Origin of the sequence: Methylopila sp. Yamaguchi, from assembly GCF_002897035.1 — a bacterium.
Taxonomy (GTDB): domain Bacteria; phylum Pseudomonadota; class Alphaproteobacteria; order Rhizobiales; family Methylopilaceae; genus Methylopila.
Map to the genome: position 1 here is coordinate 1 of NZ_BAUX01000016.1, position 56,573 is coordinate 56,573.

At 67.0% G+C, this 56,573-nt stretch carries 53 protein-coding genes (1 of these 53 running past the window's edge); 24 read left to right on the forward strand and 29 right to left on the reverse strand.

From position 1 onward, the window contains the following. Positions 1-576: 576 nt before the first annotated feature. From METY_RS16645 to METY_RS16680, 8 genes are all read left to right on the forward strand, one after another. Positions 577-1,827 (forward strand): four-carbon acid sugar kinase family protein, encoded by a 1,251-nt coding sequence (locus tag METY_RS16645; RefSeq protein WP_103122510.1) that lies wholly within the window; start codon positions 577-579, stop codon positions 1,825-1,827. Next, a complete protein-coding gene (gene pdxA / locus METY_RS16650; protein ID WP_103122511.1) occupies positions 1,824-2,822 on the forward strand; it encodes a 4-hydroxythreonine-4-phosphate dehydrogenase PdxA in 999 nt (332 codons plus the stop codon). Before METY_RS16645 ends, pdxA begins: the two co-directional genes overlap by 4 nt. Positions 2,823-2,903: 81 nt before the next feature. Further along, positions 2,904-3,671, forward strand: a complete 768-nt coding sequence (locus METY_RS16655; RefSeq protein WP_244593704.1) for a DeoR/GlpR family DNA-binding transcription regulator — start codon at positions 2,904-2,906, stop codon at positions 3,669-3,671. Positions 3,672-3,976: 305 nt separating this feature from the next. After that, positions 3,977-5,131: a glutathione-independent formaldehyde dehydrogenase gene (locus tag METY_RS16660; protein WP_103122512.1), complete on the forward strand. Its 1,155-nt coding sequence runs from the start codon at positions 3,977-3,979 to the stop codon at positions 5,129-5,131. Positions 5,132-5,191: 60 nt separating this feature from the next. Further along, the gene (locus METY_RS16665) at positions 5,192-5,524 is read left to right on the forward strand and encodes an FmdB family zinc ribbon protein (RefSeq protein WP_103122596.1); all 333 of its coding nucleotides are present in this window, start codon (positions 5,192-5,194) and stop codon (positions 5,522-5,524) included. Between the two features lie 103 nt (positions 5,525-5,627). Continuing rightward, a complete protein-coding gene (locus METY_RS16670) occupies positions 5,628-6,290 on the forward strand; it encodes an SRPBCC family protein (RefSeq protein WP_160147376.1) in 663 nt (220 codons plus the stop codon). A 12-nt stretch (positions 6,291-6,302) separates the two neighbouring features. Continuing rightward, positions 6,303-7,475 (forward strand): zinc-dependent alcohol dehydrogenase, encoded by a 1,173-nt coding sequence (locus METY_RS16675; protein ID WP_103122514.1) that lies wholly within the window; start codon positions 6,303-6,305, stop codon positions 7,473-7,475. A gap of 43 nt (positions 7,476-7,518) precedes the next feature. Beyond that, a complete protein-coding gene (locus METY_RS16680; RefSeq protein ID WP_103122515.1) occupies positions 7,519-8,658 on the forward strand; it encodes an L-dopachrome tautomerase-related protein in 1,140 nt (379 codons plus the stop codon). Positions 8,659-8,796: 138 nt separating this feature from the next. Here METY_RS16680 and METY_RS16685 read toward each other — a convergent pair whose 3' ends face one another. The 3 genes from METY_RS16685 to METY_RS16695 form a co-directional block, all read right to left on the reverse strand. Further along, positions 8,797-10,182, reverse strand: coding sequence for an FAD-dependent oxidoreductase (locus tag METY_RS16685; protein ID WP_103122516.1), 1,386 nt, complete (start codon positions 10,180-10,182; stop codon positions 8,797-8,799). Between the two features lie 9 nt (positions 10,183-10,191). After that, entirely contained in the window at positions 10,192-10,500 is a 309-nt protein-coding gene (locus METY_RS16690) for a ferredoxin family protein (protein WP_103122517.1), read from the reverse strand. A 79-nt stretch (positions 10,501-10,579) separates the two neighbouring features. After that, complete coding sequence (locus METY_RS16695) at positions 10,580-12,715, reverse strand: molybdopterin-containing oxidoreductase family protein (protein ID WP_103122518.1); 2,136 nt, start codon at positions 12,713-12,715, stop codon at positions 10,580-10,582. 178 nt (positions 12,716-12,893) lie between these two features. Between METY_RS16695 and METY_RS16700 the strand changes: the two genes are divergently transcribed. Continuing rightward, entirely contained in the window at positions 12,894-13,103 is a 210-nt protein-coding gene (locus tag METY_RS16700) for a hypothetical protein (protein WP_103122519.1), read from the forward strand. Positions 13,104-13,466: 363 nt separating this feature from the next. Then, the gene (locus tag METY_RS16705) at positions 13,467-14,084 is read left to right on the forward strand and encodes a TetR/AcrR family transcriptional regulator (RefSeq protein ID WP_103122520.1); all 618 of its coding nucleotides are present in this window, start codon (positions 13,467-13,469) and stop codon (positions 14,082-14,084) included. Positions 14,085-14,152: 68 nt separating this feature from the next. Here the strand turns inward: METY_RS16705 and METY_RS16710 are convergent, their stop codons facing one another. From METY_RS16710 to METY_RS16745, 7 genes are all read right to left on the reverse strand, one after another. After that, complete coding sequence (locus METY_RS16710) at positions 14,153-16,552, reverse strand: membrane-bound PQQ-dependent dehydrogenase, glucose/quinate/shikimate family (protein WP_103122521.1); 2,400 nt, start codon at positions 16,550-16,552, stop codon at positions 14,153-14,155. A gap of 449 nt (positions 16,553-17,001) precedes the next feature. Beyond that, positions 17,002-18,447 carry a class I adenylate-forming enzyme family protein gene (locus tag METY_RS16720; RefSeq protein WP_103122523.1) on the reverse strand — a complete coding sequence of 482 codons (1,446 nt, stop codon included), beginning with the start codon at positions 18,445-18,447 and terminating at the stop codon, positions 17,002-17,004. Next, a complete protein-coding gene (locus METY_RS16725) occupies positions 18,447-19,259 on the reverse strand; it encodes an enoyl-CoA hydratase/isomerase family protein (RefSeq protein ID WP_103122524.1) in 813 nt (270 codons plus the stop codon). Before METY_RS16725 ends, METY_RS16720 begins: the two co-directional genes overlap by 1 nt. A gap of 104 nt (positions 19,260-19,363) precedes the next feature. After that, entirely contained in the window at positions 19,364-20,332 is a 969-nt protein-coding gene (dctP, locus tag METY_RS16730; protein ID WP_103122525.1) for a TRAP transporter substrate-binding protein DctP, read from the reverse strand. Between the two features lie 90 nt (positions 20,333-20,422). Continuing rightward, the gene (locus METY_RS16735; RefSeq protein WP_160147377.1) at positions 20,423-21,592 is read right to left on the reverse strand and encodes a mandelate racemase/muconate lactonizing enzyme family protein; all 1,170 of its coding nucleotides are present in this window, start codon (positions 21,590-21,592) and stop codon (positions 20,423-20,425) included. 11 nt (positions 21,593-21,603) lie between these two features. Further along, positions 21,604-22,890 carry a TRAP transporter large permease gene (locus METY_RS16740; protein ID WP_103122527.1) on the reverse strand — a complete coding sequence of 429 codons (1,287 nt, stop codon included), beginning with the start codon at positions 22,888-22,890 and terminating at the stop codon, positions 21,604-21,606. Then, a complete protein-coding gene (locus METY_RS16745) occupies positions 22,887-23,447 on the reverse strand; it encodes a TRAP transporter small permease (RefSeq protein WP_160147378.1) in 561 nt (186 codons plus the stop codon). Before METY_RS16745 ends, METY_RS16740 begins: the two co-directional genes overlap by 4 nt. A gap of 300 nt (positions 23,448-23,747) precedes the next feature. Here METY_RS16745 and METY_RS16750 point away from each other — a divergent pair, with 300 nt between their 5' ends. Beyond that, positions 23,748-24,464, forward strand: coding sequence for a GntR family transcriptional regulator (locus METY_RS16750; protein ID WP_103122529.1), 717 nt, complete (start codon positions 23,748-23,750; stop codon positions 24,462-24,464). A 95-nt stretch (positions 24,465-24,559) separates the two neighbouring features. On the opposite strand, the gene METY_RS16755 is transcribed toward METY_RS16750, so the two are convergent. Together METY_RS16755 and METY_RS16760 are read right to left on the reverse strand one after the other, a co-directional pair. Beyond that, a complete protein-coding gene (locus tag METY_RS16755; RefSeq protein WP_103122530.1) occupies positions 24,560-25,348 on the reverse strand; it encodes an SDR family oxidoreductase in 789 nt (262 codons plus the stop codon). Continuing rightward, positions 25,345-25,674, reverse strand: a complete 330-nt coding sequence (locus METY_RS16760) for a nuclear transport factor 2 family protein (RefSeq protein WP_103122531.1) — start codon at positions 25,672-25,674, stop codon at positions 25,345-25,347. Before METY_RS16760 ends, METY_RS16755 begins: the two co-directional genes overlap by 4 nt. Before the next feature lie 120 nt (positions 25,675-25,794). On the opposite strand from METY_RS16760, the gene METY_RS16765 reads away from it, so the two are divergent. Next, the gene (locus METY_RS16765; RefSeq protein WP_103122532.1) at positions 25,795-26,715 is read left to right on the forward strand and encodes a LysR family transcriptional regulator; all 921 of its coding nucleotides are present in this window, start codon (positions 25,795-25,797) and stop codon (positions 26,713-26,715) included. A gap of 116 nt (positions 26,716-26,831) precedes the next feature. On the opposite strand, the gene METY_RS16770 is transcribed toward METY_RS16765, so the two are convergent. The 7 genes from METY_RS16770 to METY_RS16800 form a co-directional block, all read right to left on the reverse strand. Next, positions 26,832-28,454, reverse strand: coding sequence for a putative bifunctional diguanylate cyclase/phosphodiesterase (locus METY_RS16770; protein ID WP_346433162.1), 1,623 nt, complete (start codon positions 28,452-28,454; stop codon positions 26,832-26,834). Further along, entirely contained in the window at positions 28,381-28,614 is a 234-nt protein-coding gene (locus METY_RS16775; RefSeq protein WP_103122534.1) for a PAS domain-containing protein, read from the reverse strand. Before METY_RS16775 ends, METY_RS16770 begins: the two co-directional genes overlap by 74 nt. A 152-nt stretch (positions 28,615-28,766) precedes the next feature. Then, complete coding sequence (locus tag METY_RS16780) at positions 28,767-29,759, reverse strand: GlxA family transcriptional regulator (protein WP_103122597.1); 993 nt, start codon at positions 29,757-29,759, stop codon at positions 28,767-28,769. A gap of 66 nt (positions 29,760-29,825) precedes the next feature. After that, positions 29,826-30,536, reverse strand: a complete 711-nt coding sequence (locus METY_RS16785; protein WP_103122535.1) for a Crp/Fnr family transcriptional regulator — start codon at positions 30,534-30,536, stop codon at positions 29,826-29,828. A 544-nt stretch (positions 30,537-31,080) separates the two neighbouring features. Further along, positions 31,081-31,617, reverse strand: coding sequence for a DsbA family protein (locus METY_RS16790; protein ID WP_103122536.1), 537 nt, complete (start codon positions 31,615-31,617; stop codon positions 31,081-31,083). Then, on the reverse strand, positions 31,583-32,095 hold the full coding sequence (locus tag METY_RS16795) for a redoxin domain-containing protein (protein WP_103122537.1): 513 nt from the start codon (positions 32,093-32,095) through the stop codon (positions 31,583-31,585). The genes METY_RS16790 and METY_RS16795 overlap by 35 nt, the downstream gene beginning before the upstream one ends. A 16-nt stretch (positions 32,096-32,111) precedes the next feature. Then, positions 32,112-32,717, reverse strand: coding sequence for an HdeD family acid-resistance protein (locus METY_RS16800; RefSeq protein ID WP_103122538.1), 606 nt, complete (start codon positions 32,715-32,717; stop codon positions 32,112-32,114). Positions 32,718-32,882: 165 nt separating this feature from the next. On the opposite strand from METY_RS16800, the gene METY_RS16805 reads away from it, so the two are divergent. The 3 genes from METY_RS16805 to METY_RS16815 are packed head-to-tail and all read left to right on the forward strand — an operon-like array spanning position 32,883 to position 34,682. After that, positions 32,883-33,797 (forward strand): DnaJ C-terminal domain-containing protein, encoded by a 915-nt coding sequence (locus tag METY_RS16805; protein ID WP_103122539.1) that lies wholly within the window; start codon positions 32,883-32,885, stop codon positions 33,795-33,797. After that, positions 33,794-34,177: a chaperone modulator CbpM gene (locus tag METY_RS16810; protein ID WP_244593706.1), complete on the forward strand. Its 384-nt coding sequence runs from the start codon at positions 33,794-33,796 to the stop codon at positions 34,175-34,177. The genes METY_RS16805 and METY_RS16810 overlap by 4 nt, the downstream gene beginning before the upstream one ends. A 31-nt stretch (positions 34,178-34,208) precedes the next feature. After that, positions 34,209-34,682 carry a phosphate-starvation-inducible PsiE family protein gene (locus METY_RS16815; RefSeq protein ID WP_103122599.1) on the forward strand — a complete coding sequence of 158 codons (474 nt, stop codon included), beginning with the start codon at positions 34,209-34,211 and terminating at the stop codon, positions 34,680-34,682. A 4-nt stretch (positions 34,683-34,686) separates the two neighbouring features. Here the strand turns inward: METY_RS16815 and METY_RS16820 are convergent, their stop codons facing one another. From METY_RS16820 to METY_RS16830, 3 genes are all read right to left on the reverse strand, one after another. Next, a complete protein-coding gene (locus tag METY_RS16820; protein ID WP_103122540.1) occupies positions 34,687-35,253 on the reverse strand; it encodes a nucleotide exchange factor GrpE in 567 nt (188 codons plus the stop codon). A 40-nt stretch (positions 35,254-35,293) separates the two neighbouring features. Next, positions 35,294-37,213 (reverse strand): molecular chaperone DnaK, encoded by a 1,920-nt coding sequence (gene dnaK, locus METY_RS16825; RefSeq protein ID WP_103122541.1) that lies wholly within the window; start codon positions 37,211-37,213, stop codon positions 35,294-35,296. Between the two features lie 279 nt (positions 37,214-37,492). Then, entirely contained in the window at positions 37,493-38,386 is an 894-nt protein-coding gene (locus METY_RS16830) for a LysR family transcriptional regulator (RefSeq protein ID WP_103122542.1), read from the reverse strand. Positions 38,387-38,489: 103 nt separating this feature from the next. Between METY_RS16830 and METY_RS16835 the strand changes: the two genes are divergently transcribed. Further along, complete coding sequence (locus METY_RS16835) at positions 38,490-39,359, forward strand: SDR family oxidoreductase (protein WP_103122543.1); 870 nt, start codon at positions 38,490-38,492, stop codon at positions 39,357-39,359. Positions 39,360-39,450: 91 nt separating this feature from the next. Here METY_RS16835 and METY_RS16840 read toward each other — a convergent pair whose 3' ends face one another. Together METY_RS16840 and METY_RS16845 are read right to left on the reverse strand one after the other, a co-directional pair. Then, entirely contained in the window at positions 39,451-40,137 is a 687-nt protein-coding gene (locus METY_RS16840; RefSeq protein ID WP_103122544.1) for a pyridoxamine 5'-phosphate oxidase family protein, read from the reverse strand. A gap of 32 nt (positions 40,138-40,169) precedes the next feature. After that, complete coding sequence (locus METY_RS16845; protein ID WP_103122545.1) at positions 40,170-41,135, reverse strand: MBL fold metallo-hydrolase; 966 nt, start codon at positions 41,133-41,135, stop codon at positions 40,170-40,172. Positions 41,136-41,281: 146 nt separating this feature from the next. Here METY_RS16845 and METY_RS16850 point away from each other — a divergent pair, with 146 nt between their 5' ends. From METY_RS16850 to METY_RS16860, 3 genes are all read left to right on the forward strand, one after another. Continuing rightward, complete coding sequence (locus METY_RS16850; RefSeq protein ID WP_103122600.1) at positions 41,282-42,172, forward strand: LysR family transcriptional regulator; 891 nt, start codon at positions 41,282-41,284, stop codon at positions 42,170-42,172. A gap of 291 nt (positions 42,173-42,463) precedes the next feature. Beyond that, positions 42,464-43,678: a zinc metallochaperone GTPase ZigA gene (zigA, locus tag METY_RS16855; protein ID WP_103122546.1), complete on the forward strand. Its 1,215-nt coding sequence runs from the start codon at positions 42,464-42,466 to the stop codon at positions 43,676-43,678. Between the two features lie 72 nt (positions 43,679-43,750). After that, entirely contained in the window at positions 43,751-45,940 is a 2,190-nt protein-coding gene (locus METY_RS16860) for a TonB-dependent receptor (RefSeq protein WP_103122601.1), read from the forward strand. Positions 45,941-46,090: 150 nt separating this feature from the next. On the opposite strand, the gene METY_RS16865 is transcribed toward METY_RS16860, so the two are convergent. Continuing rightward, the gene (locus METY_RS16865) at positions 46,091-47,926 is read right to left on the reverse strand and encodes a PAS domain S-box protein (protein WP_103122547.1); all 1,836 of its coding nucleotides are present in this window, start codon (positions 47,924-47,926) and stop codon (positions 46,091-46,093) included. A 146-nt stretch (positions 47,927-48,072) separates the two neighbouring features. On the opposite strand from METY_RS16865, the gene METY_RS16870 reads away from it, so the two are divergent. The 3 genes from METY_RS16870 to METY_RS16880 are packed head-to-tail and all read left to right on the forward strand — an operon-like array spanning position 48,073 to position 51,002. Continuing rightward, entirely contained in the window at positions 48,073-49,248 is a 1,176-nt protein-coding gene (locus METY_RS16870) for a zinc-dependent alcohol dehydrogenase (RefSeq protein WP_103122548.1), read from the forward strand. Positions 49,249-49,261: 13 nt separating this feature from the next. Further along, on the forward strand, positions 49,262-49,855 hold the full coding sequence (locus METY_RS16875) for a hypothetical protein (RefSeq protein WP_103122549.1): 594 nt from the start codon (positions 49,262-49,264) through the stop codon (positions 49,853-49,855). Positions 49,856-49,883: 28 nt separating this feature from the next. Beyond that, positions 49,884-51,002 carry a two pore domain potassium channel family protein gene (locus METY_RS16880; protein ID WP_103122550.1) on the forward strand — a complete coding sequence of 373 codons (1,119 nt, stop codon included), beginning with the start codon at positions 49,884-49,886 and terminating at the stop codon, positions 51,000-51,002. Positions 51,003-51,450: 448 nt separating this feature from the next. On the opposite strand, the gene METY_RS16885 is transcribed toward METY_RS16880, so the two are convergent. The 4 genes from METY_RS16885 to sdhC all read right to left on the reverse strand — a co-directional run bounded on the left by METY_RS16885 (position 51,451) and on the right by sdhC (position 54,060). Further along, positions 51,451-52,323, reverse strand: coding sequence for an SDR family oxidoreductase (locus METY_RS16885; RefSeq protein WP_103122551.1), 873 nt, complete (start codon positions 52,321-52,323; stop codon positions 51,451-51,453). Between the two features lie 63 nt (positions 52,324-52,386). Continuing rightward, a complete protein-coding gene (locus METY_RS16890) occupies positions 52,387-53,172 on the reverse strand; it encodes an SDR family NAD(P)-dependent oxidoreductase (RefSeq protein WP_103122552.1) in 786 nt (261 codons plus the stop codon). A 166-nt stretch (positions 53,173-53,338) separates the two neighbouring features. Continuing rightward, positions 53,339-53,476 (reverse strand): hypothetical protein, encoded by a 138-nt coding sequence (locus tag METY_RS21265; protein ID WP_200819720.1) that lies wholly within the window; start codon positions 53,474-53,476, stop codon positions 53,339-53,341. A gap of 188 nt (positions 53,477-53,664) precedes the next feature. Further along, complete coding sequence (gene sdhC / locus METY_RS16900; RefSeq protein ID WP_103122554.1) at positions 53,665-54,060, reverse strand: succinate dehydrogenase, cytochrome b556 subunit; 396 nt, start codon at positions 54,058-54,060, stop codon at positions 53,665-53,667. Between the two features lie 27 nt (positions 54,061-54,087). Here sdhC and METY_RS16905 point away from each other — a divergent pair, with 27 nt between their 5' ends. Together METY_RS16905 and METY_RS16910 are read left to right on the forward strand one after the other, a co-directional pair. Further along, positions 54,088-54,798 (forward strand): YciE/YciF ferroxidase family protein, encoded by a 711-nt coding sequence (locus METY_RS16905; RefSeq protein WP_244593707.1) that lies wholly within the window; start codon positions 54,088-54,090, stop codon positions 54,796-54,798. Between the two features lie 43 nt (positions 54,799-54,841). Continuing rightward, on the forward strand, positions 54,842-56,573 hold the 5' portion of the coding sequence (locus METY_RS16910) for an FdhF/YdeP family oxidoreductase (RefSeq protein ID WP_103122556.1). Its footprint extends 626 nt past the window's final position; the window shows 1,732 of its 2,358 coding nt (coding positions 1-1,732); it begins with the start codon at positions 54,842-54,844; its stop codon lies off the right edge, out of view.

Below are 56,573 nucleotides of genomic sequence, written 5' to 3' on the forward strand. Positions count from 1 at the left end.
TTCTTCCCGGCGCCCGGCGCCGCCGATCGACCGGCGGCTGCGAGGTGCGCGTCGACGTCCAACCCTTCGCTCATCTCGTCCTCCCGTGGCCCGTCGTCGCCTTGGCGGCGCTCGTATGTTCGGGATGCGAACTTTCGTTCGTTATCTTCATAAGATTGTCGCGCGGATTGCGCGCTGTCAAACCATTTTGCGCAAATTGCGCATAGAGATTGACAATCTGCGCATTTCGAGCGATCTGGCAGAGCGATGCAAGGCTGGATCTGCGCACTCAGCTCCACCACTGGATGAGTTCTGCGCAAACCGCGCAGTCCGGAGAGCATGAGATGCAGGAGTCGATTAATCGGGCGGCAGGAAATGCGCCCGGCGAAGGACTGGCGCTGCGGCTCCGCGGCGCATCGATGTCGACTTTCCTTAGGAATGACAGCGCGCCGTCCGGGACAAAGGTAGGCGGTGCGGCGCTGCTCGGCATGGCGCTTGGCGAGCTCCTCGTCCGCGCGCCAGTCAGGGCCGCTCGGAGCGGCGCCGGCGTCGCGGCGTCCAGGCCTGCTCCCGAAACTTCAGGGTCCGGTCGCTGACATGGAGGAGCGCTGGCTCATCCTCGCCGACGACCTGACCGGCGCCGCCGACTGCGCCATCGCCTTTGCGAAGCGCGGACGGGCGTCGGCCGTCGGCTGGGGCGCCGCGCCGGCAGCCGACGAGCGCCCGGAGGCCTTTTCCTACGACGCCGACAGCCGCAACCTGACGGCCGAGGCCGCCTCCGCCCGCCACGCCGAAGCGCTCGACGCCCTGCTCGAACCCGGCCGCACGCTCTTCAAGAAGATCGATTCAACGCTGCGCGGCCAGCCGGCCGCCGAGACCGCGGCCGCGATCGCGCATCTGCGGAAGGCGGGCGTACAACCCTTCGGAGTGTTCGCGCCGGCCTTCCCGGGCGTGGGCCGCACGACGATCGAGGGTCGCGTGCGGGTCGCAGGCGAGGCGCTGGAGGCAACCGAGCTCTGGCGGCGCGACCACACCTATGAGAGCGCCGATCTCGTCCGGGTGCTGGCGAGCGCGGGGGTGACCTCCAAGACGGTCGGACTCGCCGAAATCCGCGGCCCGCTCGACGAGCTGAGGGCCGCTTTCGCACACGTCGCGGAGACAAGCGCCGTTGTGGTCTGCGACGCCGGGACCGACGAGGACCTCGCACGGATCGCCGAGGCGAGCCTGCCGGCCGCGCCCGGAACCTTCTTCATCGGCTCGGCCGGCCTCGCGCATGCGCTCGCCGCCGTCCAGGCGAAGCCCGCCGCCCAACCGCCGGCTGTCGCCGGCTCGCAGGCCGGCGCGCTCATCGTCGTCGGCTCGCTCGCCACGACCTCGCGCAGAGGCGCGGCGGCGCTCCGCGACGAAGGGCTCGCGGCCCACATTCCAGCTCACCCGGGACTGCTTCTCGAGGACGCCGCAGGCCGCGCGGCGCTCGGCCGCGCCGTCTCCGATGAGCTGCGAGCAGGCGAGGACGTGCTCGTCGAGATCACGGTCGGCGACGCGTTCGACATGAGGCTCGGGTCTCAGCTCGCCTCCGGTCTCGCCGAGGCGCTCCAGCCGGCCGCCGCCGTCATGAGCGGCTTTGCGGCGACCGGCGGCGAGACCGCCGCCGCGCTGCTCTCGCGCTTCGGCGTTCATGGCATCCGGCTCGTCGACGAGATCGAACCGGGCGTCTCCCTCGGGCTCTCCCTGGGCGCGCTGTCCGTGCCGGTCGCCACCAAAGCCGGGGCCTTCGGCGACGATCAAAGCCTCATCCGCATCGTGCGCGCGCTTCGCGCCATCCGTCAGAAGGGATCCTTCGCATGAGCCGTCCCACGATCGCGATCACCATGGGCGATCCATCCGGCATCGGACCGGAGGTCATCATGAAGGCGCTGGCGCATCCGGGGGTGCAGGCCATGTGCGCGCCGCTTGTCGTCGGCGACGCCGAACGGCTCCGCCAGGCGGGCGAGATCGTGGGCTCGTCGCTGGAGGTGGAGGCCGTAGAGGACGCGCGCGACGCGCGTTTCGGACCCGGAGCCGTCCAGTGTGTCGACCTGAAGCTCGTACCGAAGAACCATCCCTTCGGCGAGGTGTCGCCGGTCTCGGGAGAAGCGGCCTACCGCTACATCGAGAAGGCTGTCCGGGTGGTCGAGGCGGGCGGCGCGCAGGCGATCTGCACGGCGCCGCTGTCCAAGGAGGCGCTGCACGCCGCCGGCCACAAATATCCCGGCCACACTGAGTTGCTCGCGCATCTCACGGGCACGCCGGAGGTCTCCATGATGCTGGTGTCGCCAAAGCTCCGCGTCATCCACGTGACGACCCATATCGGCCTGCTGGACGCGATCGCGAAGATCGAGCCTGGCCTGGTGGAGCGCGTCATCGCGCGCGGTCACGACGTGCTGGTCAAGGCCGGGATCCGCAACCCGAAGATCGGCGTCTGCGCCATAAACCCGCACGCCGGCGAGAACGGCCTGTTCGGCCGCGGCGAAGAGGCGGAGAAGATCACGCCGGCGGTCGAAGCGTGCAAGGCCAAGGGCTGGGACGTTCGCGGGCCGCTGCCGGCCGACACGCTGTTCTTCCTCGCGGGCCGAGGCGACTACGACATGGTGGTGGCTATGTACCACGACCAAGGCCACGGGCCGATCAAGGTGTTGGGGCTCGAGGCCGGGGTGAACATCACCGTCGGGTTGCCCGTGATCCGCACGTCCGTCGACCACGGCACCGCGTTCGACATCGCGGGCAAGGGGATTGCGGACGAGGGCTCGATGGTCGAGGCGCTTCGCCAGGCGGTCGAGCTCGCGCCGAAGCGCGCGGCCTGACGGGCCGCGACGTTCGAGGCGATAGCCAAGAGGGCGTGGAGCGGGCAATTTCTCCGGCCCACGCAATCCGGAGGCGCCGAGGTGATCCGCAGCCGAGAACGCCGCGAGCAGCTGCTGGAGGCGCTGCGCGCCGGCGAGGCCGACGTTGAGGAGCTCGCGGCGCGCTTCGGCGTCTCGGCCTCGACAGTGCGCCGAGACCTGCAGCGGCTGTCGCGGGACAACGCGGTGCGCCGCACCTATGGCGGCGCGATCCTCGCGAACCATCATCCCGAGACGACGCTCGGCGAGCGCTTCTCGGTCAACAACGCCGCCAAGCGCGCCATAGCGAAGGCCGCAGCGGCTCTTGTCGCGGACGGCGACACTCTAATTCTCGACGCGGGCTCGACCGTCGTCGCCTTCGCGGAGCGCCTGCGCGGCCGCAAGCTGACGATCGTCACCAACAACCTCGCGGTGCTGCCGCTCCTCGCCGACGAGGCCAGCATCGAGATCATCGCGCTCGGCGGCGCGCTGCGGGCGACCAGTATGGGAACCGTCGGTCCGCTTGCGGTCGAGGCGATGCGCCGGCTGACGGCCGACCGCGTGTTCATGAGCGCCGACGGGGTGGTGGCGGGACGAGGCCTCTGCGAGGCGAGCCTCGAACAGGTGGCGCTCAAATCGTTGATGATGGCGCAGGCGCGCGAGACCGTGGTGCTCGCCGACGCCACCAAAATCGGTCGCGCCAACTGCTCCGCCTGGGCGCCTTTACCTGCCCAATGGACGCTCGTGACCGACGCCGACGAGCAATGGGACAAGATCTCGGAGCTTGAACGCTACGGAGCGCGCGTCGTCACCGCGGGCGGAAACCGCTAAGACGCGTTTGAGCTGATCGCTAGCCGCGCAAAAGCGGGCCTGTCGGGTTGAGCCGGTTGCCGTAACGCGGAGGCGAACGAGATACTCACGAATGACGCCGAGGAGCCCTAAACGCGCTGTTGGCCCGTTGCGCTCTGTCGTCAGCCGACTGATCGACGCCGCGAGATCTGAGCCAGCGCCCAAGTAGCGAGCCGCGAGGTTCAAAGCAGGATACGGGCAACACCCTAGGGGTCCACCGTATAGTTCGACCGGGGGTCGTCCGACACCCTCCCACCTGTCCAGAAACCTCAGGGCGGGAGAGCGAGATGAGAGCAGTCGTATACAATGGGCCACGCGATGTCGCCGTGCAAAACGTATCCGACGCACGGATTGAGCGGCCGACCGACGTTCTGGTGCGGATCACGAGCACAAACATCTGCGGCTCCGACCTGCACATGTATGAGGGTCGGACCGACTTCCCGCGCGGCGGCGTGTTCGGGCACGAGAACCTCGGTCAGGTGGCCGAAGTGGGCGACGCCGTCGATCGGGTGAAGGTCGGAGATTGGGTCGCCATCCCCTTCAACATAGGCTGCGGGTTCTGCAAGAACTGCGAGCGCGGCTTGAGCGCCTACTGCCTCACGACGGCGGATCGGAGCATCTTCCCGAACATGGCCGGCGCGGCCTACGGCTTCGCCGACATGGGCCCGTACCGGGGCGGCCAAGCGGACTTTCTCCGCGTCCCCTACGGAGACTACAACTGCCTGAAGCTGCCGCCCGACGCGGAAGAGCGGCAGAACGACTATGTGATGCTGGCCGACATCTTTCCAACGGGCTGGCACGCGACTGAGCTCGCCGGACTTCGTCCCGGCGAGTCGGTGGTCATCTACGGGGCCGGGCCCGTCGGCCTCATGGCCGCACACTCCGCGATGATCAAGGGGGCCGCCATGGTCATGGTCGTCGACCGTCATCCCGATCGACTGCGGCTTGCCGAGTCCATTGGCGCCCTGGCCATCGACGACTCCAAGGGCTCGCCGGTCGACCAAGTCCTTGAACTGACGAACGGCGTCGGCGCGGATCGCGGCTGCGAGTGCGTCGGCTACCAGGCTCATGATCCGGAGGGCGAGGAACACCCGGACATGACGATGAATAACCTGGTGAAGTCGGTGAAGTTCACCGGCGGCATCGGCGTGGTCGGCGTCTATGTGCCACAGGACCCGGCGGCTCCGGACGCGCTCGCCAAGAAGGGCCAGATCGTCTTCGACCAAGGCCTCTTCTGGTTCAAGGGCCAGAAGATCGGCACCGGCCAGTGCAACGTGAAAGCCTACAACCGGCAGCTGCGGGACCTGATTTCGAAGGGCCGCGCCAAGCCGTCCTTCATCGTCTCCCACGAGCTGACGCTGGGTGAGGCGTCGGACGCCTACCGGCACTTCGACGCGCGTGACGAGGGCTGGACCAAGGTGATCCTCAAGCCCGCCGCATGACTGGCCGGACGGGCGGCCGCTCGCCCGGCTCCTCGACGCGTCGCTGGACGAGTTCAAGCCATGCCGACTTATGACTACGAGTGCGACGCTTGCGGCCCGTTCACAGCGGTGCGGCCCATGGCCCGGTTCCAGGACCCATGCGCCTGCCCAAGATGCACGGAAGAAGCCCCACGAAGCATTCTGAGCGCGCCGGCCATCGCCAGCGGAAGCCCGGAGGCCCGCGTGGCGGGCGCCCGCTCCGAGTCGAGGGCGGCCGCCTATGCGCCCGCGGCGTCGGCTGGCCATCCTGCCGGCTGCGGCTGCTGCGTGCGCCGCTTGCCGCTACCGAGCGCGCTGTCCGCGGGCGGACGGATCTTTAGGTCGCACGGGCCGGCCCACCGCAGCGGGCAGTAATCAGGGAAAGGTTGAACCAATGGCAGGCAGCGCCACAGCCGGGGGACGAAGTGAATCGTCCCGCCGCGTCCCCGCTTACTTGCACGCCCACGCGGGCGGGCCGTTGCAAGAGCTAGCCTGGATCCCCGTCGCGCTCGGCGCCGCCGCCGTCGTGGCCGGCCTCGGAAGCCGTAGGAGCGGCGGCCTCGCCATCGCGCTCACGGCCGTCGCGGGCGTCGCCGCCGCCGTAGCGCTGCGCGACAGGCGATCGGGACGAGAGACAGCAGGCGCCGCTTTTGGCGAGCCGGAGGTCGAACGCTCGATCACGATCGGCAAGACGCCAGAAGAACTCTACGAGCGCTGGAGCGACCCAAAGACGCTGCCGCAGATCATGGCGGGCTTCGCCACCGTGCGAGCGGCTGGCGACGGCCGCCTGCAGTGGAAGGTCGAGGGGCCGCTCGGCCGAACGTACGAATGGGCCTCCGAGACCGTCGACGACCGGCCCGGCGAGGGCGCGGGTTGGCGCTCGCTCCCCGACGCCGCCATCGCCAACGAAGGGTCGGTCCGCTTTCGCCCCGCCCCGGCCGAGCGCGGCGCGGTGGCCACCCTGCGTTTCCGGTTCGACCCGCCCGGCGGGACGCTCGGCGACGCCGTCGTCGCGCTGCTCGGAACAACGCCGCTGGACTTGGCTGCTGATCGGGCGCTGCGGCGCTTCAAGAGCCTCGTCGAAACCGGGGAGATCCCGACCACCGAGCGCCAGCCCGCTGCGCGCGCGGACACGCGATGAGGAGACCAGGACATGCGAGCGCTCTACTGGAACGGCGTGAACGACCTGCGCGTCGGCACGGTCAAAGACCCTGAGATCGTGAACCCGCACGACGCCATCCTGCGCGTCACCCTGTCCACGACCTGCGGCTCGGACCTGCACTTCATCGACGGATACATCCCCACCATGAAAGCCGGCGACGTGATCGGCCACGAATTCATGGGCGTGATCGAGGAGGTCGGCCCCGAGGTGAAGCGCGTCAAGAAGGGCGACCGTGTCGTCGTTCCGTCCTTCATCGTCTGCGGCCAATGCTGGTACTGCGAGCACAACCTCTATTCGCTGTGCGACAACACCCACCCCAAGCCCGAGCTGCAGGCCCCGATGTTCGGGGGACATCACACGGCCGGCATCTATGGCTACACCCATGCCTTCGGCGGCTACGCCGGTTCGCACGCTGAGTACATCCGCGTACCCTTCGCGGACAACGACTGTTTCCACGTGCCTGACGGAGTTGCTGACGAGACGGCGCTGTTCCTCTCCGATGCCGCGCCGACGGGCTACATGGGCGCCGACTTCTGCAACATCCAGCCGGGCGACACGGTCGCGGTCTGGGGCTGCGGCGGCGTTGGTCTGATGGCCCAGCAGAGCGCCCGGCTGATGGGGGCCGAGCGGGTCATCGCGATCGACCGCTACCCCGAGCGGTTGCGGATGGCGCGCGAGCATGCCGGCTCCGAGACGATCGACTACACCGAGGTCCACAGCGTCCTGGAGGCGCTGAAGGAGATGACGGGCGGGCGCGGCCCCGACTCCTGCATCGACGCGGTCGGCATGGAGGCGCACGGCACGGGGCCTCAATACGCCTACGACCGCGTGAAGCAGGCGCTGCGGCTGGAGACGGATCGCGGCCAGGCGTTGCGCGAGGCCATCATGGCCTGCCGCAAGGGCGGCACGCTGTCGGTGCTCGGCGTCTACGGGGCGATCGACAAGTTCCCGATGGGCGTCATCATGAACAAGGGCCTGACGATGCGCACCGCCCAGCAGCACGGGCAGGCCTATATGGACCGGCTGCTCGCGCATGCCCAGAAGGGCGAGCTGAACCCAGCCTATCTCGCAACGCACCGCTTCCCGCTCGAGGACGGCCCGCGCGGCTACGACATGTTCAAACACAAGACGGACGGCTGCGTGCGCGCGGTGTTCGCGCCGTAGAACGCCGCCCTCCGCCACAAGGCGCCAATCAGACGAGGCGATCATGATCAGACTCACGGCTGCGGCTGCGGCTGCGGCGATCGCGCTGGGCTCGCTTCCCCTTGCCGCCTCCGCGCAGCAGCAAGCTGCTTCATCGCCGGGCGGAGCGGCCCGGCTGCAACTGGTCGCGAGCTTCGAACACCAGGTGACCGGAGTCACGGTGTCGGCGGACGGCCGCATCTTCGTCAACTTCCCGCGGTGGACGGAGGATGCGCCGATTTCGGTCGCCGAGGTGGCGCGCGACGGCGGGCTCAAGCCCTACCCTGACGATAGGTGGAACTCCTGGCGCAACGCCAAGAAGAACCAGATGTCGGCCGGAGATCACTTCGTGTGCGTCCAGAGCGTCGTCGCCGACGCGCGGGGCAACCTCTGGGTCGTCGATCCAGCCGCGCCAGCCACCGCTCCCGTCGTCCAGGGCGGCCCCAAGCTCGTCAGGATCGACCTGAAGACGAACCAGGTTGCGCAGGTCATCCGCTTCGACGAGACGGTCGCCCCGCAGGGCAGCTACCTCAACGACGTGCGGTTTTCGCCGGACGGGCGCCACGCCTACCTGACCGACGCGGGAGCCAAAGGCGCCATCGTCGTCGTGGATCTCCAAGATGGGCGGGCTCGACGCGTGCTCGACGGCCATCCGAGCACGCAGCCGGAAAAGGATGTGGTGGTGAAGACCGATGGACGCGAGCTCCGCCGGCCCGATGGGCGGGGCGTCGAATTCGCGGCCGACAGCATCGCGCTCTCTCTCGACGGGCGCGTCCTCTATTGGAAGGCGCTGACGGGGCGGACGCTCTATCGCATCGCGACGGACGTTCTGGCGGACCCGAACATGTCCGGAAAGGAACTTGAATCCCGTGTGGAGCGCGTCGCCGAAACCGAACCGACGGACGGCCTCTGGATCGACCGACGCGGGCGGCATTATCTGAGCGCGATTGAGCAGGACGCCGTGAAGGTTCTCGACGGCGGTCGGGTCACGACGCTCGTGGAAGACAAGCGGTTGCGCTGGCCCGACACGTTCTCGGAGGGGCCCGACGGCGCCGTCTATGTCACCAGTTCCCGCATCCAGGATATGAGCTGGTTCAGGCCCGAGGCCGGCCCCCGCCTCCAGACGCAACTGTGGCGCATCGAGTCGAACGCCGCGCGACAGTGACGGCGACATAAGGCCGACTCTTCCCGACCCTCGGACGCCACTCATGGACACGGCCTACGGCGAGCCGACAAGCGGCCTCCGGCTCGGAGCCGCGGTCCGCACGTTAGCGCGGAGCGGCGCGAACCGGGCGAAGAACCGTCACGCGCAGCGCGGTTGCGGAACGGAAGTGGCGCCCGCGAAGGCGGCGGCGAGCATCTCGCTCACCGCGGTGAACTTTTCCCGGGGCTTCCCTTGCGCGGCTCCGGCCTCGACCTCGGCCGCGTCGATCCTCGACCAGGAGGTGAAGTCGACGGGCCGCACGCCGCGCGCTGCGAGCGACGTCCGCAACGCTGCGCGACCGGGCGCTTTCGACGGCCGATCGGCAAAGTCCGCCAGCATCGTCGCGACCGTTTCGAGGCTGCACGCGCGGTTGACGCCGATCACGCCAGAAGGGCCGCGCTTGATCCATCCGGCGACGTAGAGCCCCGGAGCCGGCTCTCCGCGATCCATGACGCGCCCCCGCTCGTGCGGAATGGCGCCGGAACGGTTGTCGAACGGCACGCCGTCGGTCGCGACGCCCTTGTAGCCCACGCTCCTGAACACGGCGCCCGTTTCGAGCGCCACGGTCTCCCCCGTCGGTTGGGCGACTTGCGCGAAGGCGCCGCCCGAAAGGCGGCATCGATCGAACAGCGCGCGCTCCACGCAGTGGTCTCCCTGGAGGGCGCGCGGGCTGAGATTGAAATGAAGATGGACCGCCCTGGCGCGCTCGCGCGGGCGTCCCTGGAAGGTGCGCAGGATCTTTACGCTCTGCGCCGCGGCGACGCCGCGCGGGTCGCGGAGTTCGGCTTCGCAGGTCTCGCCGAGGGCGAGATCGGAGTCGTCGAGCACCACGTCGGCATTGGCCAGCATGCCGATCTCGCGCAGCTCTTTCACCGTCCATTTCGCCTGCGCCGGGCCGCGCCGGCCGACGAGGTGAACGTCGCGGATCCTGCTCTCTGCAAGCGCTTCCAGGGCGTGCGCGCAGATGTCGGTTCGGCGGAGCTCGTCGACGGATTTCAAAAGGATGCGGCAGACGTCGATCGCCACGTTGCCGTGCCCGACGATCACCGCGGCCTCGCATGAAAGGTCGAAGCTCCGGTCCCGGAAGTCGGGATGCCCATTGTACCAGGACACGAACTCCGTGGCCGACCAGCTGCCGGGAAGGTCTTCGCCGGGCACTCCAAGCTTGCGGTCGGTTGACGCCCCGCTGGCGATCACCACCGCGTCGTAGAAGCTCCGAAGCTCGTCGATCGTCACGTCTCTGCCGAGCGCCACGTTGCCGAAGAAGGCGAAGCGCTCGTGGCCGGCGATCTGCGTGAAGTTCTGGCAGACAGATTTGAGCTTCGGGTGGTCGGGCGCGACGCCGAACCGAACCAGACCGAACGGCGTCGGCAAGCGCTCGAGCATGTCGACCTCGGCGCCGGCTTCGAGCAGCGCCTCGGCGGCGTAGAAGCCGCTGGGCCCGCTGCCGACGACGGCGACTTTGCGCGCGGCGCTCCCCGCCATGTCAGGCCCTCAATTTAGGCCAAGCTCGCTGCGGCGAGCTTCCGCCGTCGGCAGCGGGGGCTGTTTCGCTCGGACGACAGGCAAGATCGGGGCGCGCGCGGCGTTGATCCTGATCCATTGCTCCTCGTCGTCCGAGAGGTCGAACTCGTCCTTGATGGCGCCCACAGGACAGGCCGGAATGCAGGCGCTGCAGTCCACGCAGACCTCGGGGTCGATGTAGAGGCGCTCGTCGTCGCCATGGAAACAGGCGACGGGACACACCGTGACGCAATCGGTGAAGCGACACGCTTGGCAGTTTTTTGTGACGACGTGGGTCATCTCGAACTCCTCGAACGCAGCCAGCGATGCTGGGGAAAAGCGGCGCGGCGCCCTCAGGGACGCCGCGCCGGGGCTGCGGTCACGCAGCGACGTGCGCGACCTCGACGAGGTTGTCGGAATAGCTGCCGGCCATGCCCATCCCGCAGTGGGCGTCGGAGCTGATCGAGTTCACGGCCGTGCCGGAGCTTGTGAAGCTCGGCCAGTGGCCGAGATTGGCCATCACGAGGCCGGGCATGAGCGCGTCGACGATCTCGGCGCGGCCGTCGAAATGGCCGCGGTCGTTGAAGACGCGGACCATCGCGCCCGTCTCGATCCGACGCGCGGCCGCGTCGTGAGGGTGCATGAAGACCGTCTGTTCGCCCTGTCGCTTCTGCTTCGGCTTTTCATTGGCGTACTGCGAGTTCAGGAAGGCGTGAGCCTTCGGCGAGACGATTGAAAGCGGGTAGCGCTTGGCGAGCTCCGGATTGGTCTCCCGGGACTCGTAGCCCGGCACGTAATCCGGGAGGGGGTCGATCGGCTCGCCGGGCTGCATGCCTTCGTACATCGAGCGCCAGACCGGCACGACGAAGTTCTCGGTTACGCTCGACTTGAACTCGCACTTGCCGGACGGCGTCTTGAAATTGCCTTCCGCGTGCGGCGCCCGCTCATGCGGCAGGCCGACATTGATGCGCGCCCAGCCGGTCTCCTTCAGCGTCTCGAGCGTGATGCCTTGCAGCGCCGGCGAGTCCCAGTCGTAGAAGTCCTGGAGCATCTCCCAGTCGGAGCGGTCCCAATAGTCGTCGTTGAAGCCCATGACCTTGGCGAGGCGTCGGAACATCTCGACGTTGGGCACGCAGTCCGGCGGCGGCGAAATCGCCGGCTGGTTCAGGCTGATGTAGAGGTGACCCCAGGTCACCATGATGTCGAGCTGCTCCCCTTGCATCGCCGACGGCAGGATGATGTCGGCGTATTTCGCCGTGTCGGTGATGAAGAGCTCGCTGACGACCGTGAACAGGTCCTCGCGCTCCAAGCCCCTGGCGATCTTCGCCTGCGCGGGCGCCTGGCTCATCGGGTTCGAGTTGTAGACGAACAACGACTTGATGGGGGGATCGAGCGGCAGTTCGCCGGTGAGCGCGGCGCCCAGGTCGAGCTCGTTGATCACGCGCGTGCCAGGGCGGATCCAGTCGGGACGGCAGATCCGGTCGAAGTTCGTCGGGAATTCCCAGATCGGCATCTCCATGGCCCCGCCGCCGACATGTCGCCAAGCCCCGATGAGGGCAGGAAGACAGGTGATGGCGCGGATGGCCTGGCCGCCGCCGCGGCTGCGCTCGATCGCGACGCCCTCGCGGATCGCGGCCGGCGGAGTCGTGGCGTATTCACGGGCGAGCGTGATGATGTCGGCCGCCGGGATGCCGGTGATCTCGTAGACGCGCTCCGGGGAATAGAGCGCCGCGCGCTCCTTCAGCTCCTCGTAGCCGAGCGTGTACTTCTCGACATAGTCATGGTCGACGAGATCCTCGGCGATGATGACGTTCATCATGCCGAGCGCGAGCGCGCCGTCGGTGCCAGGCCTGATCTGGACGTGCCAGTCAGCGGCCTTCGCCGTGCGGGTTTGAACCGGATCGATCACCACGACCTTCGCGCCGGCCTCCTGCGCCTTCACGATGAAGGGCCAGCCGTGGATGTTCGTCGAGGTCATGTTCATGCCCCAGACGATGATGTACTTCGCGTGGACAAAGCTTTCGATGTCGAGCCCGCCGGACGGACCAACCGTCATGACCCAGGCGGTCGACGAGCCGCTTTCGCAGTAGGTCTTCTCGGCGACCGTCGAGCCGAGCCGGTTGAAGAAGGCGTCGCCCGCGGTGAGGCCGTTGAGCGTGCCCTGATGCCCGAGATAGGCGTGGGGCATGATCGCCTGCGCACCGTATTCGGCGATGATGGCGTTCCACCTGTCCCGGATCGTGTCGAGCGCCTCGGTCCAGCTGATCGGCTCGAACTGCCGCGACCCCTTCGGACCGACGCGCTTCAGCGGCGTCAGTATTCGGTCGGGATTGTAGTGGTGGCCGGCGAAGTCCTTGAGCTTCACGCAGAGGCGGCCCTGCGTCATCGGGTGGTTCTTGTCGCCGGTCACCTCGACAAGCTTTCCGCCCTTGACGTGATACTCGAACGCGCAGGTGTCAGGGCAGTCGTGGGGGCACGCGCCGCGTACGATTCTCGTATCGATCTCAGCGTTCATGGCTGGCTCCGTCGTTCCGGACGTTGCGAACGCCGCCGCCCAGCGGCGGCGGGACGATTGCTTGGAACGATACCAAGGAGCGGGCCGCGGTAAATAGTACGGCCGTCCTAAAGTGATTATAATATGTGCGTTTTAGTACGGCCGTCCGCAAAAATGATGGGCGGAGCTGGACGATCCGATGTCGGCTGAAGAGGCGAAGCTCTTTGAAGCTATGCAATCAGTGCGCCAAGACTGGTTCTTCCGGGAGAACATCACCGCCCCCGCTCAGTATTCAGCAATCGATCTCGCGATCGTGGAAGGCTCGCTGTGCGGGAACACGCGCCAACTGGCAAGATTGCCCTCGTGGGGCGCCGCTTTCCGCGTCATCTCCCGCGCCAGCGACGGATGACAGCGGGCGAAGCGGCGCGGCGACCGACCCCAATGTGCCTAAGAAGGACGGCGCAGCGCACCTGATGCCGCCTCGGGCCGACGACGCGACGATCGATTCAGTATTTTGAAGCGGAGGGGTGCCTCGCGGTCGCCGAACGGCAGGCGGCCTTTGGCCCGGCTCGCGAGGAACACGCGCTTGAGCGGCTTCCTTGAAGCGCACGTCGCACCGCGTCGCTTTGGGCCCGCGGCCGACATTCGGACGATCGTACGAGATATGACGTCCGCCTCTTGCCAGTCCTTGGATGGGATGTTTCTTGGACGATCGTACGATATGCGCGTGACCGGCCGAGCAGCCCGGTCACCGTCTTAGCGAGAACGCCAGATGACCCAAGTGGACCACGCCGCGCGCGCGTCGACGACCAAGGGCAATGATCGCGTGGCCACTATTCTGGCCGCGGCGAAAGACATCCTGGTGACGCAGGGGTTCGCGAACCTGTCTTACCGCAACATCGCCAAGGGGGCCGGCATCGCGGTCGGGAACGTCAATTACTACTACCCGTCGAAAGACGACCTCATGATCCACCTCGCCCACTATATCTTCGACCAGTGGGACCACCGTTTCCGCAAGCGGGTTCCCGCGAAACTGAAGGATGGACGCGAGATCTTCCGATTCTCAGTGGAGTTCATGATCTCCGAGAACAAGCGCGACAGGACGGTCAATCTGCTCATGGAGATGTGGGCCATGGCCAACCATTCGCCCTCGGTGTCGAAAATGCTCGGCGCCTTCTATGAGAAGATGCGGACTTGGATCGGCGAGATGATCGAGCGTGTCCGGCCAGATTTGTCCAAGGACAGTCGCGACCTGAGGGCAGCCCTCATTACGGCTCAGATCGAAGGTTTAATGATCCTGATCGGTCCTAAACGCGTTCGCTACGGCGAACTCACCGGTCTTGAGCGCGCCGCGGCTTTGCATATCGAACGTCTGGCCTTCTCCGACTGAGCTTGGGGCTTTGGGCGCTGCGCCGGCGTGCTCTAGCGCTGCGGCCCCAAGACCGCGGAACGCATGGCTCAGGACTTCGGAAGCGCGAACGCGATCGTGGCGTCGCCGTAGCGGGTGCCGATCGCGCCGTGGCCGCCCGCGGTGATCACCACGTACTGTCGACCGTCATTGCCGCGATAGGCCATGGGCGTCGCCTGCGGGCCGGCCGGCAGCCGCGCCTTCCAGAGCTCCTCGCCGGTCCTCTGGTCGAAGGCCCGCAGATACTGGTCGGTGGTCGCGCCGATGAACACCACGCCGCCCGAGGTCACGATCGGTCCACCGAGGTTGGGCGTGCCCGTCGGCAGCGGCAGGTTGTCCTTGAGTCCGAACAGATTGGTGTCGCGCGAGGTGCCGAGCGTCGTGCGCCACACGACCTTGCGGGTGGTGAGGTCGACGGTTGCGAGCTCGCCCCAGGGCGGCGGAGCGCAGGGCGCGCCGAACGGCCCCAGCCAGGCCTGCACGGCGGCGATGTAGGGCGTGCCCTCCTGCGGATAGTGCTGCTCGGACGAGGCGTCCTCGCCGACCGCCTCCGGCGAGGACGGCTGCTCGCCAGACTGCACCGGCTTGGCCTTTGGCGCGTCCGGCGACGTGCGGTCGATCAGTCGGATGCGGAAGGGCATATTCATCAGATTGACGGTGATGAGCTGGCGCTCGGGGTCGATCGCCGCGCCGCCCCAGTCGGTCACGCCGTCGAAAGCCGGGTTGCCGATCATCGGCGTGAGGCCCGGCGGGGTGAAAATACCCTCGTGCCGCGATTGCCGGAACTGGATGCGGCAGATCAGCTGGTCGATCGGCGTCGCGCCCCAGGCGTCCTTTTCCTGGAGCGGCGGCGGCGTGAAGGACGGCATGCCGACCGAGAACGGCTGCGTGGGCGACAGCCGTTCTCCCGGGGCGGCGCCGTTCTGGGGAACAGGCCGCTCCTCTACACGGGCGATCGGCTCGCCCGTCGCCCGATTGAGCATGAACACCTGACCGGTTTTGGTGGTCTGGATCAGCGCCGGCACGGTCCCTGAGCCCGACGGCCCCGGCAGATCGACCAGGCTCGGGCCGATCGGCAGATCGAAGTCCCAGACGTCGTGGTGCACCGTCTGGAACGTCCAACGCAGCTTGCCGGTCTCGATGTCGAGCGCCGTGATGGAGGAGCCGAAGCGCTCGTCGAAGGGCCGCCGCTGACCTCCGAAGTAGTCTGGGGTCGGGTTGCCGAGCGGAAGGTAGACAATGCCCAGCGTCTGGTCGGCCGTCATCGCGCCCCAGACGTTCGGAGTGCCGCGGGTGTACACCTCGCCGGGCGGCAGCGGCGCGATCGCGTCCTCGCCGCGGCCCATGTCCCAGGCCCAGACGCCCGCGCCCGAGACGGGATCGTAGGCGCGGATCACGCCCGAGGGCTCGTCGACCGCGCGGTTGTCGCGGATGCGGCTGCCGACGATCAGGCGGTTATTGGCGACGAGCGGCGGCGAGGTGGTGATCTGCATGCCGGGGCTCGACGGCCCGGCGTTGGCGCGCAGATTGATGTAGCCGCCCTCGCCAAATCCCTCGCATTCCTTGCCTGTCTTGACGTCGAGGGCCACCACGCGGGCGTCGAACGTCGGCGCGAAGATGCGCTCGCGGCAGGGGGCGCCCTCGGGCGCCTGAAAGTAGGAGACGCCGCGGCAGACGAGGTAGGGGTTGCCCTCGCGTTGGGCCTGCAGCTTCCAGGTCCACTTGATTTCGCCTGTGGTGGCGTTGATCGCCAGCACCCAGCTGTGCGGGGTGCAGGTGTAGAGCGTGTCGCCGATCTTGATCGGCGTCGCCTCGCTGTGGAACTCGCGCAGGTGGTTGCGCTCGGCCTCGTCGGCGGTGTCCCCGGTGTTCGCGGTCCACGCGACTTCGAGCTGTGACACGTTCTGGGGCGTGATGTCTGGGAGCGCGGCGTAGCGTTGGCCGCCGAGCCCCGCGCCGTACTCCGGCCATTCGCTCGCGCCAGCAGGTGGGGTCGCCTCCGCCGGCCCGCCGGTTTGGGCGCTTGTGTATCCGATCGAGGCGGCCCCGAGAGCGACGGCCGCGACAGCGAGGCTCCCCGCCGCGACGCGATTCCGCGACGGTCCCCCGCCGCGCCGCCCGTCAAGCGAGCGGCCGATCCAAGGCATGTAGACATAGACGAGCAGCACGGTCGGAGCGACGAGCCGCGCCACGAGGCCGAAGACGTTCGGCCCGATCTCCCAGAACGCCCAGACCACCGTGCCGACCCAGACCACCAGATAGACGGTCCTCCCAAATCGGCGGCCGGCTGCAAGCAGCAAGCCGCTCGCTAGGATGCCGAGCCCCGCGACCACGTAGTAGAGCGAACCGCCGAGCCAGGCGAGCCAGCCCCCGAGAACGACGAAATAGACGCCGAGCAGCGCGATCAACGCGCCTGAAATGATCGGCCGGCTGCGAAGAGTGGTCCACATCGCGGAAGCTCCTGTGCGGAAACGGGCGTGGAGGCGGCGGCTTGCTCCGCGGCCTCGAGCTTGACCTTGATCCAGCCGACCTCGATCGCGCGGCCAGAGTTCATCAGCGTCGTCGAAGCGATTGCGAACCGCCGGAGCGGTCCGCGGCCGACTGCCTCAACCATGTCGCTGTCCTCGCTAACGGCCCGCGCCCAGCGGGTCGGAAGGACCTCAGCGATCGCGGCCGTCACCAAGGCGACTCCGGCGGGCAGATGACGCGCAAAATCGCCTCCGCCGGCTCCCGCAGCTCGAATTATGGGACGTCGTCGATCCCGATGTCCTCAGCGGCGTGGAGTGCAAACGGCCTTCAAGGGCAGCCCCCTCGGCGCCGGACCGGACTGAAAGTCCACGGACGACACTATGTTCCCCGTCGCAGGGAGCCTCGCGTAGCGCCCGCTTTGGCCAGGAGGCTACCGCCGTTGAGAGGAACCCATCGTCATCGTTGCGAGGCTTTCCCTGATCGCCAACTCCCGCAGCGCGGCGCGGCTCGCCTTTCCTGTCGCCCCAAGCGGAACGGCGTCCCGGATCACGAGGACATCCGGAACCTTGTAGCGTTCGAGGCACCCGCCCAGCCAGTCGCAAAGCCCGCTGGGCGTGGCCGCAGCTCCGTCCCTTAGGACGACGGCCGCGTGAATGCGCTCGCCGATCCGCTCGTCCGGAACGCCCGTGCAGAGCGCGGCCGCAACGTCCGGGTGGCGCAGCAGGGTGGCCTCGATCTCGGCGGGATAGATCTTGTTGCCCGCGCGCGAGATGACCTCTTTGATCCGTCCGACAAGGCGCACCTCGCCGTCCGGATCTTCGACCGCGAGATCGCCGGTCCGAAACCAGCCGTCCGCGAAAGCCGCCGCCGTCAGCTCCGGCTCGCCGAGATAGGCGGCCATAATATGCTCGGTCCGGATCTGGAGTTCGCCGGACCGGCCCGCAGGTAGGGAGCCGCCATCCTCGGCCCGTATCCTGTAGAGGACGCCGCCCGTTGGCCGACCGATCCATGCGCCGCGCGGTTCGCTCTCGGTCGAGATCGCGCAGAAGTCGGCCGCGCCCGTCTCCGTCAGGCCATAGCAGTCGAAGATCGCGGCGCCGGGCCATCGCGCCACCGTCGTCTCCGCCAGTACGGCGCCAAGCGGCTCGCCGCCGCTGACGATCGTCCTCAGCCGATCGAGCGGGCGCGGTCTCCGTTCCAGCGCACGCAGCATGGAGGGCACGACGCAGAGCGCGGTGGCATTCCGAAGGTACAGGGCGTCGAAGACCTGCGGCGAGAACTTCCGGACGAGCGAGACGCTCGCCCCTGCGCAGAGCGCCAGAAACGCCGTCCACTGGCCGAAAATGAAAGTGAGTTGAAGCGGGATCGCGACGACGTCGCCAGAACCGAAGGGGATTATCGGCTCGAGCGCCGCGAGCTTGCCGGCGAAACCGCGGTGGCGGATCACCACGCCCTTCGGAGCGCCGGTCGTGCCGGAGGTGAAGACCACCACCGCCGCATCATCGAGCTCGCGCCGCGCCGACGGCGCCGGGGCGTCCCGCGCGAAGAGCGCCTCGCCACTCTCGACAACCACGCGCGCGCCAAGCGATGCGCGCACAGCCGCCCACGTGGTTTCGGACGCCGAGACATGGACCGGCGCGACGACGCCGCCCGCCATCCAGACGCCGAGGAACGCCGCGAGATCAAGACTGCGGTTACCGACCACGACGAAGACCGGCTCGTTCTCGCCAAGCCCACCGCGCCGGAGCGCCGCGGCGATCTCACTGCCGGCCTCGAGAAGTTCGGTCGCCCGAAGCGGCGCCGCGTTCCCGTCCTCGACCACGCCGGCGCCGCTCGCGAGCCTCGTCTCCAGAAGGCGGAGCAGCGCCCGCGCCATCAGGCTTCGAACCTCGCGTCGCGCCAGGCGATCGCGGCCCTCATGCCCTTCTCGCGGGCGACCGCCATGAAGTCCTGCTTGTCCGCCGAGCCTTGGCCCTCGATCGTGAGGTCGATCTCGAGCGCGGCCTCCAGGGCGTCGAGCATGCCGCGCGCCTCAAGTTGGCGATTGAGGGCCCGCTTGGTCTCGCGGACGACCATCGGATCAACCACAGCGATGCGGCGGCCGAGCGCCAGAGCAGCCTCGTCCAGCTCGGCGTCCGCCACGACGCGGTTGACCATGCCGATCTCGCGGGCGCGTTCGGCGGAGATCCGATCCTCGCCCGTCAGGATGATCTCTTTCGCGAGTTTCGGCCCGACGATCCAGGGGAGCAGCATCACGACGATGCCGGCGCCGAACTTCAGCTCCGGCTCGCCGAAGTAGGCGGTTTCCGACGCGATCGTCATGTCGCAGGCGAGCGCCAGCTCGCAGGCCCCCGCCATGCAGGCGCCGCGCACGGAAGCGATCGTCGGTTTCGCCGAGCGCCAAAACCGCATCGGCACGTCGAAATCCTTGCGCAGGATCGGGCGCCAGTCGGCCACGCCGGTCGGTCGGCGCTCCATCTGGTCCTTGAGGTCGAAGCCGGACGAGAAGTTTCCGCCTTCCCCCGTCACCACAACAGCGCGGACGGTATCGTCAGCCTCGGCCGCGTCCATCGCGGCTGAGATCTCGTCGAGCATCTCCGCGCTGATCGCATTGGCGCGCTCGGGCCTGTTCAGCGTCAGCCGCGCGACCGGTCCCAGAACCTCGTAGCGGATCGTCCGGTAGCTCATCGAGCGGCCTCGCGCAGGAGAGGAAACGGACGCAACCTGCGGGAGGGATCGCGGATGGCGCCTTCGCCGGGCGAAGATCGGGTTCGATCGCCGCCCGACGGGTCTCAGTTCATGGCGCGGATCGCGTCGAACTTGTCCTGGCCGAAGCGCTTGGCGAAGATCTCGTTCGCGGGCGCGAGCTTCTCGACGAAGGCCGCCGTATCGACGGTTTCGACGATCTGCATGCCGCCTTCCTTCAGCTTGGCGAGGCCGCTGGTCTCGTATTCGTCGACCGCCGCGCGCTGGGTCGCGACCGCCTTGGCCACGGCCGCCTGCACGATCGCCTTGTCGGCGTCGGAGAGCTTGCCCCAGGTCGCCGACGACATGGTGATCACGGTCGGGGCGAAGACGTGGCGCAGCAGCGTGCCGTACTTCTGCACCTGGAAGAACTTGGCCGAGAGCACGTTGGAGATCGGGTTGTCTTGGCCGTCGACGACGCCCTGCTGGAGGGCCGCGTAGAGTTCGGGCCAGGCGATGGGCGTCGGGCGGGCGCCGAGCTGCTTGAAGGCCGCGATGTGGATCTCGTTCTCCTGCACGCGGATCGTCATGCCGACGAGATCCTCGGGCTTCAGCACAGGCCTCTTGTTGTTGGTCAGCATCTTGAAGCCGTTCTCGCCGTAGCCGAGGCCGACCAGATCCTTGTCTTCGAACTTCGCGAGCACGTCCTTGCCGATCTGGCCGTCGAGCACGGCGCGGGCTTGGCGGGTGTCCTTGAACAGGAACGGCACGTCATAGAGCAGCACCTCGGGCACGAAGTTGCCCATGATCGAGGTTCCGGTCATGGCCATGTCGACCGTGCCAAGCTGCATGCTCTCGACGATCTCGCGCTCGCCGCCGAGCGCGCCGCCGGGGAAGATGTCGACCTTGATCCTGCCCGCGCTTTCCTTCTCGACGGACTCCTTGAAGGTCGTTGCGGCCGCGCCGAAGTGGCTGCTCATCGGGTTGACGAAGGCGTATTTCAGGGTGGTGGTCTGGGCCGCCGACGGAGCCGCGAAGCCCATCAGCATGGCCGCGGCGACAACAAGGGCTTTCATCTGCGCTTCTCCGATTGTGGGAGGTGTGGACTTCAGTGCGCTTCCCGTTCGGCCGCCGGCTTGTCCCCGCGAGCCATGGTTCTTGAAGGGTCAGGCGACGCGGAACCTCTCGACGACGCCCATGTCGGGATCGAAGCCGAGGCCGGGCCCGGTCGGAACGGCGAGCCTGCCGGCCTTCGGCAGCATCGCGTCGCCGTAGAGTTCGGCTTCAAAATCGAAGTAGAGGCGCTCGAGCAGCGGCGTCGCGCGCTGCGCGGCGTTGATGTGGACGGTCGCGATCTGGCCGGGGCCGAAGATCGCGCAATGCGGAATGAACTCGATCGCGCTCGCGTCGCAGAAGGCCGCGATCTTGAGCAGCTCCGTCACGCCGCCGGTCTTGGCGACGTCGGGCTGGGCGATGTCGATCGCTTGGGCGTCGGCCATCGCGACAAAGTCGCGGAGGGAGCCGGCGTTCTCGCCAAGCGCGATGCGATGCCGGCCGGTGGCGCGGATCTTCGCGAGGCCGCGATAGTCATCCGGCGGGAAGATCGGTTCCTCCAGCCAGAGCAGGTTCAGCTTCGAAAGCCGCGCGTCCATGGCGAGAGCTTCCGAAACCGTCCACGGGCAGTTGACGTCGAGCATCACGGCGGCTTCGTCGCCCGCTTCCTCGACGGCTGCCGCGACCTCCTCGAACCGGATGTCGTGCAGCTTGACGTAGCGGTAGCCCTCCCCGATCGCCTTGCGGGTGGCCTTGGCGACGCCCTCGGCCGAGCCGTAGCGCAGCAGGCTGGCGTAGACCTCCACCTCCTTCGCGAACGGCCCGCCGATCAGGTCGACGAGCGGCAGCTGCGCGGCCTTGCCCGCGATGTCCCAGAGCGCGATGTCGACCGCCGAGATCGCGTACATGGTCGGGCCGACGCGGCCGAAGTTCTGCAGGCCGAATTCGAGCTTGTGCTTGATCTTCGAGATGGCGTTCGCCTCCTCCCCGAGGATCACGGGGAAGATGCGGGTCTCGATCAGCATGCGCAGAGCCACGTCCTCGGCGCGCGAAAACGCCTCGCCCCAGCCGACGAGGCCGGTGTCGGTCTCGATCCGCACCAGCAACACGTCGAACGTGTTCTTCGGATTGCTGGTGAAGCTCCAGACGGGCAGGCCTCCGCTGTCGAACGGGATGGTGACAAGGATGCACTCGGCCTTGGCGATCCGGCCGGCGGCCGAAGTCGCGCGCAAGTCCGCGCCGCTGCGCTGGGCGATGTTCACGTCGATGCTCCGAGAGGTCATGCGAAGAGCGCTCATTTGGCGCCCATCAGGTCAGGCAGCCCGGTGCTGAGCACGGGCACGAAGGTGAGCAGCAGCAGCACCAGAATCTGGATCGCGAGCATCGGGTAGATCTCGCGATTGAGATCGGCCATCCGCACCTTGGCGATCATGCCGGTGACCGCGAGCAGGCTCGCGACCGGGGGCGTGATCATCCCGAGGTTGAGGTTCACGATGACCACGATGGCGAAATGCGTCGGGTCAATGCCGAGCGCGGCCGCCATCGGGGCGAGGATCGGGGCGACCACCAGCACGCCGGGCAGCGGCTCGATGAAGATGCCGAACAGCAGCAGGAAGACGTTGACCGCCAGCAGGAACATGATCGGCGACAGGCCGAGCCCTTGAATCCAGGCGGTGAGGACCTGCGGCGTCTGGGTGTAGGTCAGCATCCAGGCGAAGGCCGAAGAGGCGGCGATGATCAGCAGGATCGCAGCGCTCATGAAGGCGGTGCGCGCGATGAGCTGCGGCAGCATCGACCAGCTGATCGTGCGATAGATCACCATGCCGCAGAACAGCGCGTAGAACACCGCGATCACGGAGGCTTCGGTCGGCGTGAACGCCCCGGAATGAACTCCGACCACGATCAGCGTCGGCAGCAGCAGCGCGGGAATCGCGCGCCAGCTTGTGCGCAGGATCTCGTCGGGGCCGGGCGCCTCGCCTTCGCCACGGAAGTCACGGCGATGGCTGGCCCAGGCGTTGTAGCCGATCATCGCCGCCGAGATCATGAGGCCCGGCACGACGCCCGCCATGAAGAGGCGCAGCACCGAGACGGCCTCGTCGGCGAGCGCATAGAGGATCATGACGATCGACGGCGGGATGATCGGCCCGACGATCGAGGCGGCCGCGGTGAGCGCAGCCGCATAGGCCGGCGGATAGCCGGACTTGCGCATCATCCGGATCAGCAGCGAGCCGGGACCGGCGGCGTCCGCGAGCGCGGAGCCCGATATGCCGGAGAAGAACGTGATGGTCAGGATGTTGGTGTGCCCGAGCCCGCCGCGCTTGTGCCCGACGAACATCGACGCGAAGCGCAGCAGCACTTCGGCCAAAGCCCCGCTCGTCATCAGTTCGGCGGCCAGCAGGAAGAACGGGATCGCCATCAGCGGAAAGCTGTCGAGCCCCGAGATCAGCTTCTGCGTGACGGCGATCGGATTGAGGCCGGCGCCGAGCACCGCGGTCAGGGTCGCCGCGCCCAACGCGAAGGCGATCGGCACGCCGAGCGCCAGGAACAGGACCAGCCCGCCGAACAGAACGCCAGCCGTCATGCCGCGGACGCCTCTTCCGGATTGAGGTCGTCGGACGTCTCGAAGGAGCCGTCTCGCACATACGGCGCGAGGATCATGAGGAGGTGCCAGACGCTGAGGCTGAAGCCGATCGGCACGGCCATCGCGACATAGGCGAAGGGGATGTGCAGGACGGGGGTCGTCTGCCGCCAGGAACGCGCAACATAACCGAGGCCGGCCCAGGCCATGTAAAGCGCGAAGCCCGCCATGATCGCCACCACCACGACCCGCAGGACGCGCGCGGCCAAGGGCGGGACCGCGACATGCAGATTGTCGACCGCCACATGGCCGCCGAGCCGCAACACCGGCCCGACGCCGATCAGGCAGAGCCAGATCATCAGGTAGCGGCTGAGTTCCTCGGCCCAGAGGATCGCGTCGTCGGTGAGGTAGCGCAGCGAGACGCTCACAAAGACCATCACGGCCATGGCGGCGAGCGCCGCGATCATGAAGGCGCGGTTGACGCCGAGCACGGCCCGGTCGATCGCGCGCACCGCCGAAAGCGCTGAGCCCGCCGCGCCGCTGCCGACCGCCGCGGTCACGTGGGGCGCCCGGCGCCACCGGGGCGCAGGGAAAAACTGAAATCCGTCATGAGAAGGTCCGACGCCAGATTGTCGACAATCAGACAATTGGCTGCGGGCCGTTGGGTCAAGCCTAAAAGGCGGGCGGCGCTGGCTACGGAAGCGCCAAAGCGTCTGATCTTTCGTGGTTTGCATGGCGAGCTCGGGGCGTGCGCCGCTCGCGCAAAGGCGGCGCCAAATCATCTTGATTGTCGACAATCTCAAAGATGATGTTGTACCCATTGCGGCGGGTGCAGGCGGCTTCGACGTAAGGACGGCGGCATGACGGGACTGAGCGCTCTTAAGGCGTCGAAAAAGGTGAGCCTCGATCGCGCAGCGGCCGAAAGCCTGCGCAGCGCGATTGTGAGCGGCGCTCTCGAGCAGGGCTCGCGCTTGACCGAGGTGAAGCTCGCCGAGCAGTTCGGCCTCTCCCGCGGAACGGTGCGCGCCGCGCTCCAGCGCCTCGTGACCGAAGGGCTCGTGGTGCAGCGACCCTATAGCGGCTGGGACGTCGCCGCGCTGAGCGCTGAGGACGCCGAGGAGCTGTCGGCGCTGCGTTCAAGTCTCGAAGCGCTCGCGGCGCGGCTCGGCGCGCAACGGATTGACGCCGACGGCCGACGCGCCGTCGAGGCGGCGTTCGAGGCGCTGCGGGTCGCGGCAGACAACGGGCGCGTCGACGAACTGGTCGACGCCGATATGCGGCTTCACCGCACGCTGGTGGCGCTCTCGGGCAATCGCCGGCTCGGCGACCATTACGACATGATCGCTAATCAGGTCCGGCTCTACATCGCCTCTTCGACGGTCGTGGTGAAGAACGCCCCGACCGTGGTCGAGCGCCACTTCGACCTGATCGATCCGGTGCTTAGAGGCGACGTTGCAGGCGCCGAGATTGCGGCCAAGGCCCACAGCATGCGGAGCGGCGCCGAGATCGTGGCCTATTTGCGCGAGAAAGGCCGGGAAAAAACAGAACGCCTCCTGGAAATCCGCACGCCGCTGTGAGGTTTGCCGTTCCTGCTGCGTCTTTCAATTGCGGCCACGGCCGCGGGTAGCGCTTTCGCGCGGGGAAGCAGGGCATGGCGCACCTCTGTCCCTGCTCAGACGGTCGGGACAGTTCCGCCGTCGATGACAAACTCCGCCCCGTGGATCGAGGCGGCGCGATCCGAGGCTAGGTAGGCGATCAGGTCGGCGACCTCATGAGGTTCAGCCGCCCGGCCGATCGAGATCCCGCCCAGGCTATCGAGGACGGCTTGCCGCGCCTCTTCCATCGTGCCGCCGTTTGCGGCCTGCAGACGCTTCAGAAAATCGACGGACGATTCAGTCATGATCCAGCCGGGGGAGACGACGTTCACCCGCACGCCCTTTGGTCCCAGTTCCTTGGAAATCGACTTGCTGTAGGTCCTGAGCGCGGCCTTGGCGGCGGCGTAGGCCGTGGTCGCTTCTGGAAGCGGCAGGACCGACTGGATGGAGGTGACGTGCACAACCGCGCCGACGCCCCGCTCGATCATCTGCGGGATCAGGAGCCGGTCCAAACGGACGGTGGCCAACAGGTTCAGGTTCAGTTCGGAGAGCCAGTGCTCGTCGGTCAGCGCGAGGAAACCTCCGCCCGGCGTGGACGAGCCGCCGATCACATGGGCCAGGATGTCGACCCCGCCCAGACGCTCAAGCGCGGCCAAGGCCAAGGCTTCCGCGCCGCCGGCGGTCGTCAGGTCCGCTTGGATAAACTCCACGCCGTCAATGGCCTCCAGCGTTCCGCGAGCGGACGTAATCACCCGGGCGTCGCCGGCCAGGAAGCGATCGACGGTGGCGCGCCCCAGCCCCTTGGTCCCGCCGCTGATAAGCACGCGCTTTCCCGCAAATTCGGTCGGATCAGCTTTGATGGTCACGCCGTGATCTCCAAAGCCTTGATGGAGTCGTCCTCCAGCGTGAAGCGGTAGGTGAAGCGGATCGGGCTGCCCTTGAAGTCTCCATGTGCGGGACCCTCGACGACGACTTGGGCGTTCTCGCGCCGCACGGCGTCCGGCGTGAAGATCGCCTTCACCGCGACCACGCCGTCCTCGAAGAGACGCCTAAGCTCGCCATGCCCTCGAAAAGCGACGCCATTGTCGCGAAGGACGGCGTCGGCGGAGAACGGCTTGAGCATGCCGTCAACGTCCAGGAGGGCGTTGGCCGCCACATAGGCGGCGATGGGGAGTGGAAGGTCGAGCGACATCAGTTTTGGTCCTTTGGGGCGGCCGCGTGCGACAGCGGGTTTGTCAGGGCCAAGCTAGCGATGGACAAACCAAGTGATAATCGGGACAATCCGGAACGTTTCATCGCGAAATTCAGGACAATGGCTCAGAGCAGCCTGACCGAGCTTGACGCCGTTCTGATGGTCGCGCGTCGGGGCAAGTTCCGGACGGCGGCGGTTGAGCTCGGCGTGTCGACGACCGCGCTCAGCAATGCGGTCGGAAAGCTCGAGCGCACGCTGGGCGTGCGGCTCTTCAACCGGACGACGCGAAGCGTTTCCTTGACGGAGGCGGGCCAGCAGTTCGTCGCGCAAGTCGCTCCCGCCGTGCGGGACATTCATGAGGCGATGGACGTCGCGCGCTCTCGCCAGGCCACGCCTTCGGGCACGCTGCGCATCAACGCATTTCCGACGGCGGCGCGGGAGATTTTCTCGTGGCTTGTCCTGCCGTTTCTCCGACTGCACCCCCAGGTCCACATCGATATCGTCACGGAGGGCCGTCTGGTGGACATCGTCGCCGGCGGCTTCGACCTCGGCGTCCGCAGCGCCAACCTTGTGCCGGTCGACATGATCGCGCTTCCGTTGGGCGGCGCCAGGCGCAACGTTGTGGTGGGCTCACCGAGCTACCTGAAGGAGCGCGGCGCGCCCGCCGTCCCTCAGGACCTCGCCGCGCATTCCTGTCTCCGCGTCCGGCTCCCCGGTGGCGCGATCCACCGCTGGCCGTTCGAAAAGGACGGACAATCAGTCCATATCGACGTCGAGGGCGCCATCACCCTCGACGAAGCGAGCCTCGCGCGCGCCGCAGCGCTCGCCTCCGTCGGCCTGGCGCTCGCGATGGAATCCGACGTGCGCGACGACATCGAGGCCGGCCGCCTTGTGCGCGTGCTCGATGACTGGACCCCCACTCTGCCTCCCTTGAGCCTCTACTACCCAAGCCGGCGCAACCCGACCGCCGCGTTCAAGGCGTTCGTCGACTTTGCGCGACGCCATAGCGGAGACGGAGACGCTCTGAGCCCCAGAGGTTGAGATGGGTCAGTTTTGGACCTTGATGTCCGCGCAAACGGCAGACCCCGCCGTCGCCTGGAAGCCGTAGCAGAAGGCCTTTCCGCGGCGACGCCGGGCGGCGCAGTCTGAGCGCGCCCTCAGCCGCGCTCGTCTTCGATCATGATCGGCCGCCGGCGAGCGCCCCATCCTGATCCTGCGCCGGACCCGCTGAGCAGTCTTCCGAATTTGAGCTCATCCATAGGCGCGGCGAACAGGTAGCCTTGACCTATCGAGCAACCCATCGCCTGCATGATCGCGCGTTCTTCCTCCGTCTCGATTCCTTCCGCAACGACGCGGATGTCCAGCGCGGAGCCCAGCTTGACGACGCTTTCCACGATGATGCGCTTCGCCACGCTGTGGGACGCGTCATGCACGAAGCTTCGATCGATCTTGATCTCGCTCAGCGGAAAGCGCTCCAAATAGCGCAGGTTGGAGTAACCCGTGCCAAAGTCGTCGATGGAGATCCCCACCCCCAGCCGCCTCAGGTCCCCGAACGCTTGGCGGATGTCGTCCGGCTCAGGAATCATAAGGTTCTCGGTGAGCTCGAGCGTCAGCCACTCGGCGTGGCAGCCTGTCTCGTCGAGCACGCGACGGACGAAGGCGACCATGTCCCGCCGCAGGAACTCAAGCGCCGACACGTTGAACGCGAAACGAAGCGGCGTTCGGCGCTCTCGATTGACCCGCGCCGCTTGCGCCGCGACCGTGCGCAAGCCCCAAGCGCCGATCTCCAGCATGGCGCCGGTTTCTTCGGCGACGCCGATGAAAAGGCCCGGAGACTGGAGGCCGAAAACCCCGTGGCTCCATCGCAAGAGCGATTCCGCGCCAACCAGATCGCCGGATTCAAGATCAATCTGGGGCTGGTAGTGGAGTATGAACTCCTGATTGGCGACGGCGGTTTGGAGTTCGTTCGCGAGCCGAATGCGGTTCCGCGCGTTCCGTTCATCCTCGGCCGCGAAGGCAAGGGGCGGATGGTCCGGTTTGACCTTCGATCGGTGGAGCGCGGCGCCCGCCTGCCGGACGAGGTGGAGCGGGTTCGAACCGGCGGGGCCGACAGCGAAGCCGATTGCGAACCGAACCGCCAGCGAGGCGCCGGGCAGCAGAAAGCGCGGTCCCAGCAAGTCTACGACGCTGGCGACGAGATCTGAGGCGCGGCCGACATCTTCCAGCTCGAAGGCCAGCGCGAAGCTGTTGGTGCCCACTCTCGCTATCGCGACCGCAGGCAGCGTCGACAGTCGTCCAGCTGCCACACGACGCAACGCGTCTCCCACTTCATAGCCGAAACCATTATTCACGTCGTGGAATTTAATTATATCCGTCTTGACGAGCAGCAAGCTGCATTCTCTTGTCGTGCTCGTCGCCGCCAATCGATCCATGAGACCGTATCGATCGAGAAGGCCAGTCAAGCGATCGATGTTCGAGGCGTATGTGACATCGCGGATGATGCCGACGAAGTGCGTCAGATGACTGGCGTCGTCATATAAGGGCTCCATCCGCAACGCGTTGCGGAACATCGCTCCGTCACGCCGGTAATTCCGCAGTATCACGGAACAGGCGCGGCCTTCCTGCAGAGCGGCCCTAACCTCCGCAATCTCGGGCTGCAGGCGGTCGCTACCCTGAAGATAGCGACAGTTCTTTCCAAGGGCCTCGTCAGGGGGAATAGCCGGTGATCGCCTCGAACGCGCTGTTGACCTGGACGATCGGGTGTCCCCGCATCCGCATATCGGCGATCAGCACGCCGTCGCTGATATGGTCGAGCGCCATCGCCGACGCGGCCGGGAACGTTGGATCGCTCGACCGCTTTATCAGGCTTCGCCACCGAATTGCTTTGGACGTCCAGTCCGGCCGCGCCGGAACGGCAAGCGCATTTGCCTCGAACGTCATTGCGCCATCGAGTTTCGAACGCCGGCGAAGCCTCCGAATACGCTCCGAATTCCCGCCGTGCCCTGCGTGTCGGTATCCTGGTCCATGTCAGGCCCTCCGGGCGCGACGATGGCGGCCGAACCCAAGCGCTTCAACATTGATCGAGCGACCATTCAGGACAAATCGGCGTCGCAGCGGTCGTCCGGCTCTTCAGCCGTAGTGCGGAATCGGGAGCGATATTCCAGCGGAGACACGCCCATACGGCGTTGGAACGCTCGCCTGAGCGTCGTCGTCGATCGAAAGCCGGCTGCGTGGGCGATCACCTTGATTGGGGATGGCAGGTCCTCCAGCATGCGCCGGGCGACATCAAGCCGCGTCAGCTCGACGTAAGCCGCCAAGCTCATGCCCGTCTCTGCGCGGAAGAGCCGCGAAAGATGTCGCGCACTCACGCTGGCCACCTCGGCGAGAGCCCGCAGACTCATGTCCCCGCGCGGGTTTTCGACGACGTGCAGCCTTATCTTGTCGACCGGACCGGTGGCTTCGCTCTGCGCGGTCAAGGCCGCGCTGAATTGCGATTGGCCGCCGGGCCGCTTCAGAAAGACGACCAGCCGACGCGCCACCCACAGCGCCAGCGCGCGGCCGTGATCCTCCTCAATAAGCGAAAACGCAAGATCGATCGCCGCCGTAACCCCAGCCGAGGTGAACACCTTCCCGTCTCGAACGAAAATGCGGTCGGCCTCGACTCTTACGTCGGGATTTTCAGCGGCGAAGCGTTCGGCGTACTGCCAGTGGGTCGTCGCGCGGCGTCCCGCAAGAAGGCCCGCCTGCGCCAGCAGGAAGGCGCCCGTGCACGTTGAGCCGTAACGCCGCGAGCGCATGGCTTGCTGGCGCATCCACAGCGTGACGTCTGCGCTGGAGCGGGCGGGCGGGCCGAAGGGTCCCGCGACGATCAAGGTGTCGGAAGGATCAGTCGCCTCCCTGATGCTTGCGTCGGGGGCATATCTTAGACCCGAGGCGCTTTCCTGGACGACGCCCCGCTCGGCGACGATCCGCACGCGATAATGCTGACCGACTTCGATCTTGCCGTTGGCCTCGAACAGCGCGTCGAGAACACCAGCGACTTCAAGTAGATGAACTTTCTCCGGCGCGAATATCGTAATCAGCACGACAAGACCCCGCCCCCGCTCGCAACTAATCATGTCTCCGTGGCGACAGCATTGGCTGGGTTATTTTCAACGTGCGCCGTCGGCCTTTCTTTGCATTCCTCGTGCGTCCGTCATTTCGATCCGCCTCGGGCCATCCAGGTGGATCAGTCCCGCTCGCCGAAGTTCGGTGATCGCGCGGCTTACGGTTTCGACGGCGATGCCAAGATGGTCCGCGATATCATACCGCGACACCGGCAGGACGACCGCGCCATCTTGCGCGCCGGAAAGTCGGGTGGACATTAGAAGGAGATAGGCCGCGATCTTCTCAGCGGCGGTCGTGCGCCCCTGAACCAAAAGTTGTTCCTCGAGCCGAGCGATTACGTTACAGGCCAGGCGATAAAACATGCAGTAAACGCCCGGATTTTCTGTGATGAACCTGTTCAGGTTTCGTTGCGTGAGCCGCGCCGTGACGGTGCCTTCGGTCACAGCCTGAAACGAAAAGGTTCGCGCGTCGGCTGGCCCGAGCGCAAAAAAATCGCCGGGCATGATCAGATCCACGATCCGGCGCTGGCCGCTTTCATGGACCGCGCATTTGCGGATGATCCCCGAAACAACCCAGCAGAGTCCCCCGTCAGTCAACAGCGCGGCGCAGTCCTCCTCTCGCCTCCAGCGTGTGAACGTCATCGCGGCGTCGAGTTCGGGCGGGACGTCCATCAGTTCGGGGTCGGCGCTAGACCTTATATGCGGGCGAAGATCGGGGTTCGCGGATCGAGTTTGAGCGGCGCTGACAGCGTACATCTCGTATCTCCCGTATAAGCGGCGCGGTCGCCCCGGTCTTTCCGGCCTAACGGTTCGGCGGTAAAATCCGTGGTGTTTCAATGAGAACCGCGCGCTACCCCGCACGCCATGCGTCGAACTCCTAGGTAGAACCCGCAGCTTTCGAGTGGTGCCCAAGTCAACTTCGGCGACCGGGCGAAGGACCGCGGGCCGGCCGCCGGCGCGCGTCGGGGACGCCTGCGAGGGACCGAAGCCGATGATCGGCTTGTAGATGTTCTATGGGGCGCGGGCCTCCGAAGCGTCGCCGGGCTGGGGGGTCAGAAGGCCATTTTGCCCCGTGAGCTACCCTGGAGACGCCGGAGAATGAGAACCCTCAGATCGGCGAACATGGAGCAGAGACGCTCTCACCTTCGCGCCCGAAACGGCTCGAGTGGGCAGCATGCAGTGCTTGGCCCTGTTGCGCCGTCTGCAGATGCAATCTGCACGGATCGTCGGCCTGGGCGAAGCTGCTCGCGAGGCTCCGGCGCGACGGACCGGCCCTCGACGCTAGGTTCCTCGCAAACGGTTATCGCGTCGTCGCCAGGAGGAGCCGATCGATGGCCTCTTCAAGGCCAAACGCCCCGTTTGGGCTGTCGAAGCGCGCGCCGTTGATGAAGAAGGTGGGCGTGCCGTTGACGCCGCTGCGCACGCCGCCGATGAAGTCGGCCTGGACCTTTTCGGCGTAGCGCCCCGTGGCGAGGGCGTCGCGCAGCGCGACGGTCGAAAGGTTCAGGCTAGAGGCCAGCGCCATCATCAACGGCACGCTCAGCCGGCGCTGATTGGCAAACAGCGCGTCGTGCATCGACCAGAACTTGCCGTTGGCGCCGGCGAACTCGGCCGTCTCCGCCGCGGGACCCGCATGCGGATGCACCTCCGTTAGAGGGAAGTGGCGGAAGACCAGGCGAAGGTCCGGGCTGAAGCGTTGCTGGACCCGTTCGACGATGGGCTGGGCCGCTCCGCAATACGGGCATTCATAGTCGCCGTACTCCACCAGCGTAACGACCGCGTCTTGGCTGCCTCTGATGTGGTCACGCGACGTTACGGGAACCTTGAGCGTCACCATTTTTGTTCTCCGTTGCTGGAAGTCCCTCAAGCGCATCTAGAATGCCGTCGGCGCCCGGATTGACCGCGATGGGGGAGCGATAGCTCCAGGCGATCACGCCCTTCTCGTCGATGACGAACAGCGCGCGCTCCGTGACCCCTTCGGCCTCTCGATAAGCGCCGTAACTTCTCGCGACGGCGCCCTTCGGCTCGAAGTCCGACAGCAGCGCGAAGTGCAACTTGCGGTCGCGGGCGAAAGCCTGATGGCACCAGACTCCGTCGACCGAGATGCCCAGCAACTCCGCGCCATACCGTCGGAACTCCGGGAGGATATGGTTGTAGAGGGACATCTGGTCGCCGCAGACCGGGCTCCAGTCCGCCGGATAGAAGGCCAGCACGACCCGGCGGCCCGCGAATTCGCTGAGCGAGAGCGTCTGGTCGGGGGTGACGTGAAGGGTGAAGTCGGGAGCCTGAGCGCCCTTCGCAAGAAGTTCCGTCATGGTTGCCTCGTGGGGTTCAGGCGGACGCCGCGACCTGTTCTGGCGCGCGTTCGCCGCGATGCTTTCGAAGGCGGAAGGCCCAGCCGATCAGGATCACTCCCATGACCAGCGCATAGGCCGCCAACCACCAGGTGAGCACGAGCGCACCGATCAGCGGCGCCGCGAACAGCAGCACGCCGTAGATCAGCGACACGACGCCGCCGACCGCTAAGATCCAACGTCCGTGGCTGATCTTGAGGGTAAACGCGGCCCCGAGCATGAGGCCGCCGGAGATCAGCGCCCATGCTCCCACCATCAGGACGAAGGCGATCACGGTGATGCCCGGCCAGATCGCCGCCAGGACGCCCACGAGCACACCGAACAGGCCGTTGAGGAGAAGCAGCCCCCAGCGCTCGCCCTTTCGGGCGCCGCGGACCGCAAGCACGATGTTGAGCACGCCATCCGCCACGCTGTAGGCGGCGAAGACGAGCACGAGCGCCAACATCGCCGCGCCTGGGACGGCGAAGGCGGCGACCCCCAACAGCACGGCGAGCACGCCGCGCAACCCGACCGCCCACCAATTGTCCGCGAGCATCGCGTTCATGGCGTCCCCGCGGGAACTGATCGATCCGATCTTGATCATGGGGCGCCTCCGCGTTCCGCTTGCATCGCACCTCTCGATTGGCTGCGAGCCGGGACGACTGGAAGCCTGCGGAAGGCGGATCTCGACGTCGTTGACGACCGTCAATTCGCCCGTCGGCGGGACAAATTATTGTTGCCTGACCAACGAACGGGGAGAGCAGATGCGATGGCCGCGACCGATCCCTACGAGGTGCTGGGCGTATCGAAAGACGCCTCGCAGAAGGATATCCAGTCGGCCTTTCGCAAGCTCGCCAAGCAATTCCACCCGGATCTCAATCCCGGAGACCCGCAGGCGCATCTCAAGTTCCAGGACGTGTCGGCGGCTTATGACCTCCTCGGCGACGAGGAGAAGCGAGGGCGCTTCGATCGCGGCGAGATCGACGCCTCCGGAGCCGAGCGGCCCCAACGTCGTTACTATCGCGACTTCGCCGAAGCCGGCGGGGCCTCTGACGGATACAGCCAGACATCCGGCTTCCACGATTTCGACGACGCCGACGACATCCTCTCCTCATTCTTCTCACGCAGCGGTCGGCGCGGCTTCCGCATGCGGGGCGTCGATCGGCGCTATCGCCTCGAGGTCGACTTCCTGGACGCGGTGAACGGCGCCACGCGGCGCATCGTCCTGCCGGACGGCGCCTCGCTCGACGTGGTCATTCCGCCCGGCGCTCGTGACGGTCAGACGCTTCGGCTCGCCGGCAAGGGGGATGCCGGAGCGGAGGGCGGCGAAGCGGGCGACGCGTTGATCGAGATCGCCGTCCGGCCTCATCCGGTCTTCCGCCGCGATGGGCTGAACATCTCGCTCGATCTGCCGATCTCTCTGTCCGAGGCGGTGCTCGGGGCAAAGGTCGTCGCGCCGACGCCGTCAGGGCCCGTCACGGTGTCCATCCCCAAAGGGTCCAGCACCGGAAAAGTGCTGCGGCTGAAAGGCAAGGGCGCGCCGGGGCGCGGCGACAAGCGCGGCGACGAGTACCTGACGTTGAAGATCGTGCTTCCGCCTACGATCGACTCTGAGCTCGAAGCTTTCGCCAAGCGCTGGAAGGCCGGCAAGACCTACGATCCGCGCGAAGGGCTGCAAGCATGACGATCGACCGCGCCGAGATGTGCCGCAGGGTCAGCGTGCCGAGCCTGTCGCTGCAGGGCTGGATCGAAGCAGGCTGGATTCATGCGTCCGGCGGCGACGGCGTCACCGCATTCTCCGAGATGGACGTGGCGAGGGCGCTGCTGATCCGCGATCTCACCGGCCCGATGGGCGTCAACGCGGACGGCGTCGCCGTCATCCTCGACCTGGTCGATCAGATCCATGGCCTGCGCCAAGCGCTGCGAGGTTTGACCTTGGCCGTCGCCGCGCAGGATCTCCCGGTGCGCCAGCGCATCTGGGCGGGCGGCGCGCGGTTTGCTGGCGGTCGCGGCGGCGCTGCCCGCATGCCGGCGCCGGGCCGCCGAGCTCATCCGGCCGAATAGAAGACATCGAGCACGCGGGCGGGAGGTCATGGTGGCGATCAAGGACGAAATCAGAGCCGTTCGAGCAGCATTTGTCCCGCTCACGATCTACGAGCGGTTCGAGTATGTCGTCATCCTCGTGCTCACCGCCCTGATCTCCATCGTCGTCATCGCGGCGGTATGGACCTTGAGCTTGAAGATCCTGTTCGGGCTCGTCCTCTCTGGGGGCGTGGACCCCGCGGACTACTCCGTTTTTCAAGCCGTGTTCGGCATGATCTTCACCGTCATCATCGCGCTCGAATTCAAGAAGTCGCTGCTGGTGGCGACGCAGCCCGGCGGCGGCGTGGTGCAGATTGGCGCGGTGGTGCTGATCGCACTGCTCGCGATCTGCCGAAAGTTCATCATTCTCGACCTCTCGAAGACCGATGCGCCGCAGATTTTCGCCCTGGCCGCGGCGGCTCTCACGCTGGGAGTGGTCTATTGGATGGTACGCGCTCGTGACGAAAGCGTGCCCAAGAACGGCTGACGCCTTAAGCCTCGCGGGGCGCGCCGGCCGGCGCGGCGTCCTTGCTGACGCCGACCAGCGCCGGCCGCAGCAGACGCTCGTGATGCATGTATCCGGGCTGGATCACCTGGGCCACCACGCCAGGCTGGTACCGCGCGTCCGCCACCTCGAAGCTTGCCTGGTGCCGGTGCGGGTCGAACGTCTCGCCGATCGGATCAAGCCGCTGAAGGCCGTGTTTGGTGAAAGCGTCGAGCAGACCGCGCCGCGTCGCCTCGACGCCGGCGATCAACGCCGCGACGGCGGGTTCCGATCGCAGGTCGGTCGGCGCGCTGGCGATGGCGCGCTCAAGATTGTCCGCGGTCGCCAAGAGATCGCGCGCGAAGGCTGACGCCGCATAGCGGACCGCATCCTCGCGCTGCCGTCGCGCCAGCTCGCGCCCATTCTCCTGCTCGGCGAGCGAGCGGAGCAGGCGATCCTTCGTCGTCGCCAGTTCGTCGGCAAGTTCGGCGACAGATTTGTTCGGCGCCGCCTCGCCCTTCAGGCGCTCGCGATCGGCGCCGGCCTCGCCGGTGGAGTTCGTGGTCTCATTCATTCAGCCATCTCCGCATTCTCGGTCGGCCCGATCGTCGCCGTCACCGCTGCGCCCGCTTCTGCTCGTCGACCTCCTCGAACTCGGCGTCGACCACATCGTCGTCGGCGGCGTCGGGACCCTCCGCTGATCCGGGACCGCCGTCGCCTTGCGCGCCGGCGGCACTGTTCGCGGCCTGATCAATCTTCGTCGCGGCCTGCGACAGGGCTTGGGCTCTGCTTTCGATCAGAGACACGTCCTCGCCGGCCACCGCCGCCTTGAGCTCGGCGAGCGCGGTCTCGATCGTGGTCTTGTCCGCCGGCTGGAGCTGGCCGCCATGTTCGGCCAGCGCCTTTTCGGTGGAGTGAACGAGACTTTCCGCGTGGTTGCGGGCCTCCGCCAGGGCGCGACGCCTCTTGTCCGCTTCGGCGTTAGCCTCGGCGTCCTTCACCATCTTCTCGATGTCGGCCTCTGACAGGCCGCCCGAAGCCTGGATGCGGATCTGCTGCTCCTTGCCGGTGCCCTTGTCCCTGGCCGAGACGTTGACGATGCCGTTGGCGTCGATGTCGAAGGTCACCTCGATCTGCGGCACACCGCGTGGCGCGGGCGGGATCCCGACGAGATCAAACTGGCCGAGCAGCTTGTTGTCGGCGGCCATTTCGCGCTCGCCCTGAAAAACGCGGATGGTCACGGCCTGCTGATTGTCTTCGGCCGTGGAGAAGGTCTGGCTCTTTTTGGCGGGAATGGTGGTGTTGCGGTCGATCAGGCGCGTGAACACGCCGCCGAGCGTCTCGATGCCGAGCGACAGCGGGGTCACGTCGAGCAGCAGGACGTCCTTGACGTCGCCCTGCAGCACGCCGGCCTGGATCGCGGCGCCGATGGCGACGACCTCGTCCGGGTTGACGCCCTTATGCGGTTCTTTGCCGAAGAACTGTTTCACCACCTCCTGCACCTTCGGCATGCGCGTCATGCCGCCGACCAGGACGACCTCGCCGACCTTGCTGGCGTCGAGCGCCGCATCCTTGAGGGCCGCCATGCAGGGGGCGACGGTCCGCTGCACCAGATCTTCCACGAGCACTTCAAGCTTCGATCGGGTCAGCCTGATGTCGAGATGCTTGGGGCCGGCCTGATCCGCGCTGATGAAGGGCAGGTTGATGCTGGTTTCGTGGCTTGAGGACAGCTCGATCTTCGCTCTTTCAGCCGCTTCGCGCAGGCGTTGCAGGGCCAGACGGTCGTTGCGCAGGTCGATGCCTTGCTGCTTGCGGAACTCGTCCGCAAGAAAATCGATGATCCGCTTGTCGAAATCTTCGCCGCCGAGGAAGGTGTCGCCGTTGGTCGATTTCACCTCGAACACGCCGTCGCCGATATCGAGGATCGAGATGTCGAAGGTGCCGCCGCCGAGATCGTAGACGGCGATCGTGCCCTGCCCCTTCTTCTCGAGCCCGTAAGCGAGCGCGGCCGCGGTCGGCTCGTTGATGATGCGCAGCACCTCGAGGCCGGCGATGCGGCCGGCGTCCTTGGTCGCCTGCCGCTGGGAGTCGTTGAAATAGGCGGGAACTGTGATGACGGCCTGCGTGACGGTCTCCCCGAGATACTGCTCGGCCGTCTCCTTCATCTTCTGCAGGATGTAGGCGGAGATCTGCGAGGGCGAATACTTCTTGCCGTTCGCCTCGACCCATGCGTCTCCATTGTCGCCCGGCACGATCCTGTAGGATACAAGCCCCTTGTCCTTTTCGACGATCGGGTCGTCGAACCGGCGTCCGATCAGCCGTTTGATGGCGAAGATGGTGTTTTCCGGATTGGTGACGGCCTGCCGCTTGGCCGGCTGGCCGACCAGGACCTCGCCATCCTTGCCGAAGGCGACCATGGACGGCGTCGTCCGCGACCCCTCCGCGTTCTCGATCACTTTCGCCTGCTTGCCTTCCATTACGGCGACGCAGGAATTGGTCGTTCCGAGATCGATGCCGATCAGCTTGGTGGCCATGCTCGCCTCCGCCCGAATGACGCTGCGCACCCGCTCCGCCAAACCAAGTCCAGCGGCGAGCGGCGTCTAAGCGCGATCAAACGTCTGGCGCGATCCGGATGCCTTGACGATCGTCAAAAGACGCAAAGGAGGCCGCAGGCCGATATCCGTCTAGCGCGACCGCCAAAACGCGCGCGTTCTTCGACGAGCCCGCGGACGATCTGGCCTCGTGTGGGCGCCCCCGGCCTGAATCGCCCGGGCACGAGCGCCGCGGCGACGAGGCCGGCGTGAAGGAGCGGTTCAGTTCCGGACATAGGCCGCGAGTTCGTCGGGCGTCCCCTTGGGGAAGGCGTCTTTCAGGTGGTCGAGAAACGCCGACACGCGGGCGCTGAGCAGCCGGCGCGTGGGGTAGAGCGCCCAAAGAGCTGTCCCCGCTCCCTCCACGTCGCCCCAATGCACGAGCCGGCCGGCGGCCAGGTCGGAGCTTGCGAGCGACAGCGGCAGGCGGGCGGCGCCGACGCCCATCCGGACGGCGTCGCGCACCATCACAAGGGACGACAGGCCGAGCATGGGCTCGACCGCGACGCCGGATCTGCCGGACGGCGTGACGACCTTCCAGGTTTCCGCCCCGCCGATCGCGCCGCGTACGACCGCCGGCGCGGGATCGGCGGACGTTGGGCGCGCGAGGTCGGGGCTCGCCACGACCACAAGCCGGTCGTGAAGGAAGACCCGGCCGACGAGGGACGCGTCGGGCTTGGGATCGACCCGGATGACGAGGTCGTAGCCCTCCTCGATCATGTCGACGGCGCGGTCCTCCGCCGTGACCTCGAGCCGGACCTCCGGGTGTTTCAGCGCGAAGCCCGCCGCGAGCTTGCCCATGGCAGTTTGGGAGAACAGCAGCGGAGCGCTGATCCGCAGCCGCCCACGGGGCCTGCTGCCGCGCGAGGCGATCTCCGCCGCCGTCTCGTCGATCTCCGTCAGAAGAAGGCCTGTCCGCTCGAACAGCGCCCGCCCCTCCTCGGTCAGCTTGAGCGCGCGAGCGCCGCGCTCGAACAGCCGCAGGCCGAGGCTCGCCTCCAGTTCCGCCACGCGCCGGGAGAGCGTCGCCTTCGGCCGCCTCGCGGCGCGCGCCGCCTTCCCGAACCCGCCATGGCGGGCGACGAGGGTGAAGTCGGCCAGTGCCAGCAGATCCATCTGTTCCACCTGTGAGACGGCGCGTCCAGATATAGCGGCTATCGGCACGCCTGTGGATCGATGATTTTCGGGTTGTCTCACATCCCGAACAGGAGCTGCCCCAATGACCATTCTCGTCACCGGCGCCACCGGCCGCATCGGCCGCCAGGTCATCGCTCAACTCGTCACCCGCGGCGCCGAGGTGCGCGCGCTTACCCGGGACCCGTCCAAGGCCAGCTTCCCGGCCGGCGTGGAGGTCGCGCAGGGCGATCTGCTCGACATCGGATCGCTGCGGAAGGCGTTCGACGGCGTCACGACGCTGTTCCTGCTGAACGCCGTCGCGGGCGACGAATTCACCCAGGCCAACGTCACGTTGAACGTCGCGCGCGAGGCGGGCGTCGAGCGGGTCGTCTATCTGTCGGTGTTCCACGCCGACCGCTTCGCGAACGTGCCCCACTTCGCGGTGAAGTCGGGCGCGGAACGCATGCTGGCGCAGATGGGCTTCAGCGCGACGATCCTGCGCGCGTCCTACTTCATAGACAACGAGGTGATGGTCAAAGACGTCATCGCGAACCACGGCGTCTATCCCATGCCGATCGGAACCAAGGGCGTCGCCATGGTCGACGGTCGCGACATCGCGGAAGTCGCCGCGATCGAGCTGATCCGTCGCGACCGGGCGCCGGGCAAGCTGCCGGTGGAGACCATCAATCTCGTCGGCCCGGACACCCTGACCGGTCCGGACGTCGCCGCGATCTGGTCCGAGGCGCTCGGCCGTCCGGTCGTCTACGGCGGCGACGATCCCAGCGGTTTCGAGCAGACCATGGCGAGCTTCATGCCGGGGTGGATGGCCTACGAGATGCGCCTCATGGCCGAGCGCTACGTCAGCGACGGCATGATCCCGGACGCCGGCGACGTCGAACGACTGACCGAGATCCTCGGACGGCCGCTGCGCTCCTATCGAGACTTCGCCGCCCAGTTCGCAACCGCCGCCTGAAATGCGGCCGCGGAGCCGGCGACATGGCCGGTCTCCCCTCTGAGGCGGCGGGCTCGGACGCTCGCCGCCTCAGAGGGGCGCTGCCCCGGCCTCACCGGACTGGACCGGGTTGATCCCCGCGTCCGCGGGGCCCGGTCGTCGAGTGCTCTTCCAGCAGTCGACGCAATCGTTGGTTTTCCTCCCGCAGACTCCCGATTTCGTCCCGTACGGGCGCGAGCGCATGCTCCAGTTCTCCTAGCGTAAAGCGCGGGGTGATGTGCTGCGGGCAGTTCCAGTCGAAGGCCTCGACCCGAATGATCGCCGCGCGCTCGATCACGGCCTCGTAGTCCGGCATCGCGACCGCGTCGAGAAGCGACGGATCGGCGTCCGCGTCCAGCATCTCCAGACGGCCGAAGATCTTCAGCCGCCGCCGGTGCCCGTAGTCCATGAGAAAGAGCGAAACCCGGTCGTCGGCTGAGACGTTGCCCGTCGTGACGTACTGCATGTTGCCCCGGAAGTCCGCGAAAGCCAGCGTCCGCTCGTCGAGGACCCGCAAGAAGCCCTTTGGCCCGCCGCGGTGCTGCACATAGGGCCAGCCGGTTTCGGAGACGCTCGCGAGATAGAACCCGTCGCGGTCCGCTATGAAGGCCTTTTCCGGTTCGTCGAGCCGGTCGTTGCGGACCGGCCCGTCCGGATTCAGCGTCCCGTCCAGCCGCGCGTACTGCGCCGCGCCGCCATAGCGCGCGCGGGCCGCCATGACCGAAGGCGTGGACGCAAGCTGCAGCCACTTGTGAACCATGTCCGCCTCCTGACACGCGGGCTCGTTCCGGATCAGTCCTGGTAGGCCCAATCCGCCGGCGCCCAGCTCAACCGGCCCCGGTCGGAGACGAGTCTGCCCAGCCCGGGGAACGGCATGTGCGTCGCCGCGATCAGCGCGCCTTCCTCCGCCGCGCGCGGGAAGAACCGGTCCCGCATTGCCTGCGCGGCCGGACGGTCCTGCTCGAACAGGAAGGCCACGTCCGTGCCCATTCGGGGGTGGACCACCGGGAAGATCATGTCCGAGACCATGATTAGGCTCTGGGAGCCGTCTTCGATCCGCACGCCGATATGGCCGGGCGTGTGGCCCGTCAGGTCGACGAGCCAGACGCCGCGCATGATCTGGTGGTCGCCCTCGGTCGTCTGAAGCTTGGGATAGAGCCGCACGAGGTCGGACGCGAACCGGAAGCTGGTCTGGAGGTAGTCGGGCGCGCGCGCTTGCTTCGCCGGGTCGGTCCAGTGGGCGACGTCGCGGCGGTCCACATAGACCTCCGCCTTCGGAAAACGGCGCTCGCCGCCCGCGATCAGCCCGCCCATGTGGTCCTGATGCAGGTGGGTCACGACCACGGCGTCGATCTGGTCGGGGCGCAGGCCGCGGGCTGAGAGCGCCTCTGGTAGGCGGCCGGTCTGGCCGATCGAGCCGGCGGGTCCGGCGTCGATCAGGATGCGGCTCGCGCCGTCTTCGACCAGGTACTGGTTGAACAGGAACCGGACGCCGCTCGGTCGCGCGGAAAACTGCGCTTTGGCCTCGGCTTCGACCTGCGCCGGCGTCCGTCCCGGAAAGTAGCTGAAGGGCATGTCGGCGTAGCCGTCCGACAGAGCCGTCACCGTGAAGCGGCCGATCTTGATCTGCGCGAGCGGCGTCACTGCGGGGGACGAAGGCGGGGTCGCTGCGAGGGCGACAGGGGCCTGCGTGGCCACGCCAAAGGCGGCGCCGGCGAGGCCAAGGCCCAGAGTCCGACGGGAGAGGGAGACAACCATGAGACAAGCTCCAAAAGGGGTGACCGGCGAACGCGCTCGTCCTGCTCGGCGCCCCAGAGTTCGTGGCTGGACCAAAGTAGACCCTCCCTCCAAAGCGCAGTATCTGTCGAAGTCGGGAAGCTTCCTCTCATTCCATGGAAGGCGCGATGGACCGTCTCGAGAGCATGTCGGTGCTGCTCGCCGTGGTGGAGGAAGGGAGCCTGTCGGGCGCGTCGCGGCGCCTGCGCGCGCCTCTTGCGACGGTGAGCCGGAGGGTGGCGGAGCTGGAGACGCACTTGGGGACGCAGCTTCTCGTGCGCACGAGCCGCCGCATACAGCTCACGGACGCCGGCCGGGTCTATGTCGAGGCGGCGAAGCGCATCCTCGAGCAGGTCGAGGAGGCGGAGCGGGACGCGGCGGGCGAGCACAGCGCGCCCCGAGGCGAGCTCAGCATGACGGCCCCAATCGTGTTCGGCCGGACGCACGTGCTGCCAATCGCACTCGGTTTCCTTAAGGAGCATCCGGAGATCGACCTAAAGCTTCTCCTCGACGACCGTCAGGTGAGCCTGGCCGAGGAGCACGTCGATCTCGCCGTCCGCATCGGCCATCTGGTCGACAGCGATCTCCGGGCGACGAAAGTCGGCGAGGTGCGGCTGGTCTGCTGCGCGAGCCCCGCGTACCTCGCCAATCGCGGCGCCCCAGCGGCGCCTAGGGACCTTTCGGCGCACGACGGGGTCACGTTCAGGGGCTTCAAGACCGCGCCGGAGTGGCGCTACCGCGGCGATACGGGCGTATGGGCCGCCGAACCCCGCCAGCGGCTTGCGGTGAACTCGACGGAAGCCGCCGTCGCCGCCGCGGCGGCGGGGCTCGGCGTTGCACGCCTTCTATCCTACCAGATCGAGCAGGAGCTGCGGTCCGGCGCGCTCGTCCCGATCCTCGAAGACTTCGCCCCCGAGCCCTTGCCGGTGAACCTCGTGTGCCCCGAAACGAGTTTGCGGCTGCGCAAGGTCCGCGTCTTTCTTGATTGGACGGCCCCGCGGCTCCGGGCTCGTCTCTGACGGCTCGGCGCTCCGTCCCACCCCATTCGCTCCTCTGACAAGGCTGCCGCCCTCGTCTCGCCAGAGGATGGCAGGCGGCGTCTTCGCCCGCGTTCAAACGTTCCGGTCAGGTGGACGAGTTCGGCCGTCGCTCAGGGCGTGTCCCAAATGAGGGACATTCCCCGCTTCAAAGAGACCCACACCGCCCTAGCGCGGCGGCGATGCGGTAGCGTTGAGTTTGGATCATCGGCCCTTGCCACCATCCGCCGCCGTCCGCTATGTAACATTATAACGTTACACGCGAGGTGCGCCATGGCCAACGATCGCCTGCCCGTCACTGTCCTTTCGGGCTTTCTGGGCGCAGGGAAGACGACGCTGCTGAACCACATTCTGAGAAACCGCGACGGCTTGAAGGTCGCGGTGATCGTCAACGACATGTCGGAGGTCAACATCGACGCCGATCTCGTGCGCGACGGAGGCGCGGAGCTGTCGCGCAGCGACGAGAAGCTCGTGGAGATGACCAACGGATGCATCTGCTGCACCCTGCGCGACGACCTTCTGACGGAGGTTCGGCGGCTCGCCGCGGAGCGCCGGTTCGATCATCTCGTGATCGAGTCAACGGGCGTGTCGGAACCGCTTCCCGTCGCAGCCACCTTCGATTTCCGCGACGAAGACGGCCTCTCGCTGTCGGACGTCGCCCGGCTCGACACCATGGTGACCGTCGTCGACGGCGCGAACCTGCTGCGTGATTTTTCAAGCCGCGACTTCCTGAAGGACCGCGGCGAGACCGCCGGCGCTGACGACGTCCGGACGCTTGTCGACCTTCTTACCGAGCAGATCGAGTTCGCGGACGTCGTCGTTCTGAACAAGGCGGCCGAGGTCGACGCCGCCATGAGGGCGACGGTGCGGGGCGTGATCCGCTCGCTCAACGGCGACGCGAAAATCATCGACGCCGATTTCGGCCGCGTGCCTCTCCGCGAGGTTCTCGGAACCGGGCGCTTCGATTTCGATCGGGCGCGCCGAAACCCGCTCTGGATCAAGGAGCTTTTCGGGTTCAGGGACCACGTCCCCGAGACCGAAGAGTACGGCGTCTCGAGCTTCGTCTTCCGCGCACGCCGTCCGTTCGAGCCGCAACGGTTCGCGGAGTTCCTGGCGCGGGACTGGCCCGGCCTCGTGCGCGCAAAGGGGCATTTCTGGCTCGCGACCCGGCCGGACTGGGCGGGCGACATGTCGCTCGCCGGCTCGATCTGCCGGACGGAAGCCGGTGGGGCCTGGTGGGCCGCCACCCCGCGCGAACGCTGGCCGGCGTCCGAGGAGTGGCGCGCATGGCTCAACGCCCGCTGGGACGAGACCTGGGGCGATCGCCGGCAGGAGCTCGTGTTCATCGGGGTGGGGCTGCAGGAGGCGCCGATCCGCGAAGCGCTCGAAGCCGCGCTCGTCGGACCGGACAAGCCGACCGAGCGGGACTGGAAGGCCTTCGCCCGGCTGCCTGACCCGTTTCCGGCCTGGACCAGGGACGCGGCCTGACCAGTCCCGGTGGAGACGCTCGTCCCCACCGGGACGATCCAAGAGACGATCCAAGACTTCATCGGGGACATCATGAACATCTCTCAACGGACGAGGAGCGGGCTCCTCGCGACGGCGGCGTGCGTCTGCCTGTCGGCAGGCGAAGGACGCGCGCAGGAAGCGACGGAGCTCGAGGAGATCTTCGTCACGGCGCCCAGCCCGATCCGGTCCCGCGACCGGCCCGCGGGCGGGTCGGACCTCGAAGGCGTGCTGCCGGTCGCAACCGACGCGTTCGCGCCCGTGACCGTCGTGCCGAGGGACGAGATCGTGCGGCGCCAGCCGTTCTCGCTGGGCGACGCGCTGCGCGACAAGCCGGGGCTGAGCGGGTCCACCTTCGCGCCGGGCGCCGCCGACCGGCCGATCATCCGCGGGCTCGATGGTCCGCGCGTCCGCATCCTAGAGAACGGCCTCGGCGTGCACGACGTCTCGGCGCTCGGCGAGGATCACGCCGTTCCGGTGAACCCGCTCGTCGCCGACCAGATCGAGGTGGTCCGAGGCCCGGCGACGCTGCGCTACGGCTCGTCCGCGATCGGCGGCGTGGTGAGCGTCGAGAACGGGCGGATACCGCAGGCCGAACCCGCTGGGGGCCACTCCGCGGAGGCCACCGCTGGTCTGTCATCCGTCGATCGGGGGCGTTCGGTCGCCGCGCGCATCGACGCGGGGCACGACGGCTTCGCGCTGCACGCCGACGGCTTCGCCACGAAATCCGGAAACTACGACACGCCGGACGGCCGGCAGGCCAACTCCGCGACGCAGTCGACGGGCGGCGCAATCGGCCTCTCGAAGGTCTTCGACCGGGGCTATGTCGGGCTGTCCTACAGCCATTACGACTCGTTCTACCACGTGCCCGGCGGCGAATCCGCGGAGCTGAACACCCGCCTCGATCCCCGGCAGGACAAGCTTCAGGCGCAGGGCGAATACCGCTTCGAGGGCGGCCCCATCGAGGCGCTGCGGTTCTGGATCAACGCGTCGCGCTACAAACACCGCGAGTTCGGCCTCGAGGAGCACGACCACGAGCACGAGCACAGCGGCGATCATGATCACGACCACGAGAATCATGAGGAGGTCGCGGAAGACGGCGTCCATGGCGTTTTCCGCAACCGCGAGGCCGAGGCGCGCGTCGAGCTGCAGCACGCGCCCGTCGCCCTGTCCCTTGGCGGCTTAACCGGCGCGTTCGGGGTTCAGGCCGGCCGCGGCAAGTTGAAGACTTCCGGCGAAGCCGAGGGGCTGATCGCGCCGACGGACACCAAGACGGTCGCGGCCTACGTCTTCGAACAGCTCGACTTCGGCGGCGGGTTCAAGGTCCAGGGCGCAGCCCGCATCGAACACGCCGACATCGACGGAACCGCGACCACATTCCCCGGCCTCCTCCCGGACGGAAGCGATCCGGTGAACAGGGGCCGCGACCGGCGCTTCACCCCCGTTAGCGGCAGCATCGGCCTGCTGCAGGAGCTGCCGCACGGCTTCGTCGCAAGCCTGACGGGGCAGTATGTCGAGCGCGCTCCGAGCGGGCTCGAGCTGTTCTCGCGCGGCTCACACCACGCCGCCGGCCTGTTCGAGATCGGAGATCCGAACCTGAAGCTCGAGAAGGCGAAGTCGGTGGAGCTCGGTCTTCGCCGAGCGGAAGGGTCGCTGCGGCTCGACGCCAGCGCCTATTACACGCGCTACAGCGGCTTCATTTACCGCCGGCTGACCGGCGTCGAATGCGGCCACGACTTCGACAGCTGCGGTGAGGAGCACGAGTTCGACCAGAGCGTCTATTCGCAGAAGAGCGCCAAATTCTACGGCGCTGAGATCTCCGCGCAGTTCGACGCGGTGACCATGGGCCGCCACGTCTTCGGCGTCGACGGCCAGTACGACTTCGTCCGCGCCACGTTCACGGACGGCGCTAACGTTCCGAGGGTTCCGCCGCATAGGCTCGGGGGCGGCGTGTTCTGGCGCAGCGAGGACGGTTTTTACGCCCGCGTCGGCTTGCTGCACGCCTTCGCGCAGACGAGGAGCGGCGAGTTGGAGAGCCGGACGCCCGGCTACGACAACCTCAAGGCGGAGTTTAGCTACACACGCGCTTTCGATCGCCAGGCGACGCGCGTCAACTCGATCACCGTGGGTCTCGTCGGCGACAACCTGCTGAACGACCGGATCCGGAACGCGGCGTCGTTTAAGAAGGACGAAATTCTGCTGCCCGGCGCGGGCGTGCGCGCCTTCGTGCGCGCACGGTTCTGAACGCGAAGGAAGAGGATGAAATCTCACGGGCGACGGGGCTCTCCTCCGTCGACTCCGGGCTCGATCGGCTCGCAGGGGAGACGGCCCCGGAGGCGCCGCCCGCGCGAGCGCACATTGCTTTTTGCGATTGCGCCGGCGCCGCCCGAGCGCTCATTTCATCGCCTTCGGCTGCCTCGCTGGGTCTCCCGGAGACGGGATGACGCCAGCCGACAGGGCGATCGTCAGGAGCTCGGACAGCGTCCTCGCATTGAGCCGGTTCATGACCTGCGCGCGATGCAGCTCGACGGTGCGCGGGCTGATGCCCAGCGTTTGGCCGATGATCTTGTTCGTCCCCCCGTTCACCAGTCCGCCCAACACCTCCCGCTCGCGCGGCGTCAATCGGGCGAGGCGGGCGCCGGCGGTCTCGTCAGGCGTGGTCTGCCGCGACGAGCCGTGACACTCGGCCAAGGCGCTCGCGAGCTTTGTTAGCAGAGACGCCTCGTCCTCAACGGTGACATAGTCGACGGCGCCCGCCTTCATGGCGGCGACCGCCGCCGCAGCGTCCCCGCCGGGCGCGTCGAGCACGATCGTCGGCAGTGGCGACGACAGCGCCTTGAGCTCGCGCGGGATGGAAAGCCCTTCGGCCTTCGACTTGCGGAGGTCAATCAACACGCAGCCTGGCGCGAGCACGGCGGCGACGGAGAGAAAGGCTGACGCGGTCTCGAAGCTGCGCGCGCGGTAGCCGAGCGTCCGGACGACGCGTTGCAGTAGGCGTGCTTCGCGCGCGCTCGAACTCACGACGTAGACCTGGCGGACGTCCTCTGCGCTGACATCCTCCGTGATCCCGCCGATCCGGGTGATTACGCCGTCCTCGTTCGGGATGGGAAAACTCGTGTCGCGCAGCCAGCGGACGGCCCCGTCGCTGGGCCGGATGATCCGGTACTCGTACGTCGTCACCTCTCCGCTCCGGACGGAGCCGAGAGCGTGCGCGACTTGCAAGCGGTCGTCGGGATGGACGGCCTTCATCCACTCAGCGAGGTCGGTCGCTCCCTCGTCGCAGGGCAGGCCCCAGATCCGCTCGTAGGCGGCGCTCCGGTAAAGGATTGTCTCCGCGACAGGGTCGCCAATCCAGATCAGGTTCCGGCTGTGGTTGGCGAAGCTACGAAACTGCGCTTCGCTCGCGCGGATGGCGGCTTCGGCGGCCCGCTGGGCCGTCACGTCGATCGCGGCTCCGATGAAGCCGACCGGGCGGGCCTGTTCGAAGGTCGTTCGTCCCGCGGTCGCGATGCGCCGCGTGACGCCGTCGTCGCGGCCTCTCACGCGATATTCGATATTATAGCGCCCGTCCCCAGTCGGAGAAGCGCAGGTCGCGATGGCCTTCCTAACGTCCTCGATGTCGTCAGGATGGATCCCCGCCTCGAAGACGTCCATGTCCACCTCAGCGCCGGAGGCGAGCCCCCACATTGCGCGCAGTCGCTCGTCCCAGTCCAGCGCGCCGGTGATCGGATCCCAGGAGTAGACGCCGAGGCCCACAAGTTCGCTCGCGGCGCGCAAGCGGGCCTCGCTTTTCTGCAAGGCCTCCTCGAACATGCGGCGTTCGCTGGTGTCGCGGGACACGCCGACGACCATCTCGACGGATCCGTCCTTGCCCCGGATCGGACCCCACAGATAAGCGAAATAGGACGCCCGTCCGGTCGGGCTGCGGAAGAAGAACTCGTCTTCGACCGTTACGCCCTCCGCCAAAATTCGATCGATGTGCCCCTCGAGCAGGCCGGCGAGTTCTGACGGATAGTTCAGATCGGCGAAGGTCTTGCCGAGCATGTCGTCCGCCGACAGCCCGAACAGCGCCAGCATCGCAGGGTTCGCGTAGGCGAAACGTCGCTCCCGATCAAACGCGTAGACGAAATCCGGGATCGCCGAGAGCATCGCTTCGAGAAAGCGCGTCTGCCGCGCGTGCGCCATTTCCGCCGCGCCGAGTTCGTCACCTTCCCCCAGCGCCGCCGCCATCAGTCTTTTCCGACACGGCGTCGACTCCTCAGGTCATCTGGCGAAAGCTAAGCGCCTTCCCCTCGGAATGTTCCCTAGGGATCGTCCGGGGCTCCGGAAGCCGTCGCGGGGTGTTTAGCACGCATCACCACCGAGGAGACCCCATAATGAAAGCCCTCGTCTGGCACGGCAAGGAGGACATCCGATGCGACCGAGTGTCGGATCCCGCGATCGAGCACCCGCGAGACGCAATCATCAAGGTTACAAGCTGCGCGATCTGCGGCTCTGATCTTCATCTCTTCCATAACCTCGTGCCGGCGATGCTGCCCGGCGACATCATGGGTCATGAGACCATGGGCGAGGTGGTCGAAGTCGGCAGCGCCGCCAAGGGGAAGCTCAAGAAGGGCGACCGCGTCGTCATCCCCTTCACGATCCAATGCGGAGAGTGCGAGCAATGTCGGCGCGGCAACTTCTCGCTCTGTCGGCAGAGCAACCGAAAGGGCGAGTTGGGCGACAAGGTTTTCGGGCATCGCACCGGCGGACTGTTTGGCTACACGCACCTGACAGGCGGCTACCCGGGCGGACAGGCTGAGTATCTCCGCGTTCCTTTCTCGGATACGACGCACATCAAGGTGCCGGACGGCATCGAGGACGAGAAGCTGCTCTTCCTCTCGGACATCTTCCCGACGGGATGGCAGGCGGCGGTTCAGTGCGACATCCAGCCTGGCGACACCGTCGCGGTCTGGGGCTGCGGCCCCGTCGGCCAGATGGCGATCCGATCAGCGATCCTGCTGGGCGCCGAACAGGTGGTGGCGATCGATCATCTTCCCGAGCGGCTGTCCATGGCGGCCGCCGCCGGGGCGATCACCATCAACTTCGAAGAGGAAAGCGTCGTCGAACGGCTGAACGAGCTGACCGGCGGCGAGGGTCCGCACAAATGCATCGACGCGGTCGGCTCGGAAAGCCACGTCTCGCTCGGGCAGCCGGACACGCTTCTCGATCGCGCCAAGCAGATGCTCATGGCGGAGAACGACCGGCCGCATGTGCTGCGCGAGGCGATCTACGTGTGCCGCCCGGCGGGCGTGATCTCGATCATCGGCGTCTACCTCGGCCTGTCGGACAAGGTTCCAATGGGCCAGGCGATGAACAAGGGGCTCACGTTCCGGATGGCGCAGGCGCATGTCCCGCGCTGGACCGGCGATCTCCTCCGGCGGATCGAGCAAGGCGAGATCGATCCATCGTTCGTGATCACCCACAAAGCCGACCTCGCGGACGGCCCCGCGATGTACGCCAAGTTCCGCGACAAGGCGGACGGCTGCATCAAGGTCATGCTCCAGCCCTGAAGGAGGCGCTCCCATGCCGCTCACCAACCTCACTGGGATCGCTCGTTCCGAGGGCGACCCGCGCATCCAAAGCAAGGGACCGAGTTCGCTGACCGACGCCGACCGTCTGGCGCGGGCGCTCGGCTGGTTCTCCATCGGTCTCGGCGTCGTCGAACTGGTGGCGCCCGGACGCATCGCCCGCGGCCTCGGGCTCGAGCACAAGGAGGGTCTGATCCGAGCCTTTGGCGCACGCGAACTGGCGAGCGCCGTGCCCACCTTGTCGGTGGACAAGTCCGCGGGGCTCGCGGCCCGGATCGGCGGCGACGTGCTCGACCTGCTCACGCTTTCGACGGCGCTGCATCCCGGCAATCCGAAGAGGGGAAACGCCGCGGTCGCGACCGCCCTCGTGCTGGGCGTGACCTTGCTTGATCTCGTCGCCTACGCCGGCGTGACGGCCGCGCACCGTCGCGGGCCGGACGCCGGCGGCCGCAACTACTCGGACCGCAGCGGGCTTCCGAAGGGAATCCAGGAGTCCCGAGGACTGGCCCGCAAGGACTTCAAGACACCCCCGGACTACCGGGCGGAAGGCACGGTCGCAGCGGCGCTTCCCGCGCCTCCGTCATCCTGAGGCTCCAGATCAAGGCGGGGCAGCGCCGATGACGCTCGAACAACTTGCTGGGGCGGCGCTGACCCTGGTCTTCCTGGCCGACATCTTCCTGACGGTGCTCTACGCGCGGGCGGGCACCGGGCTCCTCGCTCCATACTGGATCCGGGCCATCTGGGCGGCGATCCGCGGCGTGGCCCGCCTGTTCGGCCGCCGCCGCCGCGGAGCCGTTTTATCGCTCGCTGGCCCCCTGATCGTCGTGTCGCTGATCGGGTTCTGGGCGATCGGGCTGACGATCGGCGCGGCCCTCGTCATCCAGCCCGCGCTTGGCGTCGCCATCCGTCCCAGCAGCGGCGGCACGCCGACGGACTTCGTCACCGCGCTCTTCGTCGCCGGCAACAGCCTGTCGATCGTCGGCGGCGGCGGCTACTCGCCGCAGACCGCCGGGACCCGCATTCTCTTCCTGATCAACGCATTGATCGGAACGTCCGCGCTCTCGCTCGTGCTGAGCTATCTCGTCCAAGTCTACTCCGCCTTGCGCGAGCGCAACACGCTGGCTCTGACCATCCATCTCATGACGGACAGCACGGGAGACGCCGCCGTCCTGCTGGCGCGGCTCATGCCTGGAGGCGAGATCGGCAACGCGCCAAGCGAACTCAGCAACCTCGCCCGGTCGCTCGCGTCGACCAAGGAGGCGCACCACTTCTATCCCCTGCTGTTCTACTTCCGCTTCGAGCAGCCGTTCTATTCCGTGTCCCGGATGAGTTTCGTCATTCTGGACCTGACAACGCTCATCGACACCGCGCTCGACCGTGAGCGGTATGGATCTCTGATCAACTCCGCCCCGGTCACGTCGCTGCGCCGGGCTGCGTTGCAGCTTCTCCACACGCTTCACGAGAGCTTTCCGACGACGGAGCCGCGGGCCGAAGAGCTCGCCGCCGGGACCCGCCGCAGCACGGAGAGCTATCTTACGGCGGTCGATACCCTGAGGCGCTCAGGCGTCGCCTCGCAGCTCGACGGCCGCGAGTTCTACGTCGCCGCGCGGCGCGACTGGGAACCGCTGGCCGGACGCCTTGCGCCGACTCTTGGCCACGACGTCGGCGAGATCGATCGCCGTCGGCCTGATCTTAGGGGCGCCGGTTCCGTAGTTGATCCGGACAGGCTGGATTGAGTCCTAGAACATTCCGGCAAGACCGGCTTCAGCGTGTGAAGCAATCGACCGCCACTCAGCGGTCGGGACGAGGCCCTCGGCGCTTCCAACGGAAAGACCGAGCCCGCCCCTGGGCGGCGCGGGCTGAGCCGCATGTCGCAGCCCGCGTGGCCCAAAACAACGGATCCGGCGGCCCGACTAGCGCGCCACTGGACTCGTAATTTCCGGCGTGGGCGCGAGGGTCAGACCCGCAAGAACGAAATACCCTACGGCTATAAGCAAAAGCGCCCCCGCAAGGCATAGAATAGCAACTGTCTTTGCGGTCATGACTTTTTTACTTGATATGGCTTCGGCGCGATGGAGAAGGGCTTTCCTCGCCAATGCTGAGGCGTTCGGCTTGCAGAACGGGCTGCCTGCGGCGCCTCAGCTGTTGAGATACGGCATCCTCAAGCCGTCCTCACCCACGTGATCACAGCATCGGACGCCCGCCGGTGACCGGGATGATTGCGCCGGTGATGTAGCTCGCGTCGTTCGACGCCAGCATCACATAGGCCGCGGCGAGTTCCGCCGGCTGACCTGCCCGACCAATGGGCGTGTTCTCGCCGAAGGTCTTCACGGCTTCGTCGGGCATCGTCGAAGGAATGAGCGGCGTCCATATTGGACCGGGCGCCACCGCGTTAACCCGGATGCCCTTCTCGATGAGCAGTCCGGCGAGTCCCGCGGTGAAATTGGCGATAGCGCCTTTCGTGGCGGCGTAGGCCAGCAGGTGGGGGCTCGGACTCTTCGCGTTGATCGACGTCGTGTTGATGATGGACGATCCGGGGTTCATCACCTTGGACGCCGCTTTGGACAGATAGAACTGGCTATAGATGTTGGTCCGAAACGTGATGTCCCATTCTTCGGCCGAGATATCGTCGATCGAGCTGAAGCTCTTCTGATGCGCGGCGCTGTTGACGAGCACGTCCAGGCGCCCGAAAGCTTCGAGGGTTTTAGCCACGAGCTCCTTGCAATGGTTTTCGTCCTTGATGTCGCCTGACACGCAGAGGGCTTGCCGGCCGGAGGCTTTGACAAGGCGTTCCGTCTCACGGGCGTCCTCATGCTCGGTAAAGTAGGAGATCAGGACATCGGCGCCTTCCCGCGCGTAGGCGATGGCGACGGCGCGGCCGATCCCCGAGTCCGCGCCGGTGACGATCGCAGCCAGGCAGGCGAGCTTGCCCGACCCCTTGTAGGTTTCCTCGCCGTGATCGGCTTTTGGATCAAGCCGACGCTCCTCGCCTGGCACGGCTTGCGCCTGCTGAGGATGCGGAGGCCGCGGATACTTGGTTCTCGGGTCGTCGAGCATAGGTCTCTCTTCTGTCGAGACTGGCGGGATAGCCTCCGACGGGTCGTCGCCTCGCGCAGAAAGTCAGCGGCGACCCGAGCCGGGCTCCGACATACGGCGATGCACCTCAGCGGTGACGCCAGCCGGTACGATGTTCGCGATGGCGGACTGCAGCTTGTTCATCCAGCCGCTGACGACGTCGCCGTCGCCTCGCATCATCGCCTTAAACCCGATCTCCGCCACCTCGCGGGGATCCTGCTTCTTTTGCGTCCCGACCTTCGTGTCGAGCATGTCGGCGCGTCCGAAGAAGTCCGTCTCGGTCGCTCCGGGCATCAGGCAGGTGACGGTCACCCCGCTGTCCTTCAACTCGTTGCGGAGCGCGAACGAGAAGTTGTCGAGGAAAGCCTTGGTGCCGTTGTAGACCGCCTGAAAGGCGCCAGGGAGAAAACCCGCGATGGATCCGACGATGAGGATCCGACCCTCTCCAGCGGACCGCATATCGCGGCCAACCCGCTGGAGGAGATACAGCGTGCCTGTGACGTTCGTGTCCACGACCGCGCGGACGCGAGCAAAATCCTGGTCCAGGAAGGCGCCGCCGAGCCCTTGCCCCGCATTGGCCAGCACGGCCGCCACGGGGCGGCCCCCAGTCGCGGCCAGCAGCTTGTCGACCCCCTCAGTGGTCGCAAGGTCGGCTTCGACGGCCGCGACCTCCGCGCCGAGCGCGCGAAGGCTATCCGCCGCCCGGTGAATTCGCGGCTCGTTCGCGGCGATCGCCAGATCGTAGCCGTTCTCGGCGCAGACGCACGCGAGTTCGTAGCCGATGCCGGTCGAGGCGCCTGTGACCACAGCGAGGGGGCGAGCGGATGTCATGGTCGTCCCTTCCTGACTGCCTCGGACCCTCACGACGCTCTTCGGCGAGGCACCCCGGCGGAGCGGCGTCCGGCTCAGGAAGACCTCGGACGTTCGAATGTTCCCGGCCCTCCAGCGGGCCGACATGCGACGAGCTCGGACGGCGCCAGCAGAACGAACGGCAGCGTCAGTCGAAAACGACCCCCGCCGAGGCCGCGAGCACGAAGGCCGCTGCGGACGCGGCCATCGCGATGAAGACGCGTGGAGGGGGCCACGCGGGGGTGCGATCGGACCGCAGCGGATCGCGCCGCGTCTCGTCGCTCATGCCCGGCGCAATGGTCCGTCGAGGCTCGACTTCGTTCCGCATTGCGAGATCGACCGCGCTTCGTGACGGCGGGACGCCCGCCGCTTCGTCATCGGCGCCGAGCGGCGCGGCCGCTGGATCGCTGAAGGGAACCTTGTCCCTCGTTTCGCCCCGGTCGATCGCGTTGCGAAGTCGTTCGATCCCGTTGCTCATTGGGACGCCCAGATAACAAGCGCCCAAACCGCCGCCGTCGCCGCGACTGAACACGCGAGACTTCCCCGCGCGAGATACTCGCGCTCGTGATGGTCGAATCCGGCGCCCGTGTCCCAGATCAGGTGGCGGACGCCTCCCATCGCGTGGTGGATCAGCGCCCAGGTGTAGAGAAAAGTGAGACATCGCCCAGGCCACGATCCGTAGACCGCCTGCACGTGGGCAAAGGCGGCCGGACCGCTCGCCGCCGCCAGCAGCCAGACCGTGACGAGCAGCGATCCGACGTAGAGCGTGGCGCCGGTGAGGCGGTGAACGATCGACATCACCATCGAGAAGGTGGGACGATAGATTTGAAGATGCGGCGAGAGCGGTCGCTGCGCAGGTCGGCGGTCCATGGCTCTTCCTGCCTGGGACGAACAGACTTGAAAGAGTCGCTGCCGCGCATTGTTCCGCCAGGACTGCCGCCTGCCCGCCATACGGCTTCGCGCTTGCCGGTCGGCGATCCGAGGTCTCCAGCGCCGCATCGCGCGTCTGGTCGGCCCGACGCTGGTCCATCAGCGCGGTTCATCGGATGGAACATCATCCGAACCGCGCGCTTTAGCCCTCGCAACCAGGAGGGCCGCGAGATGGCGACGACAAAGAAGTTCCAGGACCTCTTGCTGGCGGAGCTCAGTGACGTCTACAGCGCCGAGACGCAGATCGCCGAAGCGCTCCCGAAACTGGCTCAGAAGGTTTCCGCCTCTGAGCTCAGACGTTTGCTCGAGGAGCACCTGCAGGAAACAAAGGGCCAGATCGCCCGGCTCGACAAGGCTTTTGCGGCGCTCGGCGCAAAGCCGGAAGCGAAGACCTGCAAGGCGATGCAGGGGCTGGTGGCCGAGGCCGACGAGCTCCTGAGCGCAGGACTGGCCCCGGAGGTGCTTGACGCGGCCCTGATCGCCGCAGCGCAGAAGGTCGAACACTACGAGATCGCAAGCTACGGCTCGCTCAAGGCTTATGCGGACGCTTGCGGGCTCGACGCCGTGGCCGATCTGATGGACGAGACGCTTCGAGAAGAGAAGGCGACGGATGAAAAACTGACCGCGGTCGCAACGTCGACCCTGAACGCGAGCGCTGTCCAAGCATCGGTCGGCTAACGACCGGCTTGCCGGGCGCGCAACCGCACTTCAGGAGAACGAGTTGGCGAAGCGGGATATTCCTGGCGTTGGAGTTTACGGGGGCCCGGCGGGCGGCTGGGGAGCGCTACAGGCCGTCGCCGCCGCGCTCCGAGCGCAGATGGCCTTCCGGCGCGAGACCAGCGCCCTCCGTTCCACGAACCAACCTCAGGGCTTCGATTGCCCGGGCTGCGCGTGGCCCGATCCGCGTCAGGCCTCGTCGTTCGAATTCTGCGAAAACGGCGCCAAGGCGGTCGCTTGGGAGGCGACGCGCAAGCTGGCGGACCCCGCCTTCTTTGAAGCCCACCCGGTTTCGGAGCTGTGGGATTGGTCCGATCACGCCCTCGAAGACGCCGGACGCCTCGCCCATCCCATGCGCTACGACGCTGAGCGGGACCGGTACGCCGCGGTTTCGTGGGGCGAGGCTTTCGCGGACATCGGCGCGAAGCTCCGCTCGTTGCCCGACCCGAATATGGGAGAGTTCTACACGTCTGGGCGCGCCTCGAACGAGGCCGCGTTCCTGTTCCAGCTGTTCGTGCGGGAGTTCGGGACTAATAATTTTCCCGACTGCTCCAACATGTGCCATGAGGCGACCAGCATCGGCCTTCCGGAATCGATCGGTGTCGGGAAGGGAACGGTGACGCTCGAGGACTTCGACTACGCCGACGCGGTGTTCTGCTTCGGACACAATCCCGGGACCAACCACCCGCGCATGCTTGCGACCTTGCGGGACGTGGCGAAACGCGGCGGCAAGATCCTGGTGTTCAACCCGCTGCGGGAGCGCGGCCTCGAGCGCTTCACCTCGCCGCAGAACCCGATCGAAATGCTCACCCTCCGCTCCACCCCGATTGCGACCAGCTACCACCAGCCCAAGGTCGGCGGCGACGCGGCCCTGATCAAGGGCATGATGAAGGCGCTGTTCGAGTGGGAGGCGGCGGGACGCGCCAGCGCTATCGACCGCACTTTTGCGGCCGTCCATACCGATGGGCTGGAGGATCTCGCGCGCGACATCTCCGCGACGGAGTGGGGACAGATCGAGCGCTGCTCAGGTCTGTCCCGGACGGAAATCGAGAGCGCCGCGGAGGTCTACGTCAATTCCGACCGGGTGATCTTCTGCTACGGCATGGGGCTGACGCAGCATCGCGACGGGACCGCCATCGTCCAACAGCTGGCCAACCTGCTGCTGCTGCGCGGAAACATCGGAAAGCCCGGGGCGGGCATTTGTCCCCTCCGCGGCCATTCCAACGTGCAAGGCGACCGGACTGTCGGCGTCACGGAAATCCCGGCGAAGGCCTTTCTCGATCGGCTTGAGGAGGTCTTCGGCTTTTCGCCTCCGCGCGAGAGCGGCCACGGCGCGGTCGAGGCGATCGAGGCCATGCTGGCCGGCCGCGCGAAGGCGCTCGTCGCGCTGGGCGGCAATCTTCCGGTCGCCATGCCCGATCCCGCGGCGACCTTCCCGGCGGTGCGGCGGCTCGACCTTGCGGTCCATATCGCGACAAAGCTGAACCGCTCTCATCTGCTCCTCGCGAAGACGAACTACATCCTGCCCTGTCTCGGCCGCACGGAGCTCGACCGCCAGGAAACCGGGCCCCAAGCCGTGACGGTCGAAGATTCAATGTCCGTGGTGCACGCCTCGCTCGGCAAGTTGAAGCCGGCCTCGGAGCACCTCATGTCGGAGCCCGCGATCGTGGCCGCCATCGCAAAGGCGACGCTTCCCGCCAGCAAAACCCGCTGGGACTGGCTGGCGGCCGATTACG

Coding starts and splice junctions, on each gene's coding strand:
- METY_RS16645 (WP_103122510.1), top strand. CDS start 577: ATGGAGGAGCGCTGGCTCATCCTCGCCGACGACCTGACCGGCGCCGCC.
- pdxA (WP_103122511.1), top strand. CDS start 1,824: ATGAGCCGTCCCACGATCGCGATCACCATGGGCGATCCATCCGGCATC.
- METY_RS16660 (WP_103122512.1), top strand. CDS start 3,977: ATGAGAGCAGTCGTATACAATGGGCCACGCGATGTCGCCGTGCAAAAC.
- METY_RS16665 (WP_103122596.1), top strand. CDS start 5,192: ATGCCGACTTATGACTACGAGTGCGACGCTTGCGGCCCGTTCACAGCG.
- METY_RS16675 (WP_103122514.1), top strand. CDS start 6,303: ATGCGAGCGCTCTACTGGAACGGCGTGAACGACCTGCGCGTCGGCACG.
- METY_RS16680 (WP_103122515.1), top strand. CDS start 7,519: ATGATCAGACTCACGGCTGCGGCTGCGGCTGCGGCGATCGCGCTGGGC.
- METY_RS16685 (WP_103122516.1), bottom strand. CDS start 10,182: ATGGCGGGGAGCGCCGCGCGCAAAGTCGCCGTCGTCGGCAGCGGGCCC.
- METY_RS16690 (WP_103122517.1), bottom strand. CDS start 10,500: ATGACCCACGTCGTCACAAAAAACTGCCAAGCGTGTCGCTTCACCGAT.
- METY_RS16695 (WP_103122518.1), bottom strand. CDS start 12,715: ATGAACGCTGAGATCGATACGAGAATCGTACGCGGCGCGTGCCCCCAC.
- METY_RS16700 (WP_103122519.1), top strand. CDS start 12,894: ATGTCGGCTGAAGAGGCGAAGCTCTTTGAAGCTATGCAATCAGTGCGC.
- METY_RS16705 (WP_103122520.1), top strand. CDS start 13,467: ATGACCCAAGTGGACCACGCCGCGCGCGCGTCGACGACCAAGGGCAAT.
- METY_RS16710 (WP_103122521.1), bottom strand. CDS start 16,552: ATGTGGACCACTCTTCGCAGCCGGCCGATCATTTCAGGCGCGTTGATC.
- METY_RS16720 (WP_103122523.1), bottom strand. CDS start 18,447: ATGGCGCGGGCGCTGCTCCGCCTTCTGGAGACGAGGCTCGCGAGCGGC.
- METY_RS16725 (WP_103122524.1), bottom strand. CDS start 19,259: ATGAGCTACCGGACGATCCGCTACGAGGTTCTGGGACCGGTCGCGCGG.
- dctP (WP_103122525.1), bottom strand. CDS start 20,332: ATGAAAGCCCTTGTTGTCGCCGCGGCCATGCTGATGGGCTTCGCGGCT.
- METY_RS16735 (WP_160147377.1), bottom strand. CDS start 21,592: ATGACCTCTCGGAGCATCGACGTGAACATCGCCCAGCGCAGCGGCGCG.
- METY_RS16740 (WP_103122527.1), bottom strand. CDS start 22,890: ATGACGGCTGGCGTTCTGTTCGGCGGGCTGGTCCTGTTCCTGGCGCTC.
- METY_RS16750 (WP_103122529.1), top strand. CDS start 23,748: ATGACGGGACTGAGCGCTCTTAAGGCGTCGAAAAAGGTGAGCCTCGAT.
- METY_RS16760 (WP_103122531.1), bottom strand. CDS start 25,674: ATGTCGCTCGACCTTCCACTCCCCATCGCCGCCTATGTGGCGGCCAAC.
- METY_RS16765 (WP_103122532.1), top strand. CDS start 25,795: ATGGCTCAGAGCAGCCTGACCGAGCTTGACGCCGTTCTGATGGTCGCG.
- METY_RS16775 (WP_103122534.1), bottom strand. CDS start 28,614: ATGACGTTCGAGGCAAATGCGCTTGCCGTTCCGGCGCGGCCGGACTGG.
- METY_RS16785 (WP_103122535.1), bottom strand. CDS start 30,536: ATGTACGCTGTCAGCGCCGCTCAAACTCGATCCGCGAACCCCGATCTT.
- METY_RS16790 (WP_103122536.1), bottom strand. CDS start 31,617: ATGGTGACGCTCAAGGTTCCCGTAACGTCGCGTGACCACATCAGAGGC.
- METY_RS16795 (WP_103122537.1), bottom strand. CDS start 32,095: ATGACGGAACTTCTTGCGAAGGGCGCTCAGGCTCCCGACTTCACCCTT.
- METY_RS16800 (WP_103122538.1), bottom strand. CDS start 32,717: ATGATCAAGATCGGATCGATCAGTTCCCGCGGGGACGCCATGAACGCG.
- METY_RS16805 (WP_103122539.1), top strand. CDS start 32,883: ATGGCCGCGACCGATCCCTACGAGGTGCTGGGCGTATCGAAAGACGCC.
- METY_RS16810 (WP_244593706.1), top strand. CDS start 33,794: ATGACGATCGACCGCGCCGAGATGTGCCGCAGGGTCAGCGTGCCGAGC.
- METY_RS16820 (WP_103122540.1), bottom strand. CDS start 35,253: ATGAATGAGACCACGAACTCCACCGGCGAGGCCGGCGCCGATCGCGAG.
- dnaK (WP_103122541.1), bottom strand. CDS start 37,213: ATGGCCACCAAGCTGATCGGCATCGATCTCGGAACGACCAATTCCTGC.
- METY_RS16830 (WP_103122542.1), bottom strand. CDS start 38,386: ATGGATCTGCTGGCACTGGCCGACTTCACCCTCGTCGCCCGCCATGGC.
- METY_RS16835 (WP_103122543.1), top strand. CDS start 38,490: ATGACCATTCTCGTCACCGGCGCCACCGGCCGCATCGGCCGCCAGGTC.
- METY_RS16840 (WP_103122544.1), bottom strand. CDS start 40,137: ATGGTTCACAAGTGGCTGCAGCTTGCGTCCACGCCTTCGGTCATGGCG.
- METY_RS16845 (WP_103122545.1), bottom strand. CDS start 41,135: ATGGTTGTCTCCCTCTCCCGTCGGACTCTGGGCCTTGGCCTCGCCGGC.
- METY_RS16850 (WP_103122600.1), top strand. CDS start 41,282: ATGGACCGTCTCGAGAGCATGTCGGTGCTGCTCGCCGTGGTGGAGGAA.
- zigA (WP_103122546.1), top strand. CDS start 42,464: ATGGCCAACGATCGCCTGCCCGTCACTGTCCTTTCGGGCTTTCTGGGC.
- METY_RS16860 (WP_103122601.1), top strand. CDS start 43,751: ATGAACATCTCTCAACGGACGAGGAGCGGGCTCCTCGCGACGGCGGCG.
- METY_RS16865 (WP_103122547.1), bottom strand. CDS start 47,926: ATGGCGGCGGCGCTGGGGGAAGGTGACGAACTCGGCGCGGCGGAAATG.
- METY_RS16870 (WP_103122548.1), top strand. CDS start 48,073: ATGAAAGCCCTCGTCTGGCACGGCAAGGAGGACATCCGATGCGACCGA.
- METY_RS16875 (WP_103122549.1), top strand. CDS start 49,262: ATGCCGCTCACCAACCTCACTGGGATCGCTCGTTCCGAGGGCGACCCG.
- METY_RS16880 (WP_103122550.1), top strand. CDS start 49,884: ATGACGCTCGAACAACTTGCTGGGGCGGCGCTGACCCTGGTCTTCCTG.
- METY_RS16885 (WP_103122551.1), bottom strand. CDS start 52,323: ATGCTCGACGACCCGAGAACCAAGTATCCGCGGCCTCCGCATCCTCAG.
- METY_RS16890 (WP_103122552.1), bottom strand. CDS start 53,172: ATGACATCCGCTCGCCCCCTCGCTGTGGTCACAGGCGCCTCGACCGGC.
- METY_RS21265 (WP_200819720.1), bottom strand. CDS start 53,476: ATGAGCGACGAGACGCGGCGCGATCCGCTGCGGTCCGATCGCACCCCC.
- sdhC (WP_103122554.1), bottom strand. CDS start 54,060: ATGGACCGCCGACCTGCGCAGCGACCGCTCTCGCCGCATCTTCAAATC.